This window comes from Dyella sp. (assembly GCF_036746095.1).
Taxonomy (GTDB): Bacteria; Pseudomonadota; Gammaproteobacteria; order Xanthomonadales; family Rhodanobacteraceae; genus Dyella_B.
Window position 1 is genome coordinate 1 of record NZ_DAIOEU010000032.1, and the last position, 53,375, is coordinate 53,375.

Consider the following 53,375-nt stretch of genomic DNA (forward strand, 5'->3'; position numbering starts at 1 on the left):
AGCACGTAGGGCGCATACATGCCGCCCGGGCCGAAGATGTCCTGCGGCATGCCGGTCAAAGCGGCGAACTCGCTCACCCAGGTGCCACCGCCGAAGGTATGCACGCGCATCACGCCGGTGCCGCGTGTGCGGGCATCGGCTTTGAACATGTCCAGGTGGCACGCAGGCACGGCGCAATACGTGAACGGCGCGGGATCGAACGTACTTTCTTCCAATACCTGCACGATATCGGGATAACGGCTGGGATCGACGGTCGACGGCAGGTTGGTCTCGGTGGACTGCCAGTCATGCGCCGCCGTCGCAGCATCGGAAGTAGCAGGCACGTGCACACTGGAATCGCGCAGATTCACGAAGAAATTGGTGAGGTCCGCATCGTCGGACATTTTTTCCCAGGCGCCGCGCGCATGCACGCGATGGAAGGGCCCGGCGGGCAGCAGGCAAACCCAGAACGCCAACGCGCACATGGCAATGCCTGCAATGCGCAACAAGGCACGCGATGCTGTATGCCAGCGCCGGAACAAGGGCCGATCGCAATGCCACGCCAGCCACAGTACGATCGGTACGGCGATGACGACGCACAGGCCCACGCTGTAAATGTTCGGATAGCGACGCAGGGTTTCGAACAAGCTGGAGCGCACGTAGTACACGAAATCCGCCGGCATCAGCGGGGATTCCAGGTACTCCTCCTTCAACACCGTGATCGCGCGCAACAGCAGGAACAGTCCACTACTGAAGACAAGCGCAAACGCCATGCGCGCGAACACGAACAGCGCTACGCCCCATACGCATAGCATCAGCGTGGACACGAACAGGCGCTGCTCAAGCAAGGGTTCCTGCCACGCGGTAAACCACACGCAGATGGCAAAAAAGCCCCACGCGCAAACAGCAGCTATGCGGTTCCGCGAGGCGCGAAACGGAGTCAACGGCATGTATGTCCCCTGGGTCGGCGGCGCCGGAGAGGCGCTCTGTTCTGGTTGTCGAAGTGGCGTCATTTTAGTGTCTTTTGGCCGTCCCACAGCGGCCCTGGCAGGCGCGAAATGTCATCCATATCTGCTAGGTTCATGCATTTGACGCTGCCGAACCTCAGCCCCATGCGCCAACGCTTCCGTTCCTCCGCCCTTGTCGCTGCCCTCCTGCTGGCCGGTTGCGCCAGCCAGCCTCATTCCGCACAGCCCAACGCCCAGCCGCCGCTGCCGGATGGCCTTCGCGCGGACGTGGCCGTGCTGGAAACCACCGACCTGCATTCCAACCTCCTCAGCTACGACTACTACAAGCAGAAAGCCGATCCGACGCTGGGCTTCGAACGCACCGTCACCCTGATCCGCAAGGCGCGCGAGCAATACACCAACAGCATGCTGTTCGACGCCGGCGACACCATCCAGGGCAGCGTGCTGGCCGATTACCAGGCGCAGGTGCAAAAGATCGGATGCGGGGAAGAACTTGCGATCTACAAGGCCATGGATGCGGTCGGCTATGACGGCGGCACCATCGGCAACCACGAGTTCAACTATGGCCTGCCTTTCCTCTCGCAGGTGACCGGCACACCGATGAACGTGAAGGGCAGCGCCACCCAACGCTGCGCCGGACCGCACTATCCACTCGTGCTGGCGAACGTCAACAGCGTTCGCGACGGCAAACCGATCTTCCAGCCGTGGACCATCGTCAATCGCAAGATCGCCGCCTTCACCCCGGATGGCAGCAAGCTCAGCGTGCCGCTGAAGATCGCCATCATCGGCTTTACGCCGCCGCCGATCATGCAATGGGACAAGCAGAACCTGCAGGGCAAGGTGACCGTTACCGGCGTGGTGGAAGCGGCGCAGAAATACATGCCGGAGATCCAGGCGCAGCATCCGGACCTGGTGATCGCGATCCTGCATGGCGGCATGAATACGTCGCCCTATACCTCCGACATGGAAAACGGCGGCTGGCATCTGGCCGGCGTGCCGGGCATCGACGTGCTGCTGATGGGACACGAGCACACCGACTTCCCCGGCCCGCGTTTCGAGCACATGCAGGATGTGGACGATGTACACGGTTTCGTGCGCGGCGTGCCGGCGGTGATGGGTGGCTTTTTCGGCAAGGACCTGGGCGTGATTCGCCTGGCGATGGTGCGCCAGCAAGGCCATTGGGTGATCGATAAAAGCAAAACCACCAGCGAAGTGCGGCCCATCTGTCCACCCATGACGATCGCCGGCAAGCTCACCGTGTCCGCATCCAACTGCGTGCCGGCCGATCCGCAGGTTGCACTGGTGGTGGGCAAGACGCAGCAAGCGGCGGTTGATTACGTGAACACACCGATCGGCCAAAGCACCGTACGCATGAGCAGCTACTTCGCCGACGAGGGCGACATGACTGCGCTGGCGCCGGTCAATGCCGCACAGATCGATTATGCGCAGCACGAACTCTCCACTGCGCACCCCGAACTGGCGAACGTGCCGGTGCTTGCCGCAGCCGCTGCATTCCGCAACGGCTTTGGCGGCCCGGATGATTACACCGACGTGCAACCCGGTCCGTTGACGCTGCGCAGCGCCGCCGATCTGTACTTCTATCCGAATACGCTGGCGGCGGTAAAAATCGACGGCGCGGCGCTCAAGGCATGGCTGGAAAAATCGGCTGAGCGTTTCAATCGCATCGACCCGCATGCGGAAGGCGAGCAGCAACTGGTCAATACGAAATATCCGGGTTTCAACTTCGATCAGATCCAGGGTGGCATCAGCTACACCATTGATGTGTCCAAGCTGGTTGGGCAGCGTATTGAAAAGCTCAGCTATCAAGGCAAGCCCGTGACATCGTCGCAAACGTTCGTCGTCGTCACCAATAACTATCGCGCCAGTGGCGGCGGTCGCTTTCCGGGTTTGGATGGCAGCAATATCGTGCTCGCTTCGCCCGATGGCACGCGCGAGATTCTTGCACAGTGGTTGAAGACGCATCCCACGCTAAGCGCTGATGATTTGCCGGGTGCATCGTGGCATTTTGCGCATCTGAAAACCCGCGGCACGGTGGTGTTTACCTCGGCCAGCGACAAGCAAGCAGTAGCGGAGGCGGATGGATTACCTAACGTTCGCCAGCTGCGCGACAACGGTGACGGCACAGCGATCTACGCGATCGACCTTTCGCATTAAGTAGGCTGGGGGTGTGTAAACCCCAACGTGGCCATACGTTTCTGGTTTCGCGATGCTGGGGTTTTGCACCCCAGCCTACGCGGCTTGCGGCAAAGACTTCGGCCAAGCGCTACGATGCCGCATGTCCGATATGCAGCGCACCACCCCGCCAACACCACTTTCTCTCTGGCTAACCCTGCTGATCGGCTGGGGGCCTTGCGCCCTTGGCAACTTGATCGGCGCTTTGACGGTGATGATGGACCACCCTCGCGAGATGCTGTTCCACGTCTTCGCGTTCTTGTTCTATTCGCTCGCCGCCCTACCCCTTACCTTTCTGTTGCGCAGTCTGTGGAAACGCCAGATGCCATGGCGCAGCAGTGCCGTGGGGCTCGCGATCGCCACCTTCGTTCTGGCCTTGATAGTGACAATAGCCGGCTATGCATTCGGCCTCCACGAGGGTGCTTTCCAAGGCTCCTTTCAATGGGGCTGGGTATTCACCGGCATGCAGACGATGTGGTTTCTGCTGATGACCTACAGCGCGATGTACTTAGGCATCGGCTACTACCTGTCTACGCAACAGGAGGGCAAGCGCGCACTGGCCGCGACGGCCCTGGCGAAAGAAGCGGAATTGCGTGCGCTGCGCTACCAGCTTCATCCCCATTTCCTATTCAATACACTCAATGCGATTTCCACCCTGGTGGTGGATCAGCACACGCACGAAGCCACCCGCATGATCGCGCGGCTGGGTGATTTTCTACGCGCCACCCTCGACGGCAACGCCGCTCACGAGGTGGCGCTGGCAGACGAACTGTCCTTGACCGAGCACTACCTGGACATCGAGAAAGTGCGCCTCGGCGATCGCTTGGCCATCGCCAGGCAAGTAGGACCGGAAACCTTGCATGCAGCGGTTCCTTATCTGCTGCTACAACCATTGGTCGAGAACGCCATTCGTCATGGCATCGCGCCGCGCCGCCAGGGCGGCAAGCTGGAAATAACAGCTGCACGGGTCGACGACCGACTGCATATCCATGTGCATAACGATGGCATCACGCATAGGCCAGAACACGGCTCACGCGAGGCATCCAAATCTGCCGTCGGTCTTCGCAACGTGCAGGAGCGCCTGCGGCGGCTATATGAAGATGACCATCGGCTTGCTATCGAATTTAGCGAAGACGGACATTGCCAGGTGTTTATCGACCTGCCCTATCGCCGGGTGGAAACGTCGATGGAGCAGGCGAAAGTAGCATGAGCATGCGCGTGCTGATCGTGGACGATGAACCGCTGGCACGCCGCGGCATTACTTCACGCTTATCAGGACAGCAGGACATCGAGATCATCGGTGAAGCCGAAGACGGTGAGTCGGCCTTGGCAGCCATCGTCAGCGAATTGCCGGATCTGGTGTTCATGGATGTGCAGTTGCCCGGTATGAGTGGGCTGGAAACCCTGCGCCTGTTGGCACCTGCCCAACGGCCGATGACGGTCTTTCTCACCGCCTACGATCGCTTCGCCTTGCACGCCTTCGAAGTGCATGCGTTGGATTATCTGCTGAAGCCGATCGATGACGACCGCTTCGCCGAGGCGTTGGACCGAGCCCGCGATGCGCTTGCCTCCCGCTGCGCTCGGGAGCAGCAGCCACGCTTGCAAGCCATGCTATCGAGCGAATCGGAAGCACAACGCTACGCGCAGCGCTTTACCGTCCGCATCGGACATAGGGTTGCCATCGTGCCGGCCAGCGATATCGACTGGGTCGAAGCCATGGGCGACTACGCTGGCCTGCATGTACAAGGCAAAGTGCATCTGTTGCGCGAACCTTTGCACAAGCTGGCGGGTCGCCTCGATCCCTTGCACTTCGTGCGCATCCACCGTTCGACCATCGTGCGGGTAGATCGCGTCGCAGAGATGCAGTCGCTATCCAATCGCGACTGTTTGCTTCGGTTGCATGACGGCACGCCGCTGCGTGCTAGCCGTACTTATGGCGATGTCTTACGCGAGGCACTTGCAGGACAACCGCCGCCAAAGGCTTGAGACAGGTCGCACCGGTTTGCCGCAACTATCCACCGCTTCGGCGAATTCTGCTGTCGGACTGCCACTCCTGATTTCTATAGTCGGTTCGTCGCGGCGTTTGCCGTGCTCGATCACTCAGGAGAGGGGTTTTCATGAAGCATCGCATGTTGGTCGCCATCACCGGCCTGGCGCTCGGCGGTACTGTCCACGCTGCTGCAACAACAAGTTCCAACGCGGAAGCTACCCAGCAAATACAGCAGGTCATTCACGACTTCCAAACCGGCATCATCAAAAAAGATCGCGCCCTGCTTACCAGCCTGTTCTATCCCGGCTCCAATTCGTGGTTCTCGGTGGCGACGGCGCCTGTATACCAGTCACTGCAACAGAAGTTTCCGGGCGCCACCCGCGTGAGGTCCGGCAACTACATGGAATTCATCGCCTTTGTCGCAGGCAGCCCGGATCCGATGGAAGAGAAATTTTCCAACGTGCAGATTCACACCGACGGCAATATCGCGGCGGTGTATTTCGATTTTGTGTATCTCGACAAGGGCAAGCTCAACAACAAGGGCAGCGAAACCTGGCAACTGCTGCATACCACCGAGGGATGGAAGATCAACTCCATCGTGTACACGCTTGATCCGGACATGGCGCAAGTCAAGTAACTCCACGGCGGAACAAGTCCATGCAAAAACCTCGCGCAGCCAGACGCCGAATCTGGCGCAGGCTCGGCCAGATCGTGCTCGGCGCAACAGCACTGCTCATCCTGCTTGGCACGGCAGGCGGCTTATGGAACTTGTCGGTGGTGCACCGCCTTCGAAAGGCGAATCCGCCACCAGGACGGCTATACGCCGTAGATGGCCGGCGAATGCATCTGTATTGCACCGGCGAGGGCTCTCCCATCATCGTGCTCGAAGCCGGATTTGGCGAGGATTTCACTGTATGGGGGAAGGTCCAGCCGGCGCTTTCAAGCGTCACCAAGGTCTGCTCGTATGACCGCGCCGGCTTTGGCTGGAGCGAAACGCAACCGGGTATCCGCGACGCGAATCATGTCGCCGATGAGTTACATGGTTTGCTGAAGGAAGCGGGCATTACGGAGCCCCTCGTCTTGGTGGGCCATTCGTTCGGCGGCATCTATATCCGCGACTACGCATCGCGGTTTCCTCACGCCGTAGCCGGCCTGGTCTTCGTCGACGCCACATCACCCGCACCAGCGCCGATGCCAGTCTCGATGGCGTCACTGGACAAGCACAGCGCGTTTGAATTTGCGATCGTGAGGTTGCTAGTTGACCTGGGCATCGCGCGCATGACCGGCTCGTGCGATGCGGTGCCACCAGGTTTCGACACCTATGCCGGATGGATCAAAGCCAATACCTGCGTTCCCGCACAGGTGGAAGCTTATCGAGCGGCTTATGAGGCGCAGGGGATATCCCTTGTGGAGGCGTCGCACGCGGACTCATTCGGTGACATGCGAATATTGGTTTTTTCACAGGACACGCAGCAATCCAGGCCGTCAATTCTCGCAGGCAGAGTGTCCGCCGCTGATTGGCAGGCTGGCATGGCTGCACACGATAGCGAGCAGGAAGCGCTAAAGAAGCTTTCCGCAAACAGCTATCGCATCATTGCCAAGGGCAGTGGCCACTACATCCATTTTGACAGACCCGAATTGCTTATCCGTGAGGTCGGTACTTTTGTGCAGCGAATTCGCGAGGGCACAGTAGACCCGCAGAACGGCACGACCAAGTTGGAATGAGTCTTGTGACCAGGGTCGTTGCGGTGCAGCCACATGCCTCCAAGGAATTAACCGGGCAGCCTGGGTAATAGTTTCGCAAGCAACCGTTGACAGCCGCTGCAATGCACAATTATCGTCGGTTCCATGTCGCACGCATCCATGCCAGCACGCATCAACATCGCACCGGTCAATACCGGTCGCGTTGGCATGGCGGCGACAACGATCATCGCCACGATTATTACCACTACCACCGGAACCGGAACGACCGGGTCTGGGGTGGTGTCTGTGCGCGAATAGTCTTCATACGCAAACGGTCCCGCCCTCGACGAGGCGGACCGGTACTCCCGAACCGCCAGCGAGCCAGGGGCCTCTACCGGAGGCCGTCATGGAAAGCTGTGCATCACTCATCGCTGAACACCCACACCGTTTGCCTCCGCTGCAAGCCGCTGTCTCGCGACGACGAACGCTCGCGGTTGGCCTGGTCGGCCCCGGCCGTGTCGGCAGCGTCCTGCTGGCTCAACTGCGCGCGGCGCAGGAGCGCCTGCTGCGCGAAGCCGGCCTGGAACTGAAACTCTGCGGCGTGGCCGCCAGCCGCCGCATGTGGCTGGATTGCGACGACCCGGAGCTCAACGCACAACACGCCGCACAGACCTGGCGCCCGACCGATCTCGATCAATTCGCCGCCCATCTTCGCGGCGACGATGGCCGCCACGCGATGCTGATCGACTGCAGCGCCAGCGACGTGGTGGCTTCGCACTATCCCTATTGGCTCGCCTCCGGCGTGCACGTGGTGACACCGAACAAACTGGCCAGCAGCGGTCCGCTCTCGCGCTGGCAGGCGATCCGCGCGGCCAGCCAGCATGGCGGCCGCTTTCGGTATGAAGCAACGGTGTGCGCCGGCCTGCCGGTCGTGCAGACACTGCGCGACCTGCTCGATACGGGTGACCAGTTGCTCTCGGTGGAAGGGATGTTCTCCGGCACGCTGGCGTGGCTGTGCTGCCACTACGACGGCAAACGCCCGTTCTCCGCATTGGTGCGCGAGGCGCATGCGCTGGGTTATACGGAACCCGATCCGCGCGATGACCTGTCCGGCATGGACGTGGCGCGCAAGCTGGTGATCCTGGCGCGCGAAGCCGGCTGGCCGATGTCCCTGCACGACGTGGCGGTGGAAAGCCTGGTGCCACCGGAATTGGCCGAGGTGCCGCTGGAAGAATTCATGGCGCGCCTGGACGAACTCGACGCCCCGATGGCCGCACGCCTGGCCGAAGCCCACGCCTGCCAAGGCGTGCTGCGCCACGTCGCCAGCCTCGACCGCAACGGCCGCGCCCAGGTCGGCCTGCAGGCGCTGCCTTCCGCGCATCCGTTCGCGCATACGCGGCTTACGGATAACATCGTGCAGTTCCGCACCCAGCGTTACCGCGATAATCCGCTGCTGGTACAAGGTCCCGGTGCCGGTCCGGAAGTGACGGCCGCCGGCATCTTCGCCGACTTGCTGCGCATTGCCGAATCGCTGGAGGTGCGCGCATGAACGCTCCTCTTGCCGTGAAGCCACCGATGTCCGCGCAACGCCTGCAAGCCGCCTCCGCAACCGCCTTTGCCAGTGTCGGCAATGTGGGCGTGGGTTTCGACATTCTTGGCCACTGCATCACGGGCGCGAGCGATCGCGCCGACGTCTGTCGCATCGACGCACCGGTGGTGCGCATCGCCAGCATCGACGGCTGCGTGGACGTGCTCCCTATGGATGCCGCAAAAAACACGGCCGGCATGGCCTTGATGGCCCTGCGCAAGGCACTGGGTTTGCAGCACGGCTTTGAAATCGCCCTGCACAAAGGCATCGCGCTTGGCTCCGGCATGGGCGGTTCGGCCGCTTCGTGCGTGTCCGCGCTGGTGGCGGCCAATGCCTTGCTGGAACGGCCGCTGTCGCGCGAATCGCTCTATGGCTTTGCGGTGGAAGGCGAAGCGGTGGCCAGCGGCGGACGCCATGGCGACAACGTGGGACCCATGTTGCTCGGCGGCCTGGTGCTCGCCACGCGCGAACGCCTGGTGCGCCTGCCCGTACCACCAAGCTGGCATTGCGCACTGGTGCATCCGCATGCGGTATTGGAGACGCGCAAAGCGCGCGCGGCCTTGGCCGGCGACTATGCGTTGGGTGAATTCGTGGCGCAGTCGGCCAATCTCGCGCTAGTGCTGGCCGGCTGCTTCCGTGGCGACGCGGATCTGGTGCGCGAAGGCTTGAAGGATGTGCTGGTAGAACCGCGCCGCGCATCGCTGATCCCGAATTTCGCACGCGTGAAGCAAGCAGCGCTGGATCACAAGGCGCTGGGCGCCAGCATCTCCGGCGCCGGTCCCAGCGTGTTCGGCTGGTTTGAGCATCGCGCCGAAGCAGAAGCGGCCGCCGATGCCATGCGCAGTGCCTTTGCCGAGGTGGGGCTGGACAGCGACAGCTTTATCTCGCCGGTAGATGGCCCAGCCGCCACACTCGTTCCTTCGGTTGATGCAGGTGAACACGCATGAGTGCAGGGTTGCGTTATCTCAGTACGCGCGGCGCGAGCCCGGCCGCTAACCTGAGCCAGGCGATTGCCGCGGGGCTAGCGCCGGATGGCGGCCTGTACGTGCCGGATCATCTTCCCACGCTGCGCGTTGAAGACTTCAAAGCCGGCGGGAATCTGGCGCAAACGGCCGCGACGCTGCTGGCACCGTTCTTTGCTGGCGATGCACTGGCTGCGGAATTGCCGGCGATTTGCGCGGAAGCACTGACATTCCCGACACCGTTGCGCTCGTTGCCACAGCATCCGAATACGTCCGTGCTTGAGCTGTTCCATGGCCCTACCGCAGCATTCAAAGATGTGGGTGCGCGGTTCCTCGCCGCCTGCTTGCGCCGCGTGCGGGTCGATCAGGCGACGCCGCTGACGATTCTGGTGGCAACCTCGGGCGACACCGGCGCTGCGGTTGGTGCTGCCTTCCATCGGCAGCCCGGTATCGAGGTGGTGATTCTCTATCCCGATGGCCGCGTCTCGCCACGCCAGGCACATCAGCTCGGCTGTTTTGGCGACAACGTGCAGACACTGCGCGTGCAAGGACGTTTCGACGATTGCCAGCGCATGGTGAAAGCCGCCCTGAACGATGCCGCGCTGCAAGCCCAGTCGCCGCTTTCTTCCGCCAACAGCATCAGCCTGGGCCGCCTGCTGCCGCAGATGAGCTACTACGCGCATGCCGCCCTCGCGTGGTGGCGCAAGCACGGGCAACCACTGAACCTGGTCGTGCCCACCGGCAACCTGGGCAATGCACTGGCCGCCATCTGGGTGCGCGCCATGGGCCTGCCGCTCGGCCAGATCCGCCTTGCCTGCAATGCCAACGAAACGCTGCCGGATTTCTTTGCCGGCCACGACTATGCACCACGCGAGGCAGTCGCGACGTTGGCCAATGCGATGGACGTGGGCGCGCCGAGCAATTTCGAACGCCTGCGCTGGACGTATCCGGATGCGAACGAACTGCGCAAAGCGTTCAAGGCGCAGAGCGTGGACGATCACATCATCGCCGCGACGATTTCCCTGCACGCACGCGAGTACGGCGAGGTGTTCTGCCCGCACACCGCGACGGCGATGCATGTGCTGGACGAGTTGCGTGCGGCCGGTGACAACGCGCCGTGGGCAGTGGTGGCGACGGCGCATCCGGCGAAGTTCGAGAGCGTGGTCGAGCCGTTGATCGGCAAACCGGTGGAGGTGCCGCCCGCGTTGGCAGCCATGCTGCGTCGGCCGGCGTCAGCGGAATCGATGGCGGCAGCGGATGGCGCATTGAAGGAATGGCTGCTGGACAAGGCGACACAACGCGTGCCGCTGCATTCTTGATGGTGGGGCCGATTGGGGGGAGGCAACGCCGAACCCCAACGTAACCGCATGCATGGCGATGGTTGGTGCACCCAACCTATGCGAGCGCCTCGCCATGGGTCTCGATCACCCGCGCATAAAATCTCGCCGACGCCTTCGGCGTACGCTTCAAGCTCGCATAATCCACGTGATACAAGCCGAAGCGCTTGGCAAACCCCAGCGACCACTCCAGGTTGTCCAGCAGCGACCAGGCGTAATAGCCCTTGAGGTTCACGCCTGTTTCGATGCAGTGATGCAAGACACGCAGATGCTTGCGCAGATAGGCGACGCGTAGCGGATCCTCCACCACGTCTTCTTCCGCCACCGGCGGATCGTAGAAGGCGGCACCATTCTCGGTGACATACAGCGGCAGGTCGCCGTAGCGGTCCGTGAACCACCGCAGCGTGTCGGCCAGCCCTTGCTCGTAGACCTCCCAATCGGTTTCCGTGTGCGTGGCATGCGTCTGCCGCACGCGCGCGGCCCGGCACGGGTAGCCGTGGTCGTCGTGCTTCACCACGGAGCGCGTGTAATAGTTGATGCCGACAAAGTCGACCGGCTGCTTCGTAAGCTGGAAATCCTCCATGGGAAAATCGGGCCACGCATCGCCGAACACCTCCTTCAACTCGGGCGGATACGAACCGAGCAAGGCGGGATCGGCGAACTGCTCGTTCATGTAGGCATGCGCGCGCTGCGTTGCCGCGATGTCGTCAGGACGCTGCGAGGCCGGATATTTCGGCTCGATATTGAACACCACGCCAATCTCGTGCTGCCCCACGGCGCGATACATCTGGATGCCGGCGCCGCTGGCGCGCATCAGGTTATGCGCAGCAAGCGGCGCTTCGTATTTGCTGCGATGTCCCGGCGCAAGCGCACCATGCAGGTAGCCGCCGTCGGTCACCACCCATGGTTCGTTGATGGTCGACCAGCGTTTCACCCGGCCATCCAGCGCCTTGAACACCACGCTGGCGTAATCGGCGAACCAGTGCGCGCTGTCGCGGTTCAACCAGCCGCCGCGGTCATCCAGCGCCGCCGGCAAATCCCAATGGAACAGCGTGACGTTGGGCTCGATGCCGTTCTGGAGCAATTCGTCGACCAGGCGGGAATAGAAGTCCAGGCCTTTCTGGTTCACGCGGCCGGTGCCTTCCGGCAGCACGCGCGCCCATGCCACGCTGAAGCGGTAGCTGTGCAAACCCAGCGCGCGCATCAACTGCACGTCGTCCTTGTAGCGGCGGTAGTGGTCGCAAGCCACGTCGCCATGGTCGCCGTTGGCCATCATGCCGGGCGTATGCGCGAAACGCTGCCAGATGCTGGGACCCGCGCCATCGGCCAGGGGCGAGCCTTCGATCTGGTAGGCGGACGTGGCAACACCCCAAATAAAGCCATCCGGGAAGCGATAGCGGGTCATGATGCGAAACTCTCCATGCCGCAGTGCGGCTTGATGTAATCGATTACGCAAGGAGAATAGCCCAACGCTGCATGCGGATGGGGCAATACATTTCGATGGCGACGGTCAGTCTTGAGCAGGTCCGCAAGGTCTATCCCAACGGCCACGTCGGCGTCGACGATGCCAGTTTCGAGATCGCCAATGGCGAGCTGCTGGTGCTGGTCGGCCCTTCCGGCTGCGGCAAGACCACCCTGCTGCGGATGATCGCCGGACTGGAATCGATCTCCGCCGGCACGTTGCGCATCGATGGACGCGTGGTCAACGACGTCGCACCCAAGGATCGCGACATTGCGATGGTGTTCCAGAACTACGCGCTCTACCCACATATGACGGTGGGGGAAAATCTCGGCTTTGGCCTGCAGTTGCGCGGCAAGCCCAAGGATGAGATCAAGCGCCGCGTGCATGAGGCGGCGCATCTGCTGCAATTGGAACACCGCCTGGATGCGCGGCCGGCCGCGCTTTCCGGCGGGCAACGCCAACGTGTGGCACTGGGACGCGCACTGGTGCGCGAACCGAAGGTATTCCTGCTCGACGAACCGCTGTCCAACCTCGATGCCAGGTTGCGCCTGACCATGCGCGTGGAAATCGCGCGGCTGCACCGGCGATTGGGCACCACCACCATCTACGTCACGCACGATCAGATTGAAGCGATGACGCTGGGCGAACGCATCGTGGTGCTGGATGGCGGCAAGATCCAGCAGATCGATACGCCGATGCGGTTGTACGAGAACCCCGCCAATCTGTTTGTGGCAGGTTTTCTGGGTTCGCCGGCGATGAACCTGTTGCGCGGCAGGCTGCATCGCGCGCGTGGTTGGCAACTGGTCATGCCACACGCCGTGTTGCCGTTGGGCGAACTGCCCACGCAGGCAACAACGCTGGAGCCATGGAACGATCACGACATCGTGCTTGGCGTACGCCCGGAGGATGTGCAACCAGTCGTGTCGCATGCCGGCATGCTTGAAACCAAGCTGGAGGTGATCGAGCCGGTGGGCAACGAAGTGTTTCTCAACCTGCGCTTCGGCGATCAACTGCTTGTTGCGCGTGTACCGCCGCAACAGGTACCGGCCCCATGTACTTCGCTGCATGTGCGGTTCAATGCGGAGCGGCTGCATTTCTTCGACGCAAACGGTGGCCTGCGCATCCCAGCCTAGGTGCTCATGGGGCGTCCCGATGCGCATCAGCCCTTCACGCTGCCCAACAGCAGCCCCTCCAGGTAATAGCGTTGCAAGGCCAGGAACAGCACCAGCACCGGCACCACGGTGATCACCGAGCCGGCCATCATCAACTCGGTATCCGTGGCGTGCTCGCGTGCCAGCGAAGCCAGGCCCAACGGCAAGGTGTAATGCTCCTGCCCCGTCAGCACGATCAGCGGCCACATGAAATCGTTCCATGCGGTGAGAAACGTGTAGATCGCCAGCGTTACCATGATCGGCTTCAGCAGTGGCAGCACGATACGCATGAAGATGCGCAGCTCCCCTGCTCCGTCGATACGCGCTGCCTCAAGCAGCTCATCGGGAATACCCCGCGCATACTGGCGCACCAGAAAGATGCCGAACGCACTCGCCATGGCCGGCACGATCACACCGCCGTAGTTGTTCACTAGGCCGATCGGCTTCAGCATCAGGAACAGCGGCAACATCGCCACCTGCGCGGGAATGGCGAGCATGCCCACCACGCTTTGGAACAGCACATCGCGCCCGGCAAAACGCAACTTGGCAAAGGCGTAGCCGGCCATCAGGTTCAAGGCCAGCGACAGCACGGTAATGGCACTGGATACCAGCAGGCTGTTGAGCAGGTAACGCCCCATGCCGGCGCGTAGAAACAGCTCCCGGTAGTTGTGCAGCGTGGCATGTGCCGGAAGCAGTGGCGGCGGCAGGGCGCTGGCCTGGCCCGGCTGCATCAGCGAGACCGACAGCATCCACAGCATCGGAAACAACGCGACCACGGCACCGCCGATCAGCAAGCCATTGATCAAGGCCTTGGCGATGCGCGGCGTCATGCGTCCACCTCCTTGCGGCCAACCTGCAGCATGAGTTCCGTCACCACGAACATGATGACGAACAACAGGAACGCGATGGCCGAGGCGGAACCCAGGTTCCACCATTTGAAGCCTTCGTCGTACATCAAGTACAGCACGCTGACGGTGCTTTGCAGCGGACCACCCTCGGTGATGACGTAAGGTTCCGCGAACAGCTGGAAATAGCCGGAGATGGCGAGAATGCCCACCATCCACAATGTGGGCGCCAGCATCGGCAAGGTGATGTGACGGAACTGCCGCCAGGCCGATGCGCCATCCATGCGTGCCGCTTCGTACAGTTCGCTTGGAATTGCCTGCAGCCCGGCCAGCATGATGATCATGTTGTAGCCGAAGTTCTTCCACACCGCGAAAAGCATGATCGCCGGCATCGCCCAATGCGGATCGCCCAGCCAATCGACTGGATGGATGCCGATCGCGCCCAGCAAATAGTTCACCAGCCCGTATTTGGTGTTGAACAAATAGCGCCAGACCACGGCCACCGCGACCACCGTGGTCACCACCGGCGCAAACAGCGCCGTGCGAAAAAACGGCTTGCAGCGTGCCAGCGGCGAATGCAGCAGCAGCGCTGCACACAAGGACACCAGCATCGACAGCGGCACGCCGACTGCCACGAAATACACCGTATGCCCCAGCGCCGCCCAAAACAGTGGCCGATGCAGCAGCGCCCAATAGTTGTTCAACGCGACGAAACGCAGGTTGTGAAGATCGGCCAGTGCGTACAGGTCGTAATCGGTAAGGCTCAGCACAAAGGCACCGATCACCGGCAGCAGGAAGAACACGCCGAGCACGATGGCGGCAGGGGCAAGAAACAGCCATGCGGCAGGCTGGCGATTCATAAGGCGTCGCCCGTGGCGTGATGCGCGTGGTCCAGCATCCAGCGCCGCTTTTCCAGAATGCGATCGGCGCGGCGATCGATCTCCGCCGCGGCCTGGTCGATCGTGAGATTGCCTGCCACGGCCTGCGCCGCGACAAGCTGCATTTCGTTGGCGATCTGCTCCCACTCGGGCACCGGTGGCGCGGGTTTCACGTGCTCCAGTTGTTCGCGAAACGCTTGGACCTTCGGATCATCGCGCAAGCTGTGCTGGTTCCAGGAACTCCGGCGCGGCGGCATGTCGCCCAGTAGATCGTAGAAACGGCCCTGCACATCGGGACGCGACAGGTACTCGATCAGCTTCCAGGCCGCCTGCTTGTGGCGCGCCTTGCGGAAGATCACCAGGCTGGAGCCGCCGGCGACCGATGCGCCAGGACCATCCGGCCCTGGTAGTGGCGCCGTGTTCCAATCGCCTTCTTCCGCAGCAGGCAGGCGCTTGCGGAATTCTTGAATGTTCCATGGGCCGGAAAAATAAAAGCGGTAGACGCCGCGCCCAAATTCCTCCCACGGATTGCCGGCTTCGATATTGGTGATCGGGGGCGCCTGATGAAGCCGGAAGGTATCGACGTAAAAGGTCAAGGCGCGCTTGAAGCCCGCGCTCTCGAAATTGCCGTAGCGGCCGCCGTCGCGCAGCAAAGGGTCCGATTGCTGCAAGGCCAGCGACATCAGCTGTTCGTATTCGTTGGTAGGCAGCAGAATGCCGTAAATGCCGCGCGCAGGGTTGCTCAGTGCAGCCAGCATGCGTCGCCATTCTTGCCAGTCGCGCGGAGGCGCGTCAAAACCGGCGGCTTTCAGCAAATCGCCGCGATAGAACAGCAAGCGCGTGTCGATATACCAGGGCACGCCGTAAAGCACGCCTTCGTAGCGGTTGGTGGACCAGATGCTGGGAAAGTAGTCGTCAGCGCGGATGACCGACGACTGCGCCACCCGTGTTTGCAGTGGTTCCAATGCGCCCAAGGCCGCCAGTTCCGGCAACCAGGTATTGCCTAGCTGAGTGATGTCCGGCGTGGAATCGCCGGCGAAGGCGGTGAGCAGTTTCTGATGCGCGGCGCTGAGCGGCAGCTGTTGCAATACGACGTGGATGCCCGGATTTTCACGCTCGAACTCCGGCAGCAGCTGCGTGACGGCTTCGCCTTCGCGACCGATGGTCCAGAAGGTCAGGGTGTGCGGGTCGGAACTTTGGTTGCAGGCGGTCAAAGATATGGCGATCAATATCGCCGCCATGATGCGAAAAACCCTCAGCCCCGTCCCCCCGGCGAAAGCCGGCGCCCAGCGGCTTTCGCCGCCGGTCCAGGCACTGGGCCCCGGCCTTCGCCGGGGCGACGAGGGTAAGGCGAGTTTTTTCATAGATCTCCCCGGAGCAGGCACCGGGCGGACACCGCTATTTGGATGCCTGCTCCAACCATCCACCCGTAAAGCCGGCTCGCTGCAATCCCTTGCGGATATATGGATTCTTGCGCATCACCTTCCACACGAAGCCGCTGCGCCAGTTCTCGATCATCAACACGATCGGTCCCTGGTCGATACCGAGTTGCTTGGTATCGAACCAGCCCTTGACGATATAGCGGCCGGAGTCTGTCGTCACCGAACCGTCGAAACTGGGATCGAAAGCATCGACAAATCCGTATTGGTCGTACACGTCATCACCGTATTTTTCCTTTATCGCCTGCAAGGCGGGAACCACGATTTCCGGTGCAAACGCGATGGAGCCGCCAGCCGCCGTCGGGGCAATCGTGCCGTCGTCCGAAATGTCGTCGAGGCCGGCACCACGTGCCGAATAGCTGAAGAACTCGCGCATGGTTCCATCGCTCGTTTTCATCTTGAGATCGCCGGGACCGTCACACGCGGTCAAGCCCCATATGTTTGCGCTGTAGTCTTTCCAGTGCCTGGGATTGGCGATGGCATAAGCGCGTTGCGCGTAAGTGGCGCGGCGGCCGTTCTCAAAATAGTCCAGGCCATGCGCGCGGCTCCAGGCATCGCGAATGCCGCGAAAATCCACCCATGCCTCGGTGTATTGGTGGCCAAACAGCGGCGCAAAGTTAAGGAACGTCTGTCCGTAGAACCTGCCCCATTGCCTGGGATACGTGCTGGTCCAGGCCGCCCAGGCCTGTCCGGAAACCGGATGGGTCGGCGAACCCAGCGCGAGGATATAGATCAGCTTGCCTTCGTCGTAGCCCTTCCAATCCGAATCGATAAACTTGCCGCCCGGAGTCCAACCCATGCTGATCAACGGCGCGCGCGGTTGCATCCAGATCCAGTCGACACGCCGGTAGATTTCATCCGCCAGCGTGCGGATTTCCTTTTCCTTGGTCGTATCGCGATCGTAGTAGGACTGCGCAAACAACACGCCGCCCAACAGCAAGGTGGTGTCCACGCTCGATAGTTCTATTGAGCGCGTGAAACGCTTGCCGGTTTTCATATCGAGGAAGTGATAGAAAAAACCGTGATAGCCGGATGCGTCGTCTTCGCTGGCGTTTTGCGGCGCATTCGCGAAGAAGCGCAAAGTAGTCAGTGTTCGGTCGACCGCTTGCTCGCGCGTAATGTAGCGGCGCTCCACGCCGACGCCGTAGGCGGTCAAGCCAAAGCCGACGGATGCAATGCTGGAAAAAGAAGGGCCGGGATAGTGGTCCGGGATCAGCCCGTTGGCAGGATTGGCGCTGTCCCAAAACCATTGGAAGGTGCGCCGCTCCAGATCCGCCAGCATGGCCTGCTGTGCCCTTGGCAGGCTTTCGTAGCTGTAGTTGCTTGTTCGCGCCGACACCGGCTGCGTGACGCCGCTGCAAAACACCAGTGCGGCAACAAGGGCTTTCAACGTAGCCTTGCGGACGAAAGGAAATGTCATGTGAGTAACTTTAAATCAAATATCCCGTGCAGAAAAAATTGGCGAATCCCGGCACGGAGAGGGGTTGCCGTGCCGGAATTCGCCGCAGATCCGTCCTTGGATTGGGTAACACTGGAACCTCGTGGCACGTTGTTGCTAGAACTTGATACCCAAAGTCAGCTTCAGCTCGCGCGGCGTGCCCAGGATGTTGCCGTGCGGGTCGTAGGTCACTGGCCGATCGCTGAATACGCCGTTCGCTCCATAGGGGGTGAGGTAACCGTCGTAGTTGTTCCAGTTGAAGGCGTTGAGCAGATCGAAACGCGCATAGCCACTCACGTTGCCGTAGATCTCGAAATTTTTGGTGATCTGAAAGTCGATCGAGCGATAGCCGAAGATAGGCCCGCTCAGGAAGCGCGAGCCCGGTGGCGTAAACGAGACGGGAAGACAGGCACTGGGTGTGTTGAAATTGATGCAGGCCAAGCCAAGCGAGGGAATCGGGGTAGCCAGCGTGAGCTTGTAGCCAAACAGCAGGCCCCACGGCAGATCATTCGAGCCGGAAACGACCAGGCGATGTTTTGCCACGGCCGACGTGATGAAGGGATAATCCTGGATGGTCGGCTCGTCGAACGCATATTGATCGGCGGGATCCTGGCTATCGTTGTTTTGCTTGGCCTTGGAATACGTATAGGCGATCGTGACGCCCCAGTGCGATTCGGGCGTATAAGGTTTTTCCGCCGAAACCAGCACTTGTTGCGTTTTCTGGGTAACGCCATTGTTGCCGATGATCAAGCTGCCGAAGCCTGGAATGCTCTCGCCAAAAGCAGCATTGCCTTGCTGGTAGAACTGGCCATTCGCGTAACGATTGCCGAGCGTGAACACCGTGCCATTGAACCGGTTCACTTGTGCCCATGTCACGTCGGTGATCCATTCGCCAATCTGATTGCGCATGCCGATGCTTATCTGGTCGGAGTGGGGTGTCTTGAGGTTGTTGTTGATCAGGTCAACCTCGCGGCCCGCGGTAGTACCTGTGAGCAGCCCCTGTAGCACGCCGATACCGCCGAGATACGCCGGATTCCATGGAATGCAACTCAGGCTGGACGCGCACTGATGATATTGATTGGGAAACGTAATGGTCGCTTCGTCCAGGGCCAGTTTGGTTTGCTCCAGTTGCAGGAACTCGTAGATGGTGCGGTCGTAGGATCGCCCTGCGCCACCATGAATGACATGCGCCTGATCACCGTTGATGTCATAGGAGAAACCAAAGCGCGGCTGGAACTGATTGGTCTGGGGATGACGATTGTGGCCGTTGCTGATGTAGTCGTTGACGTTGACGCCACCCAGCGCCAGCGACTGCGCATAGGTCATGCCCTGCGGCGCACCGGCGTTTGTATTTTGCGAGTTCAACGCCGTGACGACCGATTGTGGGGTGACGAAATTGAGGTATGACGGCGTTTCGTCGTAGTCCCAACGTATTCCCAGGTTCAACGTGAGGTGTTCGTCCACCGTCCAATCGTCCTGGATGTAGGTTCCGATCTGCTTGTCGTTGGTTCTCACTATGGGGCTTAAGCCTGGCAGTGCGATGGGAAACAGCACCTGCCACGGCACCGGCAAGGTGCCGTTGGGCGTTACATCGTAGGAAAACTGTGGATTGAATTCGCCGGCATCCTGCGCCACGAGTTGAATCAGCTTGTATTTCACTCCCATTTTGACGACGTGGTCGCCGTGCCATTGCAGATCGTTGAGCGTGAAGTCGTCTTGAATCGCCGGCCCTTTCTGGCCTTTATCCTGCGTACCGCGAGGATCGGCCGCATCGGCGGTCAGGAGCGTCGTGTTTTGGTTGCTGAAATCCGTATAGGCAGCACCGTTGCCGATGTTGACCGCAGTCGGCTTGATGAAGGCATTTTCATAAGTGAGCTGCAAGCGGTTGAACCAGGCGTCCGCGCTGTGATCCCAGCGGACGTCGAAGCGGCGATCGTAGTTGATCGTGTTCAATGCAGAAGATGCGGCCACGCCGATGCCGGTACCGGAAATGGACGTCTCACTGCGGTACTTGCCGCTCACTTCGATGCGATCGCGATTGGTCGGCTCGTAGTCAAACTTGGCGAACCACAGATTCTCCTTGAAGGGAAGGCTGGAGGGTCCCAGTTGCGCCTGCGCACTGGCTGGCAAGTCTGAGGTCTGAAGCAACGAAGAAGATGGCGCACTTGGCACCACCGCGATGGGCGTGTCGTATTCCTTGCCTTCGTATGTGACGAAGAAATGCGCTTTGTCCTTGATGATCGGGCCGCCGAGCGAGAAGCCGTATTCCTTGTCGTGCGAAGGTTGTTTCTTGCCAGCGAAGATCTCGTTGGGCGTCATCGCACGCAAGCGCGTGTCGGTCCAGTCTCCAAACATTTCACCATGCAATTCATTGGTGCCGGACTTTGTTTCCGCGATGACTGCTGCGCTGGAGATCTGGTCGTACTCGGCTTTGTAGTTGGAGGTGACGACCTTGTATTCGCCAATGGCCAATTGTGGGAACGGATTGCCCTGCGTATTGTTCTGGCCGGTGATGCCGCCGTTCTCCACATAATTCTTTTGCCCGACGCCGTCGATGTAGACGTTGATGGCATCCGGCGCCTGGCCTCCGGATTGCAGGCTGGTCTGGCCATTCTGCTGCACGGTAAACACCATGCCCGGCACGGTGTCCGCAAATTCAAGAAAGTTGCGCGTGATCTGCGGCACCGTGGCGATTTCGCGTTGCGAAATGGTCGTGCCCACTTCCGAAGTAGTCATCTCCGGCAGCGTGGTTGCCGTGACCGTGACGCCGCCCAGGTTCTTTGCATTCGCAGCCGGTGCGGCAGCAACCAGATTGAGGGTTGAAGTCGATGCCACGGTGAGCGTAATCGTGTGCTCAGTGCCGGCACCGGCATCCACCTGATAGGTGCCAGGTGGCAGGCTTACCAAGGCGTAGCTGCCGTCTTTGCCTGAGGTGGTCGTGCGGGTATAGCCGGTGGCGACGTTCTTGGCAGTGACCGTGATGTTTGGAGCTGCCGTACCACGCAGGTTTGCATCCGAGCTTTGCGCAAAGGAAATCATCGGCAAGGCAGCAGTGGCGGTAACCGACGTGGCAATCAACCGTGCCAACAACAGTTTCTTGGACTTTGATACGGCTTGCATGACACCCCTCCCCGAATGTGTTGCGGGTTTCGTTATGTTGGTAGTGGTCGCGGCGCTTTACGGGGCTTGCGCGGCGCTGCCGCGGCGCCGCTTTTCGCCCCACAGGATTCACGGACGACGACGTCGCAACCGAGCGTTTCGACGGATGCCGGCGTCTTGTCGATCGGTTTCAGCATCACCGCCAGGCGTTCCAGCGCAATGCGGCCCAGCTCGGCGATACGCACCTGCACCGTGCTCAGCGGCGGCGTGACGTAGCGCGCAATGAGGATGTCGTCGAAGCCGGCCAATGCAATGTCCCCGGGGACATCGAGGCCGGCTTCCTTGAAGGCGTAAAGGCAACCGATCGCCATCATGTCGTTGGCGGCGAAGACGGCTTGGGGGCGCGGTTTCTTGCCGAGCAGTTCGCGTCCGGCGCGGTAACCTGATTCCTCGGTGAAATCGCCATCGATGATGACCAATGTGGCGCTTGGCGCATGCTTGGCCATGGCGGCGCGATAGCCCTTCTCACGCTGCTGCGCATCGAAGTTGGTCTTGGGGCCGCTGATGAAGGCGATGTGCTGGTGGCCTGTATCGACCAGGTGCCGCACCATGGCCATGGCGCCATCACGGTTGTCGATGTTGATGACCGGATAGCGCGCGCTTTTTACGGGACTGTCCAACAGCACTGCCGGCAATTTTTCGGGCAGGTTTTCTTCGAGAAAAGCGGCGTCGACGTATTCGGAAAGAATCACCATGCCATCGACGCGACCGCGCATGGCGCGCACCGCCGCGGCCGCGTCTTCCACGCCGTCATGCGAACTGGATACCAGCAGGTGCAAGTTACGCGCACGCGCGGCCAGATCGATGCCGCGGATCAGTTCGGAGAAGAATTCCCCATACAGGTCCGGCAGCACGGCGCCGATGGTGTGTGTGCGTCCGGTGATCAAGCTGCGTGCGGCGTTGTCCGGGATGTAGTTCAGGCGCGCGGCAACTTCGCGCACGATCTTCTGCGTGGAGGGGGTGACACCGCCGAGGCCGTTGAGCACGCGCGATACCGAAGCGACCGAGACTTTCGCCTCGCGCGCCACGTCCTTGATGGTTGCGTTTTTGGTCGTCATCGAAGCAGCCCCTTGCATAGTGGATGTCCGCACATCCTAACGGCGGCGCAAACGTAAACGTTTTCATGGGGGCTTGTAAAGGTTTTCATGGCCGCCTGTAAAGGCGCTGTGCCGCCATGCTGCGCTGCGCCGCAAAATCGGCAATGCCGCCTGGAGTACCTAAATGCCGGTGTTTGGCGGCAGCGTGCAGGTGCCGAGGGAAGGGGAGCCGCGCGGCAGCGCAGCATCAGCGGCGGGTGACGCAGATAGGCGGTCGAGAGATGGACGTGAAGAAGCCGTGGCCGGCATGTGGGCCGAGTGTGCGTGTGGATGCAGACGATCCGCCGCGTCCCGGCTTTACGCAGGGGGCGAGGAGCTATTCCCTGGCGCGGATCAGCCGAGCATGTCCATGACTTGCGCGGCGGAACGCACACGGCCCAGGCGCGGAAAAATGTTCTCGATGGCGAACGCGTGATGCTCGCCACTCGCCGCGCTCATCGCATCCTCGGCGAACACAATGCCAAAGCCCAATTCCCACGCATTGCGTGCGGTGGATTCGACGCCGATGTTGGTGGAGATACCGCCAAGCACAATGTGTTCGATGCCACGACGGCGCAGCTGCAGTTCCAGGTCGGTACCGTAGAACGCACCCCATTGGCGCTTGATCACCCGGATATCGCTATCGATCGCACCGAGTTCTGGGGGGAACTCCCACCAGTCGTCATCGAGGCTTTTGCGTGGGGAGGGTCGATCGACCGGCTGGCGCAAGGCGTCGCCACCATCGGCGGACCAGCCCACGCGCACCAACACCACGGGGGATTCCAGGCCATGAAAGCGATGCATCAGCCCGCCGGCTTTCTCCAGCACCTGCGTCCCGGTGTGGGGACCGCCTGCGAACGGTAGGATACCCTTCTGCAGATCGATAAGAACGAGCGCCGTACGGCGCGGATCAAGCTTTTCCACGGGAATCTCCAGCATGATAAAAGTGAGGATATCCTCACTTTGGAGTTTATGAGGATGCCCTCACATAATTCAACCGAGCCCCGCCGCAGACCGCAACGCCAGCGGGGCCACGAACGCGTTGCCGCCTTGTTGGAAGCAGCCGGCAGCTGCTTCGTCGAAAAAGGTTACGAAGGCACCACCATGACGGAGGTGGCGGCGCGCGCAGGGGCGGCGATCGGTTCGCTGTACCAGTTCTTTCCCACCAAGAAAGCGCTGGCCAATGCGCTGCTGGAGCAATACGCACAGGCCGTCTGCGCCGAGCTGAAGAGCTTTGCGGCGCCATCGCTGCGCTGGACGACGGCGGCCTGGGCCGAGCACCTGTGCGCGTTTCTGATTTCCTTCCGCAAGCGCCACCCTGCCTTCCTGGCATTGGTGGAGTCCATGCCCAAACCGGCGGCCGATGGCTTGAGCATCCGCCGCCGCGTGCGCGCGGAGCTGCAGGCCTTGCTGGCGGCCCGCGCGCCGCACCGTTCCGCCGAAGATATCCTTGCCATGGCGGTGGTGGTGCAGCAGATGATGAAGGGTGCCGCGGCGATCCAGGCAGAACCTGGCATGCCCGGACGGCAGGTGGCACTGGAACACATGCAACACGCCATGCAGGTTTATCTGCACGGCGTGTTCAAGCCGTAGCTGAGCATGCCTATTGGTAGCTGTCGATCAGGTCGCGCAAGGCCCGGTCAAGCTGTAGCAAGGCACCTTCGCACGCGGGAAGACTGTGCTTGCGCAAGTCTTCTTCAAACTGTTCGCATAAGGCCGCCGCATCCCCTGCCCTGAATACGATGAGCGCGCCTTTCAAGGCATGAAGCCGTTTCAGCAGGTCGTCTTTATCTTGTTGCTCCCAGGCATGCAGAATGGCGCGCAGATCGGCTTCACAACTTCTGATGAAGATTTTGCGGACTTCCGCGGAGCGAGCAAACGAGGCTGGATTGACGTTGGTTGGGGACATGACTGGGCGGCAACGACGCAACTTTACGTAATTCCTGGCAGTGTTGCCGTGCCTAGGCCCACAAGGGATAAGAATTGTTTGAAAAACTTCGTGCGCCGAACGCCCACGGCGAGCATCAGCGCTCGCCGTCGACGGGCGCAAAGTACCTTGCAATGCCGTCCTTCAATACACGCAGCATGCATTCCATCTGCGCCTCGTCGAACGGGGTTGCGCCTTTTGCTGCCTGCTCAAGCCGATCGGCCGCATCGGCCACCTCCCGGGCACCCAGCATCAGCGCGGCACCTTTGATTCGATGCGCGAAGTGGACCAGTTCTCCGGCATGGCGGGTTTGCATGGCCTGCTCGATGGCATGGACATCTTCATCCATGGATGCCTGGTACAAGGCACGGATGTCGACGGATGCAGCCGGTGTATCGACCGGCTCCTGCGCGATGCGCAGCGGCGAATCCAGCCACACGCCCAGGATGGACTGCAGTTCTTGCGGATGCAGCGGCTTCGTCAGCACACCATCCATGCCGGCATCCATGCACGCTTTCAAATGCCCGGCATCCGACGCGGCAGAGACAGCGATGATCGGCACATGGGGCAAGCCTTGCTCAGCTTCCCGCTGCCGAATGCGCCGGGTCGTTTCGTAGCCGTCCAGACCAGGCATATGGCAGTCCATCAGGATCAAGGCAGGCGGCTGGCGTTCCGTCTGCGCCAGTGCCTCGAGGCCATCATGAAGGCCTGCGGATGGGATGCCGAGCATCTTCAGTTGCTCGGTCAGCGCCGCGCATTGCCCGGGGTCATCTTCCACCACCAGCACGCGCGCTTGCACTGCCCCGGGTGTTTCGCTCGCAGCCCTGGGCGTTCTCGGCTTTTTCGCTATCTTTTTGGCCATCCAGCATCGCCAGGCGAAGAAAGCCAGCCAGCCTGGTCCCAGCGTCAACAAAACGATCGTCAGTAAGCCGTAGCGCGGCAACGGGCGGGGCGTGGGCACGTCGTTACCGGCTTGTTCGATCGCTTGCGCCCGCATCGCGTCGGTTTCTTGCACGGACAGGCTTTCCAGAGATTTCTCGACGATCGAGAAGAGCAGGCGCTCATCCTTGCGCACCGCCATGTGAAGACTCAGCGGCGCGTCGTTTATCGAGCCGGAGACGCTGAGCAGGCCACGATACTTGCCGCGCAGCAAGGGTTGCAGCGTTATCTCGGCACCGATGCCCGCATAAGCGCGCCGATCTTCTACCGCGTCCAGCGCATCGGTAACGGTTGGTGTGAAGAGCGGCATGACCCTGGGCAATCGGGCAAGCATGAGTGCCCTTCCTGCTGCCGAATCAAACACGCTCACCACTTTGCCGCTGAGTTCATTGCTATCGAGCATCACCGGTTCGTCGGCCCGCGTGATGATCAGACGCGGCGAGGTGAAATAAGGCCCGGTAAAGAGAAACGCGTCAGAAAGTTGTTGCGGCATCCATGCCGGACTCGAGAACGGCAGCATGTCGACCTTGCCGGCCAGCAAGGCCGCTTTATTTTCGGCCGGCTGACGGCGTACATGACGCTCAAAGTGCAGGCCGGACTTCCTGGCGATGACGGCTACGTATTCGGCGACGACGCCCCTGTATGTGCCGCCTTCCGTATAGGAGAGCGGGAAATTCCCGTCGTCCGCAGCAAAGTAGACGACTGGATGCGCCTTGATCCACTGCTGTTCTTCTGGAGTGAAGACCGGCGCGCTCGCCGCGGCCAACGCCCCCGGAAACGAGAGCGCAAGCAGACCGGCCCATCGGCCGATCGTGAACTTCCGCAAGCTCATGGCTTGTCCAGCAGATGCCTGATCTTGAACAGCTCGTTGTTGGTGCGAATGCCCAATTTGCGGAAGGCGGAATTCTTCTGCGCGCTGATGGTGGTAATGCCGCGGGAGAACTTGGCGGCGATTTCGGTGACGGACATGCCATCGAGTACGCAGCGCAGGACTTCGCGTTCACGTGGGGAAAGCTTGGAATAGCCCAGTAGCTCGTCGCCGGCTTCCTCACCGGATTGCGCCGTGGAACCGATGGCTGTAGCCAGGTCGCGGCTCAGATAAGTGCGCCCCGCGGCAACGGCGCGTATCGCCAACATCAGGTCGGTCTGGTCCTGGCCCTTGCCGACGAAACCATGTGCGCCTGCCCTGATGGCCAAGGCCACGGTCGCGGGATTGTGATGAGAGGACATCACCAGGATGCGCTCGCTGGGAAAGCGGATCTTCAAGGCGCGGATCAGGTTCAGGCCATCCACATCGGAGGGCCCCAGCGCATAGTCGGCAACGACGACGTCGACGTGGGTGTCCTTCAACGCGGCAAACAATTCGCGGCTGGTGCGGAAGCTGCCCACCACGTCTATCGAGTATTCCTGCTTGAGCAGCAATTCCAGGCCACGGCGTATCACTTCGTGGTCGTCGAGCAGCATCACGCGCAAGCGCGCTCCCATTGAGTCCGACATTCCCTACTCCTTGTGATACCAGCGGCTATTCAACGGCCTGAAAGTACACCGGCGATAGCGGCATGCCGCAAGTTAAGAGCGCAAAGCTGCGCATGCCGTTTCGCCGTCCAGGCGCGAACAACAATGTCCCTATCGCGTCACTCCCCAACTGACCTGCCATCCGGCACGGAATCACTCTGCCGTATGCGGCGGACAAGATAGCAAAAACCGTTGCTGACGTTGGTGTCTTCATGCAAGACATTTCGTACATCTACTAGGCACACGCGGACGGGGCACGCCGATACTTTTCAGGCTCGCCAGCACTCTCCCTCCACGTCATGCCTATCACCCGCAGCCCAATTCGCTCGTTCTGCCTGGCATGCGGGTTGTTCGCATGCTGGCTGCTGCCGGTCGCAGGTTTTGCGCAAAACACCGAAACCCGCTACACGGAGCAGGAGAAGGCATGGATAAAAGCCAACCCGATGGTCCGTTTTGCCGTCTACCCCGGTAGCCGGCCTTTCATACACACGGATGGCAACCGGTCTGCCGGCGTGGCGATGGAGTACCTGCATGCCATTGCCGAATCCAGCGGCCTGGTGTTCAGGCCCGTCAATGTCGCCAACATCGGGGAAGCCAGGTTGGCATTGCAACGCCATGAACTGGACCTGTTACCCGTGGCACCCTCGATCCCCGATGGGGACGTAGATGATGCCGTGTTGACGACGCGTCCCTACTTCGTTGGAACGGCCGTCGTCATGTCGCGGGCTTCCACCGGCAGCATTTTCCGCCTCGATGAACTGGAGGGCCTGCATGTCGCGGTTCGGCGCGACAGCCTCCTGCACCAGTTGCTGAAAAGCCGGTTTCCCGCCATCACCCTGGTACCGGTCGGCGATGCGGAAGATGAGCTGAAGGTCGTTTCCAGCGGCGTGGCCGACGCTGCGATCGATGTGGATACGGCGCTGCTTCCACTATGGCGGAAGATGTATTTCAGCAACCTGCATGTTTCCGGCGCCATCAGCGACACCGTTTTGAACTTTCGCATGGGTGTCCGCGGCGACGATGCCATGCTGGCGTCTATCATCGACAAATCCCTCGCGTCGCTGACTGCCAAGCAAACCGACGACATGATGGCGAAGTGGATGGACGACTCCGATTACGGCGCCACCTCCTGGCGGGTGCACTACCGTTTTCATGCGCCGGAAATCACGGCGGCACTGATCCTGCTGATCGCGCTGGCCTACCTCTATGGCCGCGCACGCAAGGACCGCCGCCGCGCCAAGCAGAGCGAAAAGGAAAAGGCTATGTTCCTCGCGGTGATGAGCCACGAGATTCGCGTTCCCCTGAGCGCCGTGCTTTCTTCGGTCGAATTGCTCAAACGCACGCGCATCAACAAAAACCAGAAGGAGCTGCTGATGACGGCAAGCTCGGCAGCGGATGCATTGCTGCGATTGGTCGATGATGTGCTTGATCTTTCCAAGCTGGAAGCGGATGGCCTCACCCTGGACGCTGCGCCGACCGACATCCGCAAGCTGGTGCAGGACATGGTGCAGATCGTCCGGCACCGGATCGACGAGAAAGGTCTTCAGCTCAATCTCGGCATCGACCTTCCCCAGGATGCCCGCGTATTGCTGGATGCAACGCGCATCCAGCAGGTGATGATCAACCTGCTGACCAATGCGATCAAGTTCACCAATCATGGCAGTGTAACGCTCGACGTTACGCTGAGCCGGTTCGGCAGCGACGCATCGTCACGCAAGCTCCTGGTAAGCGTATGCGACACCGGCATTGGCATTCCGCCGGAACAACACACGCGGCTCTTCCGTGCCTACGTGCAGGCAGACAGCACCATTGCGCGGCGATACGGCGGCACCGGACTGGGCCTCAGCATCAGCCGCCAGCTGATCGAGTTGATGGGCGGCACCATCACCTTGCACAGCGAGGTGAATGTAGGCACCACCATTTCCTTCTCCATCCCCGTGCAGCTCGCGCCTGTCGTAACGGCACCGGTGGCGACACCCCCTCCCGCTCCGCCGGATGCGCCAAGCAGAAGCAAAGACATTTCCGTTTTGCTGGTCGAGGATCATCCCGCCATCCGCTTCGTCTTCGAGCAACAGCTGCGCAGCATCGGCTGCCTGGTCACGGCTTGCCCGGATGGCGCTTCTGCCTTGCGCATGTTCGACAGCAAGCCTTTCGACCTGGTGTTGATGGATTGCGGCCTGCCCGACATAAGCGGCTACGAAGTGACGCGCACCATGCGCAGGCGCGAAAAGAATGGCTACCACACGCCCATCCTCGCGCTATCCGCCTCGACCGATGCCACGCACAAGCTGACATGCATCGAGTCCGGCATGGACGGCCTGCTTAAGAAACCGCTTGAACTGTCCTTGCTGCGCTCGGAAATTCAGGTATGGTGCGATGTCGAACTGCCGGATCCCGGCGTCGAGAACGATGATGGCGACGCTGCGGCGAGCCGCTGAAGGCAGGCGACCTGATCAACAGGCCGCCGCCTGCGCCGACCTTAAGGCAACACTGATCGAATATCGCCTCAACCGCCCTTGGCAGGGTACGTCTGGAACCCGCCGCCTTGCTGGGGTGGAGGCTGCGGCAATGACTGGTTGCCATGATTGTGCTGCGCCGGGCCCGGCGGATAGGCAGGGCCGCTCTGGCGATTGCCGCACACATAGGCCTCCCACGCTTGTGAGCCGTCGACCGGATCGCCCAGCGGCTTGATCGTGTCCGCATGCATGCCCAAGGCGCTATTGCGTGCCTGCACCTGCAATTCGTCACGCACCTTGATGTCATTGCGATCGAACGGCCCGACGCGGCTCATCACCGACACGGTGATCTTGCCCAGATCGCGACAGCCGTTGACTTCGCCCGTCCAAACAGTGCGGACGGTGCTCGAGCCCGGATCCGGGTTGATGCCCCAGGTACAACCGCCGAGCAGCACCAGAGGTGCGAGCAGCAGCAGAGTCTTGCGCATAGGTAGCTCCATCAAACGAGTGAAAACATGCATCCGGCCGGCATCGTAGCGCGTCGTCCCTGCGTATCGCCTAACGCCGGCTTAGCGCAGCAGCAGCGGGTATGGCCCGGACATTGTCCGATCACGCATGTCCGGTGTCCGCGGACATCGCGGCGCATTCGCACGATCAGCCATAACTCCTTGTGTATCAAGGCATTGGATGGAAGAAAGGGCTTGGCACAGGGATTGCTCACTGAAGGCCGAGGACCTTTACCTTGATAAGTCGGAGAGACGGACATGAAATTCGAAACATTGATTCTGCGGGGCCTGTTCGTGGCGTGCATGCTGGTCTGCGGCCTGATCCTGGCGGCCATGGTGACCAGCAAGCCGGCGTCGATGCGCTTGGCGGACAGCGCAACGATCGCCTCCTTGCTGATCGCGGCTCCTTCCAGCTGCGTGCTGCCGATCGTGGACGACATGATCTGTGTGCGCGCATCCATCTGACCCATTGAGAGAAACGACCATGAACGCTGAAACCCTCATCCTTCGCGGCTTGTTCGGTGCAAGCGTGCTGGCGTGCGCGGTGATGCTGATGGCAATGGTGACAACCAAGCCTGCTCCGACGCTGGTCACCGCGGGCCGCACAGTCGCCGCCACCAGCGTGATCGCATTGGCGGATAACACTGGCATGGCCGGCTGATTGCACCAGGCAGCCGTTTGCCATCGGATAATGGCGTCATGCTGCATGTCATCCTCTTCCGCCCCGAAATCCCGCCCAACACCGGCAACGTGATCCGCCTGTGCGCCAACACCGGCGCCACACTGCATCTGATCCGCCCCTTGGGCTTCGAACTCGACGATACACGCCTGCGGCGTGCCGGCCTCGATTATCACGAATACGCGCAGGTCAGCGTGCATGATGATCTCGATGCATGTTTGGCAGCACTCGGGCATCCGCGCGTCTTCGCATTTTCTACACGCGGCCGCAGCTGGCACGTCGACGCACGCTTCCGCGAAGGCGATGCGCTGCTGTTTGGTTGCGAAACCGCGGGATTGCCCGATGCCGTACTGTCCGCACTGCCGGCCGAGCAGCGTTTGCGACTGCCGATGCGCGCAGACAGCCGCAGCCTCAACCTGTCCAACAGCGTGGCGGTAGCGGTGTACGAGGCGTGGCGCCAGCTTGGGTTTCCGGGCGCAGGCAACCCTTGAGATCGCTGCGATCCGGGTGAGGCCGGCTACAATCCCGGCATGACCGTCGCCCCTTCCCCCAACCTGCTTCCCCGGCCGCTGCGCCGGCTTGCCGGCCGCGCGCTGGAAACCACGCTCAATCACGTGCTTTCGCTCGACCCGGACACGCGAACCAAGTTGTCCGCGCTCGATGGCCGTAGCGTGCAACTGCACTTGCAGGGCCTGGACCTGGCGTTGGCCGTGACCGTCGAGGGTAGCCGACTGAGAGTGGGCCCTGCGCCCGAGCGCAGCGATCTGCGCGTGGCCGCCACGCCTGGCAGCCTGTTGTCGATGCTGCTGCGCCGTAACCACGAGAGCCTGCCTCCCGGCAAAGTGGACATTGCCGGCGATGCGGAACTGGCGCGCCGGCTGGAAAAGCTCGCGACCCATTTCGCCCCGGATTTCGAGGAAGCCTTCACCCGCAGCTTTGGCGACGTGGTTGGCGTGCCGTTGGCGAAAGCCGTGCGTGAAGGACTCGTTCACGCGCGTGAGTCGGCGTCGCATCTTGCACAAGATGGCGCGGCCTGGTTGCGCGATGAAACGCAGATCGCCGTGGCGCCGGGCGAAATCGAGAGCTTTCTCGATGAGGTGGATCATCTGCGCGAACGCACCGAACGGCTGGAGGCACGCCTGGCCCGTCTCGAACGCCTGCCACGGGAAACCCGCTCGTGACGCCGTTGAAGGTTGTACCTGGCCTGTTGCGCGTCGCCATCGTGCTGCTGCGCTATCGGCTCGACGAGTTGGTCGATGCCACGCACCTGTTCCGTCCGCTCAAGCTCGTGCGTCCGTTGCTTGGTCGCCCGGTAGTCGACGTACGCCCGCTTTCGCGCGGCGCGCGCATTCGCCTGGCCTTGAATGAGCTGGGTCCGATTTTCGTCAAGGCTGGGCAGATCCTGTCGACGCGCCGCGATCTGGTGCCGGCCGACATCGCTGACGAGCTGGCGCTGCTGCAGGACCAGGTACCGCCCTTCCCCGGCGACCAGGCGCGCAGCATCGTCGAACGCGAGCTGAAGCAGCCCGTCGACACGCTTTACGCCAGCTTCGATCCGGTACCGCTGGCCTCCGCGTCGATCTCCCAGGTGCACGCAGCCACCTTGCACGATGGCCGCACGGTGGTGGTGAAAGTGTTGCGTCCGCGTATCGACGAGCGCATCGCGCGCGACGTCAGTTTGCTGCATTCCATGGGCCAGCTCGCCCAGCGCTGGCATCCCAATGCGGAGAAGATCCGTCCCCTCGACGTCGTCACCGAAGTCGAGAAAATGCTGGAAAACGAGCTTGACCTGCAACGCGAGGGGGCCAACGCCAGCCTGCTTCGGCGCAACTTCATCAGCGGCGTGGATCTCTACGTGCCGGAAGTGCACTGGGAACTCACCAGCGCCCGTGTACTGACCCTGGAACGTGTCACTGGCGTCTCCTGCGACGACGTCGTCGCGATCGACGCGGCCGGCATCGACCGCAAGCAACTGGCCGAGAAGGGCGTGCGCCTGTTCTACGAGCAGGTCTTTCGCGACAATTTCTTCCATGCCGACGCGCACCCCGGCAACATCTGGGTCGATCCCACGCGCACGCAAGAGCCCCGCTTCATTGCCCTGGACTTCGGCATCATGGGTTCACTGCCGGAGGAAGACCAGTACTGGCTGGCGCAGAATTTCATCGCACTGTTCGAGCGCGACTACGCGCGCATCGCCCGCTTGCACGTCGATGCGGGATGGATGCCGGCCAATGTGCGGCTGGATGAACTGGAGGCCGCCGTGCGCACCGTGTGCGAGCCGTATTTCACCCGTCCGCTGTCGCAGATCTCGCTGGCGGAACTGGTAGTGAAACTGTTCCAGACCGCGCGGCGCTTCGAACTCACCTTGCAGCCACAGCTGATTTTGCTGCAGAAGACCCTGCTCAATATCGAAGGCGTCGGCCGCCTGCTCGATCCGGACATCGACATCTGGGCCGTGGCCCATCCCGTGCTCAAGCGCATCATGCGCGAGCGCTACAGCCTGAAGCGCACCCTGCGCGAAATCCGCAAGCGCGTTCCGGAGTGGTTCCACAACGCACCGCAATGGCCGGACCTGGCACGCGATGCCTTGCGCCAGATTGCCGCGGGCGAACAGAAGCTGATGCACGACGCGAACCACCTCATGCATCAGCGCAAGCTGGTGCGGCGGATGCTGGAAGCCATCGGCAGCGCTTTGCTCGGCACGACCTTGCTGATCTGTGCGACGGTCATGTGGACGTTCCAGCAGCCGCATACGCCGGTGTTGCCCATAGCGATGGGCATCGCGGGACTGCTTTCGTTCGTGTTCGGCTGGATGCGACGGTAACCGACGTCATCGGCGGCACGAAGTCGCATTCCCATGCTCGAAATTCTCTATCAAGACGACTCGCTGATGGCGGTCAACAAACCCGCCGGCCTCGCCGTGCATCGCTCGAAGATGGTCGGCAATGCCGATACCTTCTTGATCGACGTACTGCGTGAGCAAGTCGGCGGCACGCTGTATCTGGCACATCGCCTGGACCGCGCCACCAGCGGGGTGTTGCTGATTGCCCGCTCCAGCGAGATTGCCGCGTCAATGGGCGAGCAATTCATGAGCCGCGAGGTACACAAGCAGTACCTCACGGTGGTCCGCGGCTGGCCGGAACCTGCCGAAGGCGTGGTCGATTATCCATTGCCCGGTTCGCGCGAAAGCGGACCGCGGCGCGATGCACGCACCCGCTATCGCCGCCTGGCCGCGGTGGAAGTCCCGATCGCATTGGGCCGCTACCCGCAGCAGCGTTATGCATTGGTGCTGACGGAACCGCAAACCGGACGCTTTCGCCAGATCCGCAAGCACATGGCACATATCCACCACCCCGTAGTCGGCGATTGCCAGCATGGGCGTAGCGACCACAACCGGCTTTACAAGCAATATTTCAGCTGCCACCGCATGCTGCTGCACGCCTGGCGGCTCAATTTTCGGCATCCGGTCGACGGCCGGCCGATGGCGCTGGAAGCGCCGCTCGATCCTGCCTTCGACGCCATCTTGCAACGCTTCGACTGGCCGTTGCCGGCTGCGGAAACCATAAGCGTCATGCCGACCGGCTAAACTTGCGGCCATGTTGCCCGTAAGCCGAACCATCAACCTGCCTGAATCCGAGCTGGTCGTGCGCTTCATGCGCGCCGACGGGCCTGGCGGCCAGCACGTCAATCGCACCGAAAGCGCAGTGGAATTGCGCTTCGACGTGCTGCACTCTCCTTCCTTGTCCGAAGACCTGCGCGCGCGTTTGCTGGCGCGTCGGGATCGGCGCATGACCGATGAGGGTGTGCTGGTGATCCAGGCGCGCCGCTTCCGCGATCAGGGCCGCAATCGTGAGGATGCGCGCGAACGCCTGGTGGAAATCCTGCGCGCCGCCTTGATCGTTCCCAAGAAACGCATTGCAACCAAACCCACCCGTGCTTCGCAGCAGCGCCGGCTGGAAGGCAAGCAGCAGCGGGCGAAGGTCAAACAAGGCCGCTCGCGCTCCTGGAGCAGCGAGTGAGCGACCCCATGCTGCCGCCAGTGCCCCCGCAAGCTCCCCGGCTCAACAGCCGCTTTTGGCCCTGGCTGATGCGCGGCTTGTTGCGTCTTTCCGGCTGGCGCCTGCTCGGCCAGCTGCCGGACGAGCCGAAAGCCATCTTGATCGGCGCACCGCACTCCTCCTACTGGGACGGGGTGTGGGGCCTGATGATGAAGATCGCGCTGGGTATCAACGTCAACATCATGATCAAGCGCGAAGTACTGGAAGGGCCGCTGGGCGTGATCCTGCGGCCGATCGGCATGATCCCGATCAACCGCAAGGCGGCCTTGAACGTGGTCGGCCAGATGGTCGAGCGCTTCAACGACCAGGAACGCATGTGGCTGGGCATTACGCCCGAGGGCACGCGCAAGCGCGTCACGCGCTGGAAATCCGGCTTCCTGCGTATTGCGCACGAAGCCCATGTGCCGATCCAGCCGGTGTTTATCGACTATCCCAGCAAAACCTTCACGCTCGGCCCGCTGGTGCGTGCCAGTGATGATCCTGATGCGGACATGATGGCGATCCGTGCGCTGTTTCGGCCCTATCGCGGCAAGTATCGCGATACGGAAGCATCGTAAACGAGAACCAGATGAACACGTTCGGCATCCAGCATTACGAGTCATTTCTGCTGGCGAGTCTCGCGCTCAATCTCACGCCGGGACTGGATACGTTCTATATCCTCACGCGCAGCGGTCGCGAAGGCCATGCCGTAGGCATGGGGGCGGCCCTCGGCATCAACGCCGGCTGCATCGTGCACACGTTGGCGGCAGTGCTGGGAATTTCCGCCATCCTGATGACTTCCGCATTTGCCTTCAGTGTCTTGAAATATCTAGGCGCGGCTTACCTGCTATGGATCGGCGTGCGCATGCTGCTGTCGCCTGCGACGACGAGGCAACCCACGCCCACGCGTGGCAATGGGTTTGCCGCCGCCTTCCGGCAAGGCATGTTGACCAATGTGCTCAATCCCAAGGTTGCGCTGTTCTTTCTCGCGTTTTTGCCGCAGTTCGTGTCCATGCATGCGCCACTCCCACAGCTTGGCCTGTTGTTATTGGGGTTGAGCTTTATCGGCACTGGCCTGACGTGGTCGACGGTGCTGGCCTTGATGGGTGGGCACATTCATCGCCTGCTCACTGCGCGGCCGCAACTGGGCCAGTGGACGGATCGCGTTTGCGGCGCCGTGCTATTAGCCTTTGGCGTGAAGCTGGCCTTGCAGCAACGCAGCTGATACAGGCAAGACGTTGCTGACGGCTGCCTGCATCAAGCAACGATCATTGGCAACTTTCTTTTCTTTCGTTATCTGACAAGCCGATGATGGTCCAGCGGCCATCAAGCTTGCCAAGCGTGAGGACATCGGTGCCACAGTGATCCACATGGCCGCTTATCGTGAATTTATAGGGCGCCCATACCACGGCCAGGTCGCGATCGATGTGCACGACGGGACGGTAAATGTGCTCGGCGATGGGCCCGCCACGAGGCGCTGCAATGGCATCGGTCAGCTTGTTGATGTCCAGGCGACGCAGTCGCCCCTCATCCACGCTCGTGATTTCGAGGTCCTGCGCTACGACTGCCAGCATGCCGCTTTTGTCTTGCCGGCCGAGCGCATCAAAAAATTGATGCACGGGCTGCATGACCTGGGCATTTTGATCGGCGGCATAACAGGGAGCCAAGGAGCACAGCATCACTACGGTTGCGAAGGTGGACTTGCAGCAGAGATTCATGACGGACGCCCTCAATGAATGTAGCCGCCATCGTGGCGCTTGATCGACGCCATCGCCAAGTGCATGGGGTCAGCGGGCCCTATCGCTCGGAATGACCCGACTCATCGTAGTCCCGATGCGTCAGCAAACCGGGCCGGATCAAGTCGATGAACGCCTGCGCTTCCTTGCTGAGGAACTTTCCCTTGCGCATCACCACCCCGTAGCTGCGCTGCGGAAAGTACTGGCGCATATTGCGCACGGCCAGGCGCTGGCGATCCGCATCCGTGATGCAGATGCTGGTAACGATGGAAATGCCCATACCCATCGCGACGTATTCCTTGATCACTTCCCAACCGCCGACTTCGATGGCGACGTGATAAGGCACCTGCCGCTGCTGGAACACCAGATCCACCAGCCGATAGGTGGAAAGCCGCTGCGGAGGCAGGATCAGGCCATAGGGCGAAATGTCCCCCAACCGTACGCTTTGCTGGCTCGCCAGCGGATGATCTACCGGCGTGATCAGCAGCGGATCGTAGTGATAGACGGGTGCCCAGGCGATGTCGTTGGGCACGTCGAGCATCGAGCCTACCGCGAAATCCGCCTCGTCTGCGCGCAGCAACGCCAGGCCGTCCTTGCCGGTGACGTTGGCCAGCTGCAACTGGACGTCGGCAAAGCGCTCGCGGTACTGCCGCACCAGGGGCGGCAGCAAGTACTGGATGGTCGAATTGCCGGCCGCGATGGTCAGCTTGCCCGCCTGGCCGCCTTTTATCTTTGCCTGGAACTGGCGATCGAGGTTTTCCCAACCCTCCACCAGCGGGCGCGCCAGTTCGTATAGCGCCTCGCCTGCGTCGGTGAGATTGATACGACGACGGCTGCGCTGGAGGAGTACGACGCCCAGTTCTCGTTCCAGCGCCTGCAACTGCAAGCTGACGGAAGGCTGGGAGAGGTACAGCGCCTCGGCAGCGCGACTGAGGGTACCCAGCTTTACGGTGGTGACGAAGGCGCGCATCTGCTTGAGGCGATTGCCCTTGTAGTAATACCGGCCGGATTCCGCCTTCGAGGCGGCAGCCTTCCGCCTTGGCGCGCGCTTCACGCTGCCCGCAGCTGATTTTTTTGCCATATTTGGCCTCCGCACGCGCGACTAGATGCAACTGGCTCAATGACTTATATCTTATATTGAATTTCTAAATATCAAAAATTGAAACATTTAGTTTGTCAAATATATGGCTGCTGGCTAGCTTTCCATTCCACCCCGTCATCCAAGGTGGAGAAGCAGCCCATGGCAGTACCTAGCGAAAAGCTCGTCAGCCGGCCCATCGAGATCGATGCTGACACCACCGGCTACGAAGACATCCTCACGCCTGATGCCCTCGCCTTCTTGGCGCGCTTGCATCGTTTTGCGGAACCGCGGCGCCGGCAGTTGCTGGCAGCCCGGCGCGAACGCCAGGCGCGCTACGACGCGGGCGTCTTGCCGGATTTCCGCACAGACACGCGGGATATCCGCGAAGGCGACTGGACTGTCGCCCCCATTCCCGCCGCCCTGCGAGATAGGCGCGTGGAAATCACCGGCCCGGTCGAGCGCAAGATGGTCATCAATGCGCTGAACTCCGGCGCAAAGGTATTCATGGCCGACTTCGAGGACTCCTCCGCACCCAGCTTTGCCAATCAGCTGGACGGCCAGGTCAACCTACGCGACGCCGTCAACGGCACGCTGGCATTCCGTTCCCCCGAGGGCAAGCACTACCGCATTGGCGCCAACCCGGCAGTCCTGGTGATACGGCCGCGCGGCTGGCACCTGCCGGAACGGCACATCACCGTATATGGCGAGCCCATGGCCGGCGCGCTGGTCGACTTCGGCCTGTTCGCTTATCACAATGCCCGCGCGCTGCACGCGCGTGATCGCGGCCCGTACTTCTACCTGCCCAAGCTCGAGGCGATGGAAGAGGCCGCGTTGTGGAACGAAGTGATGGCGCTGGCCGAAGAAGAACTCGACCTGCCGTACGGCAGCATGAAAGCCACCGTGCTGATCGAGACGCTGCCGGCCGTGTTCCAGATGCACGAGATCCTGCACGCGTTGCGTGATCGCGCAGTCGGCCTCAACTGCGGCCGCTGGGATTACATCTTTTCCTATCTGAAAACCTTCCGCGGCCATCGCGATCGCTTGCTGCCGGATCGCGGCCAGGTGCTGATGACGGTGCCGTTCCTCAAGGCGTATTCCGAACTGCTCATCCAGACTTGCCATCGCCGCGGCGCCTTTGCCATGGGCGGCATGGCGGCACAGATACCGATCAAGCACGACGAAGCGGCGAACGAACAGGCGATGGCGAAAGTTCGCGCCGACAAGCTGCGTGAAGTGCAGGCTGGACACGACGGCACCTGGGTAGCACACCCCGCGCTGGTGCCTGTCGCCATGGCGATTTTCGATCGGCACATGCCGACGCCGAATCAATTGCACGTCAAACGCGACGATGTGTTGGCGGACCGCGACACGTTGATCGCACCTTGTGCCGGCACCATCACTCGCGCCGGCTTCGACAACAACGTGGAAGTGGCATTGCGCTACACCGCCGCGTGGCTGGAAGGTATGGGCTGCGTGCCGATCCATAACCTGATGGAAGACGCCGCCACCGCCGAGATTGCTCGCGCGCAGCTTTGGCAGTGGCTGCATCACGGCGACCTCGAATTTAGCGATCACGCGCCGATCGATACCGCACTGTTCGATCAAGCCCTGGCTGCGCACACGCATCGCCTGCAGGAAAGCACGCTGCCGGGCGCGCGTCGCGCTGCCGATGCCGCAAAACTGCTGTCCGAGCTCACCCATGCCGATGAACTCGGCAACTTCCTCACGCTTCCCGCGTATGAGCAACTCGCCTGATCGCGCGCCAAAACGATGACGGAGCACTGACATGAAAAATCATTTGCCGACTGCCGAACAGATTGCGCTGGATTGGAAAAACAATGCGCGCTGGACCGGGGTTGAACGTACCTATACCGCCGAGGATGTCGTGCGCTTGCGCGGCACGGTGGCGGTCGAACATTCGCTGGCGCGCCACGGTGCGGAACGCTTGTGGAAATCGCTGCACAAGGAACCGTTCGTCAATGCGCTCGGCGCACTCACCGGCAACCAGGCCATGCAACAGGTGAAGGCCGGGTTGCAAGCCATCTACCTCAGCGGCTGGCAGGTCGCCGCAGATGCCAATGTGGCTGGCGAGATGTATCCCGATCAGTCGCTGTATCCAGCCAACTCCGTGCCGCTGGTGGTCAAGCGCATCAACAACACGTTGCTGCGTGCCGACCAATTGCATCACGCCGAGGGCAAGGACGACGTCGACTGGATGGTGCCGATCGTTGCAGATGCCGAAGCTGGTTTCGGCGGCGTGCTCAATGCCTTCGAGCTGATGAAGGCAATGATCGAAGCAGGCGCGGCTGGTGTGCACTTCGAGGATCAGCTCGCTTCGGTGAAGAAATGCGGCCATATGGGTGGCAAGGTGTTGGTCCCCACGCGCGAAGCGGTGGAGAAATTGAATGCTGCGCGCCTCGCCGCGGACGTGCTTGGCGTTTCAACCCTGCTGGTTGCACGTACCGATGCAGATGCCGCTGACCTGCTTACGTCCGACATTGACGACAACGATAAGCCTTTCACGACCGGCGAACGCACGGTGGAAGGTTTCTTCCGCGTGCGCCCGGGCGTGGAACAAGCGATCAGTCGAGGACTTGCTTATGCACCGTATGCCGATTTGGTCTGGTGCGAAACCAGCAAGCCCAATCTTGAGCAGGCGCGTCAATTTGCCGAAGCGATTCATGCAAAATTCCCCGGTAAATTGCTGGCCTACAACTGCTCCCCCAGTTTCAACTGGAAACGCAATCTGGACGACGCCACCATTGCCAGGTTCCAGCGAGAACTCGGCGCAATGGGCTACAGATTCCAGTTCATCACGCTCGCTGGCTTCCACAGCTTGAACTACAGCATGTTCGAATTGGCGCACGGCTATGCGCACCGGCAAATGAGCGCGTTCGTGGATCTGCAAGAGAAGGAATTCGCGGCAGCCGAACAGGGCTTCACGGCCGTGAAGCATCAGCGCGAGGTGGGTACGGGTTACTTCGATGCCGTTACCCAAGCGATCCAGCAAGGCAAGTCATCAACGGTGGCATTGAAAGGCTCAACCGAAGAGGCGCAGTTCCATCGAGCCTCGGCGGCTTGATGCGCTTCGGCCCCTCCTTCATTTTTGAAGGGGGTGGTTGCTCAGGCTTGCTAGTCGGCTACCAAGGAAATCCGCCGGTATTGCAACGCTTCGGCCAAGTGATGTCGGTCCAACGCAGCGGCGCCGTTGTCCAGGTCGGCGATCGTCCGTGCCACACGCAGCGTGCGGTGGTACGCACGTGCAGAGAGCCCCAGTTTTTCGAGCGCGGTGTCGAACCACTTGCGCTCCGCCGGCCCTAGCGCGCAATCGCGTTCAAGCTCGCGATTGCTGATTTCCGAGTTCGGCCGCCCGGCACGCGCCAAGGCATGATTGCGCGCGCGGATGACGCGCTTGCGTACCGTGGCGGAATCCTCATCGTGCGCGCTTCGCTGTGTGCTCAAGTCGCTCAGCGGTACGGTGGGCACTTCCACACAAAGATCGATGCGGTCGAGCAACGGGCCAGAAATACGTGAGCGATAACGCTGTACCTGGTCGGGCGAACAACGACAGCGCTTGCGCATGTCGCCTGCATAGCCGCATGGACAGGGATTCATCGCCGCGACCAGCTGGAATTGGGCGGGAAAACGCAGTTGCCGCGCCGCGCGCGAAATCAGGATGTGTCCCGATTCCAAAGGTTCGCGCAACACTTCCAGCACGTGCCTGCTGAACTCGGGCAATTCGTCCAGAAACAGCACGCCGTTATGCGCGAGCGAAATTTCCCCGGGACGAGGCTGCGAGCCCCCACCGACCAGTGCCACGGCGGATGCGGTGTGGTGTGGTGCCCGGAAAGGTCGGCGGCGCCAGTGCGCCGGATCCACCTGCTGGCCGGCCACTGAGAGCACGGCGCAGGTTTCCAGCGCCTCGGATTCGCTCATCGGCGGCAGGATGCCCGGCAGGCGCTCAGCCAGCATGGTCTTGCCCGTGCCAGGCGGCCCCATCAGCAACAGGTGATGCCCTCCGACTGCGGCGATCTCCAGGGCTCGGCGCGCCTGCAACTGGCCACGCACATCGAGGAGATCCGGACCGGCATCGCTATCGGACGTTAGGATCAGGGTGGAAGCAGGTTGCGTCAGCTCATGTGAACCACGCAACCAGCTGCACACATCGCCCAAGGTGTCGGCTACCAGGACGTCAGCCTCGGGAATGAGGGCGGCTTCCTCCGCGTTGGCGCGCGGCACCACGACGCGGCGACCGCGCGCCCGTGCGCGCAGCAGGGCCGGAAGCACGCCTGAAACGGGACGCAACTGGCCGGAAAGCGCCAGTTCGCCCAGGAATTCGCAATCATCGAGCTTTTCGCGTGGAACCTGGTTGCCGGCCGCCAGGATGCCCAGAGCAATGGCCAGGTCGAAGCGCCCGCCATCCTTGGGCAGCTCCGCAGGGGCGAGATTCACGGTGACCTTGCGGTTGGGGTATTCGAAGGCAGCGCTTTGGATCGCCACTCGCACGCGATCGCGCGCTTCTCGCACAGCCGCCTCGGGCAAACCAACAATATGGGTGCTGGGCAGACCGCCGGAAAGGTGGACTTCCACCATCACCTGGGGTGCGGCCACCCCGTCTTGTGCACGGCTTAAAGTGACGGCCAGACTCATAAGATACGGCCACCACTCATGCGAGCGGAGTCGCTGGTTGATCGGTCCATCGAGCGACTCCGTGGAACCTCGGCGGAATGAAAAACGGCCGCCCCCGATTCCTTGGGGTGATGGTGACGAATCGGGGACGGCTACCGGAACTGATCAGGCTCCGCGAGATGACATGGTGGCCTCCAACTCCGCCACGCGCTTTTCGAGCTCCTCGACCCTGGCGCGCGTACGCGCCAATACCTGGGTCTGAACATCGAATTCCTCACGGGTAACCAGCTCGAGATGGCGCAGTCCCTGCGCCAGGATATCGTGAAAATTGGCGCGCAAATCCTTGTGCGCGTCTACCATCCCTGGCGGAACCAACGAGACAAGTCGTAGGGCAATTTGGTCGATATCCTGCCTCCCCATCATGGTAGGCACCTCGAACTCGTCGGGAGGCAGTGTATGAAGAAGGTGAAAAGCGGCGCCATCGGTGTGCTCCATCAAAACGTGTAGGCATTTTCCTACAAGGCGGTACGGGCTGCCTTCTGGGGGCAGAATCGCTATGCTCCGCACCGCGTAACCGGGCCTGTCGGCCCTGCCGAGGAAAAAATCCATGAAATTGGTTGTGGCTGTCATCAAGCCGTTCAAGCTGGACGATGTCCGTGAAGCGCTCGCCGAGGCCGGCGTACAAGGGATAACCGTGACCGAGGTCAAGGGCTTCGGCCGCCAGAAGGGCCACACCGAACTTTACCGCGGGGCCGAGTACGTGGTCGATTTCCTACCCAAGATCAAGCTGGAAGTGGCGGTGGACGATGACCAGCTCGAGCGCGTGGTGGAGGCCATCTCTCAGTCGGCCCGCACCGGCAAGATCGGCGATGGCAAGATCTTTGTCAGCAACCTCGAACAGGTGATCCGCATCCGCACCGGCGAGCTGGACCACGACGCCCTGTAATCAGGCCGTCTCGCGCAATTCCGGTCGGCTGCGCATGATCCGCTGGTGATGGATCAGCAGCCCTGCGTAATAACAAACGTAATACCCCACGACCAGGCCGAGGGTGAGCATGGTCAGCGGACTCTGTCCGATGTCGGGCCCGTGGAGGGGAGGTGTAGCGCCAGTTGGATCGCGCATCTGCGGAGCCAACATGGCGAAGCGCCATACCAGTCGCGCCAACAGCAACGCGGTGACAATCGCACCGATATAGGGATTAGGAACGTAGCGGCCGCCTTTCACCGGGTGCACCTCAAAACGACTGAGGCGAAGCCCAATCAAGCCAAGTGCGGCACCAGCCACCACACCACCGGCCAATCCGCCCAGCAATCGGATGTCATGCATGGCGGCGAAGCTGATGAGTCCCGCAAGGGCCGCCAAGATGACGATGCGCGCAACCATCCGCCTGCGCTGGATCGGCTGCGGGCCGAACTGCCTGCGCGCTCGCCGCCACACGGCGAATACGATCACCGGTAGCAAGACCAGTGGCGTGCTGAAATGAGGTGTCATGGTGTCCGCCCGCACGAGAAGTCACGCGCAGATTAGCAGCGCCCTTCATGACAGGCGATTGACACCCGTCATGTGCTTTTGCCGGTGACGGGCCTTACTTGGCCTTGCCCTGGTTCGCCACCGCGGCCAGCTTGGCGGCGATCGCATCGGCGTCGCCCAGGTAGTAGTGGCGCAGCGGCTTGAGCTCTTCGTCGAACTCGTACACCAGCGGCACGCCGTTGGGGATGTTCAATTCGACGATGTCGTCGTCGGAGATGTTGTCCAGATATTTGACCAGCGCGCGGATCGAGTTGCCGTGGGCGACCAGCAATACGCGTTGACCATTGCGGATGGCGGGCGCCAGTACTTCATTCCAATATGGCATGACGCGCGCGACGGTGTCCTTCAGGCACTCGGTATCTGGAATCAGCTTGGGATCGAGGCCGGCATAACGCGGGTCTTTCAAGGCGGGATTTTCCGCGCGCGGCAGCGGCGGCGGCGGGATATCGTAGCTGCGGCGCCATACCTTGACCTGGTCCTCGCCATATTTCGCAGCTGTTTCCGCCTTGTTGAGCCCGGTAAGACCGCCATAGTGGCGCTCGTTGAGGCGCCAGTCGGTAAGCACCGGAATCCACATCAGGTCCATGGCGTCCTGCACGTGCCACAGCGTGCGCACGGCGCGCTTCAGCACGGAGGTGTGCGCCACGTCGAAATGGTAGCCAGCCTGCACCAGCAATTCGCCCGACTCCCGTGCCTCGGCGGCGCCTTGCTCGGTAATGTCCACGTCTGCCCAGCCGCTGAAGCGGTTTTCAAGGTTCCATTGGGACTGGCCGTGGCGGATCAGAACGAGCTTGTGCATGGCTTGGATTCAAATGAGGCGAGACAAGTACGGAATGGTGAAGGCCATGCGTAGCCACGTCAATTGCTGGCTGTGCCGGAAGTCACGGTAAACCTTCGGCCGAAGACGCGCATCCTACCCTCGTCCCACTTGAGGAGTTTGATCATGCGCTTTATCACCCTGGCTCTGGCCTTGGCTCTGCCTTTGACCGTGGCGGCCCAGGACATCAGCAAGGTCAATGGCACCGTTTCCGTTGACGCCGGCGGCCACGCCGGAAATCTCAGCACGGTGAACGGCTCGGTGCGCGTTGGCGACCATGCGTCGATCCAGGAAGGCAGCACCGTAAACGGCGCGATCGAGCTGGGCGACGGTGCGCAAGCCAGCGAACTGCACACCGTCAATGGCGCCATTGCCCTTGGCCAAGGCGCTCAAGTGCGCGGAAAACTGCACAGCACCAATGGCGCCATCTCCCTGGAGCCGAGCTCGGAAGTGACTGGTGACGTCGCCAACGTCAATGGCGCGATCGAGCTCAGGCACGCGCACGTTGGCGGCAATATCGAAACCACCGGCGGGAACATCCTGGTCGGTGCGGCTTCGCAAGTGGACGGTGGCATCACCGTCAACGAGCAACACGGCTGGAACAACTTCAATCGGCCGCCGCACGTCGTCATCGGTCCGCATGCCATCGTACGCGGCACGCTGGATTTCCATCGCGAGGTGGTGCTGCAGGTCAGCGACAGCGCGCAAATCGGTCCGGTAAAAGGCGCCACGGCCATGCGCTTCAGCGGCGCGCAGCCGATGAACTAAGCCTTATATCCACTCGCGCGGCTTGAGGTATTCCGCAAGCCGCGCTTCGGCCGAGTCTTCTTCCGGCTGGTAGGCGTATTCAAAGCGCACGCGTGGCGGCAAGCTCATCAAGATGGATTCGGTGCGACCGCCAGATTGCAAGCCGAACAAGGTACCGCGATCGTAGACGAGATTGAATTCCACGTAGCGGCCGCGCCGATACAGCTGGAACTCACGCTCGCGTTCACCATACGGCGTGTTCTTGCGTCGATCGACGATCGGCAAATAGGCATCCAGAAAGCCCTGCCCTACGGCTTGCATAAAGGCAAAGCTGCGCTCGAAGCCTCCGTCGCTGAGATCGTCGTAGAACAAACCGCCCACACCGCGCGTTTCGGCGCGGTGCTTCAGGTAGAAATAGTCATCGCACCATTTCTTGTAGCGCGGGTAGACATCCGCACCGAACGGCGCACATACATCACGTGCGACGGTGTGCCAATGCCGCACATCTTCGTCGAAGGGATAGAACGGCGTGAGGTCGAAACCGCCGCCGAACCACCACACCGGCTCCATGCCCTCCTTTTGCGCCTCGAAGTAGCGCACGTTGGCATGCGTCGTCGGCACATAGGGGTTGCGCGGATGCAATACCAGCGACACGCCGGTGGCGATAAATCCGCCGCCCGACAGCTCAGGGCGATGCGCTGTCGCACTAGGCGGGAGCTTGTCTCCGTGAACCAGCGAGAAGTTCACGCCGGCCTGCTCGAACAAGGCGCCCTCGCGCAACACGCGGGTGCGGCCACCGCCGCCGCCCGGCCGCGTCCATGCATCCTCCATAAAGCGGGCGTTGCCGTCGAGCTGTTCAACGGCCTTGCAGATACGGTCCTGCAACTCGCGTAGAAAGTGCTCGACGCGTTCGACTTGCTCGCTTTTCATCCACCCATCCGGCTGTGCTGGTCAGGATCGCAAGCTTAGCAAGAGCCCGTTCGCAAGGAACTGAGCTGAATCAATGAATGCCAGCTGCGATGATCCAAACAAGCATCTAGGCAAACCCCAGCTCCCGTGGCTAGGCTCGCGCCATGCGCATGACAACCCTCCCGCTTGCCGTCTCGGCCTATACCGCCACCTCTGCGCTCGGGCGTGGCCTGGATGCCCATCGTGACGCCCTTGATGCGCAGCGTAGCGGCTTGCGCGTGAATGACTTCAGCAGTGCGCCACTGCCGTGCTGGATCGGGCGCGTCGACGGCGTGGAAGACGTCACGCTGCCATCCGCCTACGCCACGTGGGATTGCCGCAACAATCGTCTAGCCTGGTTGGGCCTGAATCAAGACGATTTTCCGGCCAAGGCGCATGCCGCGCGGGAACGTTATGGCGCAGCACGCGTGGCGCTCTTGCTGGGCACATCGACCGCAAGCATCGGCGCCACCGAAGAAGGTTATCGGCGTCTAGAAGAAGAGCGATTACCCGCAGACCTGCATCGCACAAGCATTCACACCCCTCATTCGCTTACCGCCTTCGTCGCCGCTGCGCTGGATATCAAAGGACCCTGCCTGACCATTTCCACCGCGTGCTCCTCCAGCGCAAAAGTGTTTGCCAGTGCGGAGCGGCTGATCCGCCTGGGGCTGGTCGATGCGGCGATCGTGGGCGGCGTCGATACGCTCTGCGACAGCACCTTGTTCGGGTTCAATGCGCTGGAACTTGTCTCTCCCGATCCCTGCCGCCCCTTCGATGCCGCCAGGCGCGGCATTTCGATCGGCGAAGCGGCCGGTTTCGCCTTGCTCGAACGCATCGGATCGCAAACCGCTGCACCACTGCGGTTATTGGGCTGCGGCGAATCGAGCGATGCCCATCATATGTCCACGCCTGATCCATCCGGCCTCGGTGCGGAGCTTGCCTTGCGCGATATGTTCGATCGTGCAGGGCTTGATGTTTCAAACGTGGATTACGTCAACTTGCACGGTACGGCAAGCCAGAAAAACGATGCCATGGAAGCCGGACTGGTATCGCGCATGTTCCCGCCAGGCACACGCGTCAGCTCCACCAAGCACTTGACCGGCCATACCCTGGGCGCTGCAGGCATCGTGGAGGCCGTCATCACGCTGCTGGCACTACGCGATGGTCTCGTGCCAGGCAACGCCGGCGTGCGTGAAGCCGATCCTGCATGCTCAGCACATTTTGCGTGGCGCAACGAAGCCCGTTCTTTACGCATCGCTCTCAGCCATTCATTCGGTTTCGGCGGCAGCAATGCCTGCCTTGCTTTTGCAAACGCGGGCCACGGGGCATGAATAGTCTGCAGGTTCACGTGCAAGGCATCGGTTTGTGGTCACCACAACTTGCAGGCTTTGATGCCTTTCGCCGCCAGCTTGCCGGTGAAACATCGAGCACCACTCAGGCACGCCCGAGCGCACTGGCGTTGTCACCGAATGAGCGTCGGCGTGCGCCGGAAAGTGTGCTGGTCGCCATTGAGGCCGCGTCCCAGGCAGTCGCGGCAAGCGGGCGCACGACCGACAATCTCGCTTGCATCTTTGCCTCGGCCTACGGCGACCAGGCTACGACGGATTACATGTGCCGTGTATTGGCGCGCGTACCCACTGAACTTTCACCCACCCGCTTTCACAATTCCGTCCATAACGCGTCGGCTGGCTACTGGACGATTGCTACCGGTTGCCGAGCACCTTCCAGCGCCGTGTGCGCAGGAAACGCAAGCTTCGGCGCCGGCTTGCTTGAGGCGGTGGTACTTGCCTGCGCCGACAACCGGCCGGTGCTGCTGGTCTGCAGTGACACCGCCGGTACCGGACCGCTTGGCGAGTTGATCGGATGCACCCGCGTCTTCGGTTGTGCGCTGGTGCTGTCACCTGGCACGACGACAGGTCTAGGACTGCGTCTTTCCACAATGACATTACCTGCCCATCCGTCATCGATGACTGCCGAGTGCCGAGCATGGATGCAAGACAACCCTACCGCAGAAAGCTTGCCGCTGCTGGCCATGCTCGCAACTGGTCAAGGCGATTGCCGGTTGGTTGCCTCGAAGCATCTTGGACTGCATGTACAAATGGAGACGAACGCGTGAACGGTACATTGCGCTGGTGCGTGTTGATTCCTTGCTTGAACGAGGAAAAGGCGATCGGCGCCATCGTGAAATCCACCTTGAAACTTGGCGTACCGGTGATCGTGATCGACGATGGCTCCGACGATCGCACACCGGAGATCGTGCGGGCATTGCCCGTGACGTTGCTGCGCCATGACCATCGCCTGGGCAAGGGCGAAGCCTTGCGTACGGGCTTTCGTGAAGCGCTGCGGCAAGGGTTTGACGCGGTGGTGACGATGGACGGCGATGGCCAGCATCTGGCCGAGGACATCCCACGCCTGGTCGACGTCGGCAAACGTTTTCCCGACCACATCGTCATTGGCGCGCGACTGTTGCAGCGCGAACAGCAGCCGAAGGGGCGCCGGCGAGCGAACGCGCTTGCGGACTGGGGCATTTCATGGGCTTGCGCGCAGCCGATTGCCGACACCCAGAGCGGACAGCGCTGGTATCCACGTAGCGCCCTGGATCTGGTTGAGCTGGACGCTCAAAATTTCGTGTTCGAAGCGGCCGTTCTTATTGCGGCGTCACGCGATAAAGGACTGGGCATCGTGTCGGTACCGATCGCATCCCGCTACGAAGGATCGTTCCGTCTCAGTCACTTCAGCCCAGTTCGCGATGTCATGCGGATCGCCATCTACACCTTCCGGCAGGTATTTCGCCACGGACAGGTCTGGACAAGCTACTCCCGTTCGAGGGCAGCGCCGCTGATCGTCGACGATACGTATTCACGCCGCATTGCTTAGTGCCGGCAAAGATGTGCTTGGCGGCTGTCATGCCTGATGCAGCGCACGCGCAGCCACCGATTGCTTCGGCACCACATCCTGCTGCCAGAAGTCGTAGAAGTTGAACCAGTTATAGGGTTCCAGCCGGGCGTAGTATTCCAAGCGCCGCGCATAACGCTGAAGGATCCCATCGAGCGCCTGATGGCGGGATTCACGCGGGATGTACACCTGCTCCGCGAACAGTTCAAAGCTGAGCGTGTAACGGCGACCACCGCGATAGAGGCCAAAGCACAGTATGACTGGCACCTGCAGCGTACTGGCCAGTAACCATGGACCAATCGGAAACGGCGCCGGAGCCCCGAGAAAATCCACGCGCCGCAAGGTTTCCCGGGCACGGCCACGATCGGCCAGCAGAGCCACCATGCCGCCCGTGCGACAGGTCTCGGCCACGGCCAACGTCATTGCCGCGCCGCCTTGCGAAACATCGATGACCGCCGCGCCGACGCCAGGAGCCAAGGCTTCCAGCAATTCGGTGATGGCCGGGGTCTTTTGTTTGTCCAGCAAGACCCGCAACGGTACTTCCGGACAACGCGCTGCCAGCGTGCGCAGCACCTCGAAACTGCCCTGGTGCGAACCGACCAGCAGAACGCCTTGCCCTTGCGCGATGTAGTGCTGAAGCTGCTCAAGCCCATTCACCTCGATGTCGAAATCGCGTTCGCCGTGCGCAAGCAGGTAGATGCGATCGAGCATGGTCGTGGCGAAATAGTGAATGTGCTTGAATACCTGCCGGAAGCTTGCGGTGCAGCCGAACAACCGTGTCAAGTATTCGCGAGAGGCGCGTCGCTCGGCGCCGCGGCGCAGGAAGTAATACGCGCTGATGAAGTAGAGAAGCCGGCGCATGAAGCCGTAACCAAGCCGCAGGGACGCGGTCACGAGTACGCCAAGCCAGAATCGATTGCCGCCCTCGCGCTGATGTTGCCAGTGACCGCTCATGTCACACCTTCCGTCGCGCCACGTGCCAACACTTGGTCTTCACGGGGCACTTCAAACCGCTCTTGTCCGGAGCGCTCCAGCATGATCACAGCCACCAGCGGCCGCCCCGGAAGACAGGAACGTGCTGGCGGAATACAACGCCCCGCTCGATAGCTGGCTTGGTTGGAAGGGTGCAGGTCCACGTGTGCAACGCCGGCGAAAAGACCGTGCTGATAATGCCCGTTTGAGGTGCCAGCCGGCTTAACCGAACTTCAAGCTGTACGCTCGCGTTCAATATGTTCGGAAAGCGCGCGCAGGCTGCTGAAGATGCGCTGGTTATCCGGATGGTCCGAGCGCAGTTGCATGCCATAGCGTTTGGAAACCGCCAAGGCGATCTCCAGGGCATCGATGGAATCCAGCCCCATATCACCACCCAAAAGCGGCGCTTCGGGATCGATCGCAGCAGGGTCGACTGCTTCTAGATTGAGCGCGTCCACGATCAGCATGGCCAGTTCGTGTTCGGCAGCGGTCTGCGTGGACATGCTTGGTTTCAAGGCTCCGGATGCATGACCAGCCCCAGGAAGCGGGGTGGCCGGCCAGTGTAACATAGGGGTCTTTCGTCCTCGGTTGCTGCTTCCAAGCATGGTTCAGGCAAGCGAAAACCTGCAGGCCACACTGGACCTGCCGCGCACTCCGCGCGTGACCTATCGCATGACCCCCTCGCCCTTGGCCGAGGCCGAGACCTTGGCCGTGTTCGGCTTCGGTGCGGGCACGCCCGACCACGACGACCCGCGCTGGCTGCGCGTTCCGCTGGAGTGTTTCGACGCGCCTGCGCCTGTCGAGGTGTGGCAAGTCGATGGCACGGTCATCTGCGGTCGTCAGCACAACGTACGCTGGTCGGCCGGTGGCGGCTGGCTGTTCGCGTCGATCGAGCTGGATGAGCGCGTGGCAGGCGGCATCGAAGGCGCTGCCCGCCAAGCGTATGCCGAGTTACGCCAGTTCATGCGCACACGCGATGAGCGCTACGTATTGCGTATCTGGAATTACGTCGCCGACATCAACATCGGCGATGGCGATACGGAGCGCTACAAGCAATTCTGCGATGGACGTGCCGCAGGCTGCGGCGATTTCTTCGCGGATGGATTTCCAGCCGCCACGGCGATTGGCCATCATCATCGCGAGCCGATCCTGCAAATTTATTTGCTCGCCTGCATGGACGTCGGCACGGCGGTGGAAAATCCACGCCAGGTAAGCGCTTGGCGTTATCCACGCCAGTACGGGCGCACGTCACCGGGTTTTGCGCGCGGCATGCTGATGCCCGCGCGGGATGCGCTGGCGATTTCCGGCACCGCAGCCGTGGTGGGCCACGCCTCGGCGCATGCAGGCAATCCGGAAGCACAGCTCGAAGAGACCTTGCTCAACCTGGAATCCTTGCTCGCCACGGCGGACATGCCGGCGGGCTTCGATACGCACTCGCCATTGAAGGCGTACGTGCGTCACGCCACCGACGCCGGACGCGTCGGCGAGATGATCCGACGTCGCCTGCCTGGCGTACCGGTTCTGCTACTGCACGGCGATGTGTGCCGTCGCGAATTATTGGTGGAGATCGACGGCTGGCGTTTCAAATAACCCACCGCCACCCGGCTCTATTGCTTATTTTCGTTTTTCAGGGCGTTTCCAGCCGGGCAATGTCGTTTGCCGGCCGCGCGCCACGGTGAGTTCGCCGGCGGGCGCATCCTTGGTAATGATCGAGCCTGCACCGATGGTGGCTTGCGCACCGATCGTCACCGGCGCAACGAGCGCGCTGTTGGACCCGATGAAGGCACCGTCTTCGATCGTGGTGACGAACTTGTTTGCGCCATCGTAGTTGCAGGTGATGGTGCCCGCGCCGACATTTACATGGCTGCCAATGATGGTGTCACCGAGATAGGTGAGGTGATTGGCTTTGCTGCCCTCGCCGATGCGCGTCTTTTTGGCTTCGACGAAGTTGCCGATATGCACACCCGCAGCAAGCTCGGTACCCGGCCGCAGGCGCGCGAACGGGCCAATCAAGCAAGGTCCATGCGTTATGACGCCTTCGATATCGCAATGCGCATGCACCACGGTGCCCGCTGCCAGCTGGACGTTCTTCAAGCGGGAATAGGGCCCGATGCGCACATCTTCGCCGAGCTGCACGTCACCTTCCAGAATCACGTCGATATCGATTTCCACATCGCGTGCTGCCGTAACGTTGCCGCGCACATCTACACGGCGAGGATCAGCCACGCGCACGCCTTCTGCCATCAGCGCCTGCACGGCGCGCAGCCGGTAAGCGTCTTCCAGCTCGCTGAGCTGCCATGGGTTGTTGGCCCCGGCAGCCTCCACCGCATCGTCGCATTCGATGCACTGCGCTGCGCGATTTTCCTCCGCGGCCATCTGGAAGATATCGGTGAGGTAGTACTCCCCTTGTGCATTGTTGCGGCCAAGTTTGGCGATCCATTGCTTTAGCAATGCAGCGTCGCCGGCAACGATACCGGTGTTGATCAGATTGATCGCTCGTTGCGCTTCGTCGGCATCTTTTTCTTCGATCACCGCGCGTACCAAACCGTTGTCATCACGTACTACGCGGCCGTAACCATGTGGATTGGCCAGGCGCGTTGCGAGCATGGACAGGCTGTTTTCGGATTGCACGAGACGTTGCAACGTTCCGGCGCGCGTCAGTGGTACGTCGCCATAGAGCACAAGCACACGCGCCGCGTCAGGCACATTGCCGAGAGCCTGCCCAACCGCGTGGCCGGTGCCGAGTTGCTCAGTCTGCAACGCCCACTGCAGGTCCGGCTGGCCATCAAAGGCGGCCAAGACCTGTTCGCCATTGAAGCCGTAAACGACATGAATGGCCTCCGGGCACAAGACCCGCGCAGTCTCCAATACATGCGCCAGCAGCGGTCGTCCCGCCAACGGCATCAGCACCTTCGCTTTCTTCGACTTCATGCGCTTGCCTTCGCCGGCGGCGAGGACGATGACGTGCAAGGAGGACTGGCTCATAGAAGGATCGCTGAGTGGGTCACGATGGGCGCTAAGGATACCTGCTCATCCAGGCGCACTTTGGGGTGTCAGGCTGTAAAAGAAATGTGCAAACAAAAACGCCGGCACAAGGCCGGCGTTTTTCAAGGATCAGCGCGCTCAGTGTTTCAGGTTCTTGCGCAGGCGTTCCAGTGCCTGCAGCTGAGCCAGCGCCTGGGTGAGCTTGGCCTGTGCTTCGGCCACGTCGACGGTGCCCGAGCGGTTGGCCAGCGCATCCTCCGCCTCCTGCTTGGCGCGCTTGGCAGCGGCTTCGTCCAGGTCTGCAGCGCGGGCCGCGGTGTCGGCCAGCACCGTCACCACCTGCGGCTGCACTTCCAGAATCCCACCGGAAACATAGAACTGCTGGCGCTCGCCGCCTTCCAGTACCACGTCGATGTGGCCGGGCTTCAAGCGTGTGATCAGCGGGGCGTGCCGGGGCGTGATGCCCAACTCGCCCAATTCGCCGGTGGCAACCACCATCACCGCCTCGCCGTGAAAGATCTCCGCTTCGGCACTGACGATGTCGCAACGAATGGTGCTCATAACTCTCTCGCTTCGCCCGATGGAACGGGCGGAAAGGATTTATCGGCTTCGCCGGAGCCTGCCCAGGCAAGCTCCGGCAGAGGCCTGGATCAGGCGGCCTTCTTGGCGCCCATGTCCTCGGCCTTCTTGATGGCCTCGTCGATGCCGCCGACCATGTAGAACGCCTGTTCGGGGATATGGTCCACCTCGCCTTCCACGATCATCTTGAAGCCGCGGATGGTTTCCTTCAGCGTCACGTACTTGCCGGGGGCGCCGGTGAACACTTC

51 protein-coding genes and 2 pseudogenes are annotated in these 53,375 nt (G+C 61.6%); 28 read left to right on the plus strand and 25 right to left on the minus strand.

What is annotated here, in order from left to right; genetic code table 11:
- Positions 1-929: pseudogene (locus V7M64_RS13390) on the minus strand (sulfatase); the annotation flags it as partial.
- Between the two features lie 132 nt (positions 930-1,061).
- On the opposite strand from V7M64_RS13390, the gene V7M64_RS13395 reads away from it, so the two are divergent.
- From V7M64_RS13395 to thrC, 8 genes are all read left to right on the plus strand, one after another.
- Entirely contained in the window at positions 1,062-3,122 is a 2,061-nt protein-coding gene (locus tag V7M64_RS13395) for a bifunctional 2',3'-cyclic-nucleotide 2'-phosphodiesterase/3'-nucleotidase (protein ID WP_333679713.1), read from the plus strand.
- 121 nt (positions 3,123-3,243) lie between these two features.
- On the plus strand, positions 3,244-4,350 hold the full coding sequence (locus V7M64_RS13400; RefSeq protein WP_333679714.1) for a histidine kinase: 1,107 nt from the start codon (positions 3,244-3,246) through the stop codon (positions 4,348-4,350).
- Positions 4,347-5,126, plus strand: a complete 780-nt coding sequence (locus V7M64_RS13405; RefSeq protein WP_333679715.1) for a LytTR family DNA-binding domain-containing protein — start codon at positions 4,347-4,349, stop codon at positions 5,124-5,126. The genes V7M64_RS13400 and V7M64_RS13405 overlap by 4 nt, the downstream gene beginning before the upstream one ends.
- A gap of 131 nt (positions 5,127-5,257) precedes the next feature.
- Complete coding sequence (locus V7M64_RS13410) at positions 5,258-5,767, plus strand: hypothetical protein (protein ID WP_333679716.1); 510 nt, start codon at positions 5,258-5,260, stop codon at positions 5,765-5,767.
- 20 nt (positions 5,768-5,787) lie between these two features.
- A complete protein-coding gene (locus tag V7M64_RS13415) occupies positions 5,788-6,855 on the plus strand; it encodes an alpha/beta hydrolase (protein ID WP_333679718.1) in 1,068 nt (355 codons plus the stop codon).
- Between the two features lie 364 nt (positions 6,856-7,219).
- Positions 7,220-8,362 carry a homoserine dehydrogenase gene (locus V7M64_RS13420; protein ID WP_333679719.1) on the plus strand — a complete coding sequence of 381 codons (1,143 nt, stop codon included), beginning with the start codon at positions 7,220-7,222 and terminating at the stop codon, positions 8,360-8,362.
- Positions 8,359-9,348 (plus strand): homoserine kinase, encoded by a 990-nt coding sequence (locus tag V7M64_RS13425; protein WP_333679720.1) that lies wholly within the window; start codon positions 8,359-8,361, stop codon positions 9,346-9,348. The genes V7M64_RS13420 and V7M64_RS13425 overlap by 4 nt, the downstream gene beginning before the upstream one ends.
- Positions 9,345-10,682: a threonine synthase gene (gene thrC / locus V7M64_RS13430; RefSeq protein WP_333679722.1), complete on the plus strand. Its 1,338-nt coding sequence runs from the start codon at positions 9,345-9,347 to the stop codon at positions 10,680-10,682. The genes V7M64_RS13425 and thrC overlap by 4 nt, the downstream gene beginning before the upstream one ends.
- 76 nt (positions 10,683-10,758) lie before the next feature.
- Here the strand turns inward: thrC and V7M64_RS13435 are convergent, their stop codons facing one another.
- Complete coding sequence (locus V7M64_RS13435; protein WP_333679723.1) at positions 10,759-12,105, minus strand: GH1 family beta-glucosidase; 1,347 nt, start codon at positions 12,103-12,105, stop codon at positions 10,759-10,761.
- Positions 12,106-12,200: 95 nt separating this feature from the next.
- On the opposite strand from V7M64_RS13435, the gene ugpC reads away from it, so the two are divergent.
- Positions 12,201-13,295 (plus strand): sn-glycerol-3-phosphate ABC transporter ATP-binding protein UgpC, encoded by a 1,095-nt coding sequence (gene ugpC / locus V7M64_RS13440; protein WP_333679773.1) that lies wholly within the window; start codon positions 12,201-12,203, stop codon positions 13,293-13,295.
- 26 nt (positions 13,296-13,321) lie between these two features.
- On the opposite strand, the gene V7M64_RS13445 is transcribed toward ugpC, so the two are convergent.
- The 7 genes from V7M64_RS13445 to V7M64_RS13475 form a co-directional block, all read right to left on the minus strand.
- The gene (locus V7M64_RS13445) at positions 13,322-14,143 is read right to left on the minus strand and encodes a carbohydrate ABC transporter permease (protein ID WP_333679724.1); all 822 of its coding nucleotides are present in this window, start codon (positions 14,141-14,143) and stop codon (positions 13,322-13,324) included.
- On the minus strand, positions 14,140-15,018 hold the full coding sequence (locus V7M64_RS13450) for a sugar ABC transporter permease (protein WP_333679726.1): 879 nt from the start codon (positions 15,016-15,018) through the stop codon (positions 14,140-14,142). The genes V7M64_RS13445 and V7M64_RS13450 overlap by 4 nt, the downstream gene beginning before the upstream one ends.
- Positions 15,015-16,277 (minus strand): sugar ABC transporter substrate-binding protein, encoded by a 1,263-nt coding sequence (locus tag V7M64_RS13455; protein WP_333679728.1) that lies wholly within the window; start codon positions 16,275-16,277, stop codon positions 15,015-15,017. Before V7M64_RS13455 ends, V7M64_RS13450 begins: the two co-directional genes overlap by 4 nt.
- Before the next feature lie 157 nt (positions 16,278-16,434).
- Positions 16,435-17,895 carry a glucoamylase family protein gene (locus V7M64_RS13460; RefSeq protein WP_333679729.1) on the minus strand — a complete coding sequence of 487 codons (1,461 nt, stop codon included), beginning with the start codon at positions 17,893-17,895 and terminating at the stop codon, positions 16,435-16,437.
- 135 nt (positions 17,896-18,030) lie between these two features.
- A complete protein-coding gene (locus tag V7M64_RS13465; RefSeq protein WP_333679730.1) occupies positions 18,031-21,033 on the minus strand; it encodes a TonB-dependent receptor in 3,003 nt (1,000 codons plus the stop codon).
- A gap of 32 nt (positions 21,034-21,065) precedes the next feature.
- Positions 21,066-22,130, minus strand: a complete 1,065-nt coding sequence (locus tag V7M64_RS13470; protein WP_333679731.1) for a LacI family DNA-binding transcriptional regulator — start codon at positions 22,128-22,130, stop codon at positions 21,066-21,068.
- Positions 22,131-22,502: 372 nt separating this feature from the next.
- Complete coding sequence (locus V7M64_RS13475) at positions 22,503-23,072, minus strand: hydrolase (protein WP_333679732.1); 570 nt, start codon at positions 23,070-23,072, stop codon at positions 22,503-22,505.
- A gap of 126 nt (positions 23,073-23,198) precedes the next feature.
- Between V7M64_RS13475 and V7M64_RS13480 the strand changes: the two genes are divergently transcribed.
- On the plus strand, positions 23,199-23,741 hold the full coding sequence (locus tag V7M64_RS13480; RefSeq protein ID WP_333679733.1) for a TetR/AcrR family transcriptional regulator: 543 nt from the start codon (positions 23,199-23,201) through the stop codon (positions 23,739-23,741).
- A gap of 10 nt (positions 23,742-23,751) precedes the next feature.
- Here the strand turns inward: V7M64_RS13480 and V7M64_RS13485 are convergent, their stop codons facing one another.
- From V7M64_RS13485 to V7M64_RS13495, 3 genes are all read right to left on the minus strand, one after another.
- Positions 23,752-24,057, minus strand: coding sequence for an Hpt domain-containing protein (locus tag V7M64_RS13485; protein WP_333679734.1), 306 nt, complete (start codon positions 24,055-24,057; stop codon positions 23,752-23,754).
- A 115-nt stretch (positions 24,058-24,172) separates the two neighbouring features.
- The gene (locus tag V7M64_RS13490; protein WP_333679735.1) at positions 24,173-25,780 is read right to left on the minus strand and encodes a response regulator; all 1,608 of its coding nucleotides are present in this window, start codon (positions 25,778-25,780) and stop codon (positions 24,173-24,175) included.
- A gap of 62 nt (positions 25,781-25,842) precedes the next feature.
- A complete protein-coding gene (locus V7M64_RS13495; protein WP_333679736.1) occupies positions 25,843-26,511 on the minus strand; it encodes a response regulator transcription factor in 669 nt (222 codons plus the stop codon).
- 365 nt (positions 26,512-26,876) lie between these two features.
- Here V7M64_RS13495 and V7M64_RS13500 point away from each other — a divergent pair, with 365 nt between their 5' ends.
- On the plus strand, positions 26,877-28,967 hold the full coding sequence (locus tag V7M64_RS13500) for an ATP-binding protein (RefSeq protein ID WP_333679738.1): 2,091 nt from the start codon (positions 26,877-26,879) through the stop codon (positions 28,965-28,967).
- A 68-nt stretch (positions 28,968-29,035) separates the two neighbouring features.
- On the opposite strand, the gene V7M64_RS13505 is transcribed toward V7M64_RS13500, so the two are convergent.
- Complete coding sequence (locus V7M64_RS13505) at positions 29,036-29,473, minus strand: DUF4156 domain-containing protein (protein WP_333679739.1); 438 nt, start codon at positions 29,471-29,473, stop codon at positions 29,036-29,038.
- A 276-nt stretch (positions 29,474-29,749) separates the two neighbouring features.
- Between V7M64_RS13505 and V7M64_RS13510 the strand changes: the two genes are divergently transcribed.
- Genes V7M64_RS13510 through V7M64_RS13550 form a run of 9 tightly spaced genes read left to right on the plus strand, consistent with a single transcriptional unit; the run spans position 29,750 to position 35,432 of the window.
- Positions 29,750-29,956 (plus strand): hypothetical protein, encoded by a 207-nt coding sequence (locus V7M64_RS13510; protein WP_333679740.1) that lies wholly within the window; start codon positions 29,750-29,752, stop codon positions 29,954-29,956.
- Between the two features lie 19 nt (positions 29,957-29,975).
- Positions 29,976-30,152, plus strand: a complete 177-nt coding sequence (locus V7M64_RS13515; RefSeq protein WP_333679741.1) for a hypothetical protein — start codon at positions 29,976-29,978, stop codon at positions 30,150-30,152.
- A gap of 38 nt (positions 30,153-30,190) precedes the next feature.
- The gene (gene trmL / locus V7M64_RS13520) at positions 30,191-30,661 is read left to right on the plus strand and encodes a tRNA (uridine(34)/cytosine(34)/5-carboxymethylaminomethyluridine(34)-2'-O)-methyltransferase TrmL (protein WP_333679742.1); all 471 of its coding nucleotides are present in this window, start codon (positions 30,191-30,193) and stop codon (positions 30,659-30,661) included.
- Positions 30,662-30,700: 39 nt separating this feature from the next.
- Positions 30,701-31,351, plus strand: coding sequence for an SCP2 sterol-binding domain-containing protein (locus tag V7M64_RS13525; RefSeq protein WP_333679743.1), 651 nt, complete (start codon positions 30,701-30,703; stop codon positions 31,349-31,351).
- Positions 31,348-32,994 (plus strand): ubiquinone biosynthesis regulatory protein kinase UbiB, encoded by a 1,647-nt coding sequence (gene ubiB / locus V7M64_RS13530; protein WP_333679744.1) that lies wholly within the window; start codon positions 31,348-31,350, stop codon positions 32,992-32,994. The genes V7M64_RS13525 and ubiB overlap by 4 nt, the downstream gene beginning before the upstream one ends.
- A gap of 33 nt (positions 32,995-33,027) precedes the next feature.
- Complete coding sequence (locus tag V7M64_RS13535; RefSeq protein WP_333679746.1) at positions 33,028-33,756, plus strand: pseudouridine synthase; 729 nt, start codon at positions 33,028-33,030, stop codon at positions 33,754-33,756.
- A 10-nt stretch (positions 33,757-33,766) separates the two neighbouring features.
- Complete coding sequence (gene arfB, locus V7M64_RS13540; protein ID WP_333679748.1) at positions 33,767-34,189, plus strand: alternative ribosome rescue aminoacyl-tRNA hydrolase ArfB; 423 nt, start codon at positions 33,767-33,769, stop codon at positions 34,187-34,189.
- Positions 34,186-34,785: a 1-acyl-sn-glycerol-3-phosphate acyltransferase gene (locus V7M64_RS13545; protein WP_333679750.1), complete on the plus strand. Its 600-nt coding sequence runs from the start codon at positions 34,186-34,188 to the stop codon at positions 34,783-34,785. Before arfB ends, V7M64_RS13545 begins: the two co-directional genes overlap by 4 nt.
- Positions 34,786-34,796: 11 nt before the next feature.
- A complete protein-coding gene (locus tag V7M64_RS13550; protein ID WP_333679751.1) occupies positions 34,797-35,432 on the plus strand; it encodes a LysE family translocator in 636 nt (211 codons plus the stop codon).
- 43 nt (positions 35,433-35,475) lie between these two features.
- On the opposite strand, the gene V7M64_RS13555 is transcribed toward V7M64_RS13550, so the two are convergent.
- Together V7M64_RS13555 and V7M64_RS13560 are read right to left on the minus strand one after the other, a co-directional pair.
- A complete protein-coding gene (locus tag V7M64_RS13555) occupies positions 35,476-35,925 on the minus strand; it encodes a nuclear transport factor 2 family protein (protein WP_333679752.1) in 450 nt (149 codons plus the stop codon).
- Positions 35,926-36,004: 79 nt separating this feature from the next.
- Complete coding sequence (locus V7M64_RS13560; protein WP_333679774.1) at positions 36,005-36,913, minus strand: LysR family transcriptional regulator; 909 nt, start codon at positions 36,911-36,913, stop codon at positions 36,005-36,007.
- 270 nt (positions 36,914-37,183) lie between these two features.
- On the opposite strand from V7M64_RS13560, the gene aceB reads away from it, so the two are divergent.
- The gene (gene aceB, locus V7M64_RS13565) at positions 37,184-38,779 is read left to right on the plus strand and encodes a malate synthase A (RefSeq protein WP_333679753.1); all 1,596 of its coding nucleotides are present in this window, start codon (positions 37,184-37,186) and stop codon (positions 38,777-38,779) included.
- A 31-nt stretch (positions 38,780-38,810) separates the two neighbouring features.
- Complete coding sequence (aceA, locus tag V7M64_RS13570; protein ID WP_333679754.1) at positions 38,811-40,106, plus strand: isocitrate lyase; 1,296 nt, start codon at positions 38,811-38,813, stop codon at positions 40,104-40,106.
- 50 nt (positions 40,107-40,156) lie between these two features.
- On the opposite strand, the gene V7M64_RS13575 is transcribed toward aceA, so the two are convergent.
- Positions 40,157-41,674, minus strand: coding sequence for a YifB family Mg chelatase-like AAA ATPase (locus V7M64_RS13575; RefSeq protein WP_333679755.1), 1,518 nt, complete (start codon positions 41,672-41,674; stop codon positions 40,157-40,159).
- Positions 41,675-41,818: 144 nt separating this feature from the next.
- Positions 41,819-42,283 (minus strand): accessory factor UbiK family protein, encoded by a 465-nt coding sequence (locus V7M64_RS13580; RefSeq protein WP_333679756.1) that lies wholly within the window; start codon positions 42,281-42,283, stop codon positions 41,819-41,821.
- On the opposite strand from V7M64_RS13580, the gene glnK reads away from it, so the two are divergent.
- Entirely contained in the window at positions 42,261-42,599 is a 339-nt protein-coding gene (glnK, locus tag V7M64_RS13585) for a P-II family nitrogen regulator (protein ID WP_333679757.1), read from the plus strand. The two genes, V7M64_RS13580 and glnK, sit on opposite strands and share 23 nt — an antisense overlap.
- Here glnK and V7M64_RS13590 read toward each other — a convergent pair whose 3' ends face one another.
- Together V7M64_RS13590 and gpmA are read right to left on the minus strand one after the other, a co-directional pair.
- Positions 42,600-43,145, minus strand: a complete 546-nt coding sequence (locus V7M64_RS13590) for a DUF1453 domain-containing protein (RefSeq protein ID WP_333679758.1) — start codon at positions 43,143-43,145, stop codon at positions 42,600-42,602.
- A gap of 94 nt (positions 43,146-43,239) precedes the next feature.
- Positions 43,240-43,983, minus strand: a complete 744-nt coding sequence (gene gpmA, locus V7M64_RS13595; RefSeq protein ID WP_333679759.1) for a 2,3-diphosphoglycerate-dependent phosphoglycerate mutase — start codon at positions 43,981-43,983, stop codon at positions 43,240-43,242.
- 144 nt (positions 43,984-44,127) lie between these two features.
- Here gpmA and V7M64_RS13600 point away from each other — a divergent pair, with 144 nt between their 5' ends.
- Complete coding sequence (locus V7M64_RS13600) at positions 44,128-44,769, plus strand: hypothetical protein (protein ID WP_333679760.1); 642 nt, start codon at positions 44,128-44,130, stop codon at positions 44,767-44,769.
- Between the two features lie 3 nt (positions 44,770-44,772).
- On the opposite strand, the gene hemF is transcribed toward V7M64_RS13600, so the two are convergent.
- Positions 44,773-45,678 (minus strand): oxygen-dependent coproporphyrinogen oxidase, encoded by a 906-nt coding sequence (gene hemF / locus V7M64_RS13605; RefSeq protein WP_333679761.1) that lies wholly within the window; start codon positions 45,676-45,678, stop codon positions 44,773-44,775.
- 143 nt (positions 45,679-45,821) lie between these two features.
- On the opposite strand from hemF, the gene V7M64_RS13610 reads away from it, so the two are divergent.
- The 3 genes from V7M64_RS13610 to V7M64_RS13620 are packed head-to-tail and all read left to right on the plus strand — an operon-like array spanning position 45,822 to position 48,573.
- On the plus strand, positions 45,822-47,027 hold the full coding sequence (locus tag V7M64_RS13610) for a beta-ketoacyl-[acyl-carrier-protein] synthase family protein (RefSeq protein WP_333679762.1): 1,206 nt from the start codon (positions 45,822-45,824) through the stop codon (positions 47,025-47,027).
- Between the two features lie 17 nt (positions 47,028-47,044).
- The gene (locus V7M64_RS13615; RefSeq protein ID WP_333679763.1) at positions 47,045-47,812 is read left to right on the plus strand and encodes a beta-ketoacyl synthase chain length factor; all 768 of its coding nucleotides are present in this window, start codon (positions 47,045-47,047) and stop codon (positions 47,810-47,812) included.
- On the plus strand, positions 47,809-48,573 hold the full coding sequence (locus V7M64_RS13620) for a glycosyltransferase family 2 protein (RefSeq protein ID WP_333679765.1): 765 nt from the start codon (positions 47,809-47,811) through the stop codon (positions 48,571-48,573). Before V7M64_RS13615 ends, V7M64_RS13620 begins: the two co-directional genes overlap by 4 nt.
- 27 nt (positions 48,574-48,600) lie before the next feature.
- Here V7M64_RS13620 and V7M64_RS13625 read toward each other — a convergent pair whose 3' ends face one another.
- Entirely contained in the window at positions 48,601-49,545 is a 945-nt protein-coding gene (locus V7M64_RS13625; protein WP_333679766.1) for an acyltransferase, read from the minus strand.
- Positions 49,546-49,796: 251 nt separating this feature from the next.
- On the minus strand, positions 49,797-50,066 hold the full coding sequence (locus V7M64_RS13630) for a phosphopantetheine-binding protein (RefSeq protein ID WP_333679767.1): 270 nt from the start codon (positions 50,064-50,066) through the stop codon (positions 49,797-49,799).
- 100 nt (positions 50,067-50,166) lie between these two features.
- On the opposite strand from V7M64_RS13630, the gene V7M64_RS13635 reads away from it, so the two are divergent.
- Positions 50,167-51,153, plus strand: a complete 987-nt coding sequence (locus V7M64_RS13635; RefSeq protein ID WP_333679769.1) for a pteridine-dependent deoxygenase — start codon at positions 50,167-50,169, stop codon at positions 51,151-51,153.
- A gap of 24 nt (positions 51,154-51,177) precedes the next feature.
- Here the strand turns inward: V7M64_RS13635 and glmU are convergent, their stop codons facing one another.
- From glmU to V7M64_RS13650, 3 genes and pseudogenes are all read right to left on the minus strand, one after another.
- Positions 51,178-52,548 (minus strand): bifunctional UDP-N-acetylglucosamine diphosphorylase/glucosamine-1-phosphate N-acetyltransferase GlmU, encoded by a 1,371-nt coding sequence (glmU, locus tag V7M64_RS13640; RefSeq protein ID WP_333679770.1) that lies wholly within the window; start codon positions 52,546-52,548, stop codon positions 51,178-51,180.
- A gap of 138 nt (positions 52,549-52,686) precedes the next feature.
- The gene (locus tag V7M64_RS13645; RefSeq protein ID WP_333679771.1) at positions 52,687-53,109 is read right to left on the minus strand and encodes a F0F1 ATP synthase subunit epsilon; all 423 of its coding nucleotides are present in this window, start codon (positions 53,107-53,109) and stop codon (positions 52,687-52,689) included.
- A gap of 89 nt (positions 53,110-53,198) precedes the next feature.
- Positions 53,199-53,375, minus strand: a pseudogene (locus V7M64_RS13650) (F0F1 ATP synthase subunit beta); the annotation flags it as partial.

Excerpts from the sequence above, each read along its gene's own strand:
- V7M64_RS13445 (WP_333679724.1), bottom strand. The coding sequence starts at position 14,143 with ATGACGCCGCGCATCGCCAAGGCCTTGATCAATGGCTTGCTGATCGGC.
- V7M64_RS13580 (WP_333679756.1), bottom strand. The coding sequence starts at position 42,283 with ATGACAGCCACAACCAATTTCATGGATTTTTTCCTCGGCAGGGCCGAC.
- V7M64_RS13635 (WP_333679769.1), top strand. The coding sequence starts at position 50,167 with ATGGTTCAGGCAAGCGAAAACCTGCAGGCCACACTGGACCTGCCGCGC.
- V7M64_RS13425 (WP_333679720.1), top strand. The coding sequence starts at position 8,359 with ATGAACGCTCCTCTTGCCGTGAAGCCACCGATGTCCGCGCAACGCCTG.
- V7M64_RS13510 (WP_333679740.1), top strand. The coding sequence starts at position 29,750 with ATGAAATTCGAAACATTGATTCTGCGGGGCCTGTTCGTGGCGTGCATG.
- V7M64_RS13555 (WP_333679752.1), bottom strand. The coding sequence starts at position 35,925 with ATGAATCTCTGCTGCAAGTCCACCTTCGCAACCGTAGTGATGCTGTGC.
- gpmA (WP_333679759.1), bottom strand. The coding sequence starts at position 43,983 with ATGCACAAGCTCGTTCTGATCCGCCACGGCCAGTCCCAATGGAACCTT.
- V7M64_RS13410 (WP_333679716.1), top strand. The coding sequence starts at position 5,258 with ATGAAGCATCGCATGTTGGTCGCCATCACCGGCCTGGCGCTCGGCGGT.
- V7M64_RS13515 (WP_333679741.1), top strand. The coding sequence starts at position 29,976 with ATGAACGCTGAAACCCTCATCCTTCGCGGCTTGTTCGGTGCAAGCGTG.
- V7M64_RS13645 (WP_333679771.1), bottom strand. The coding sequence starts at position 53,109 with ATGAGCACCATTCGTTGCGACATCGTCAGTGCCGAAGCGGAGATCTTT.
- V7M64_RS13505 (WP_333679739.1), bottom strand. The coding sequence starts at position 29,473 with ATGCGCAAGACTCTGCTGCTGCTCGCACCTCTGGTGCTGCTCGGCGGT.
- V7M64_RS13460 (WP_333679729.1), bottom strand. The coding sequence starts at position 17,895 with ATGACATTTCCTTTCGTCCGCAAGGCTACGTTGAAAGCCCTTGTTGCC.
- V7M64_RS13395 (WP_333679713.1), top strand. The coding sequence starts at position 1,062 with ATGCATTTGACGCTGCCGAACCTCAGCCCCATGCGCCAACGCTTCCGT.
- V7M64_RS13625 (WP_333679766.1), bottom strand. The coding sequence starts at position 49,545 with ATGAGCGGTCACTGGCAACATCAGCGCGAGGGCGGCAATCGATTCTGG.
- V7M64_RS13405 (WP_333679715.1), top strand. The coding sequence starts at position 4,347 with ATGAGCATGCGCGTGCTGATCGTGGACGATGAACCGCTGGCACGCCGC.
- V7M64_RS13600 (WP_333679760.1), top strand. The coding sequence starts at position 44,128 with ATGCGCTTTATCACCCTGGCTCTGGCCTTGGCTCTGCCTTTGACCGTG.
- V7M64_RS13455 (WP_333679728.1), bottom strand. The coding sequence starts at position 16,277 with ATGGCGGCGATATTGATCGCCATATCTTTGACCGCCTGCAACCAAAGT.
- V7M64_RS13435 (WP_333679723.1), bottom strand. The coding sequence starts at position 12,105 with ATGACCCGCTATCGCTTCCCGGATGGCTTTATTTGGGGTGTTGCCACG.
- V7M64_RS13610 (WP_333679762.1), top strand. The coding sequence starts at position 45,822 with ATGCGCATGACAACCCTCCCGCTTGCCGTCTCGGCCTATACCGCCACC.
- thrC (WP_333679722.1), top strand. The coding sequence starts at position 9,345 with ATGAGTGCAGGGTTGCGTTATCTCAGTACGCGCGGCGCGAGCCCGGCC.
- V7M64_RS13415 (WP_333679718.1), top strand. The coding sequence starts at position 5,788 with ATGCAAAAACCTCGCGCAGCCAGACGCCGAATCTGGCGCAGGCTCGGC.
- V7M64_RS13550 (WP_333679751.1), top strand. The coding sequence starts at position 34,797 with ATGAACACGTTCGGCATCCAGCATTACGAGTCATTTCTGCTGGCGAGT.
- arfB (WP_333679748.1), top strand. The coding sequence starts at position 33,767 with ATGTTGCCCGTAAGCCGAACCATCAACCTGCCTGAATCCGAGCTGGTC.
- V7M64_RS13590 (WP_333679758.1), bottom strand. The coding sequence starts at position 43,145 with ATGACACCTCATTTCAGCACGCCACTGGTCTTGCTACCGGTGATCGTA.
- V7M64_RS13420 (WP_333679719.1), top strand. The coding sequence starts at position 7,220 with ATGGAAAGCTGTGCATCACTCATCGCTGAACACCCACACCGTTTGCCT.
- V7M64_RS13525 (WP_333679743.1), top strand. The coding sequence starts at position 30,701 with ATGACCGTCGCCCCTTCCCCCAACCTGCTTCCCCGGCCGCTGCGCCGG.
- V7M64_RS13450 (WP_333679726.1), bottom strand. The coding sequence starts at position 15,018 with ATGAATCGCCAGCCTGCCGCATGGCTGTTTCTTGCCCCTGCCGCCATC.
- glnK (WP_333679757.1), top strand. The coding sequence starts at position 42,261 with ATGAAATTGGTTGTGGCTGTCATCAAGCCGTTCAAGCTGGACGATGTC.
- trmL (WP_333679742.1), top strand. The coding sequence starts at position 30,191 with ATGCTGCATGTCATCCTCTTCCGCCCCGAAATCCCGCCCAACACCGGC.
- V7M64_RS13470 (WP_333679731.1), bottom strand. The coding sequence starts at position 22,130 with ATGACGACCAAAAACGCAACCATCAAGGACGTGGCGCGCGAGGCGAAA.
- V7M64_RS13630 (WP_333679767.1), bottom strand. The coding sequence starts at position 50,066 with ATGTCCACGCAGACCGCTGCCGAACACGAACTGGCCATGCTGATCGTG.
- glmU (WP_333679770.1), bottom strand. The coding sequence starts at position 52,548 with ATGAGCCAGTCCTCCTTGCACGTCATCGTCCTCGCCGCCGGCGAAGGC.
- V7M64_RS13560 (WP_333679774.1), bottom strand. The coding sequence starts at position 36,913 with ATGCGCGCCTTCGTCACCACCGTAAAGCTGGGTACCCTCAGTCGCGCT.
- aceB (WP_333679753.1), top strand. The coding sequence starts at position 37,184 with ATGGCAGTACCTAGCGAAAAGCTCGTCAGCCGGCCCATCGAGATCGAT.
- hemF (WP_333679761.1), bottom strand. The coding sequence starts at position 45,678 with ATGAAAAGCGAGCAAGTCGAACGCGTCGAGCACTTTCTACGCGAGTTG.
- V7M64_RS13575 (WP_333679755.1), bottom strand. The coding sequence starts at position 41,674 with ATGAGTCTGGCCGTCACTTTAAGCCGTGCACAAGACGGGGTGGCCGCA.
- V7M64_RS13535 (WP_333679746.1), top strand. The coding sequence starts at position 33,028 with ATGCTCGAAATTCTCTATCAAGACGACTCGCTGATGGCGGTCAACAAA.
- V7M64_RS13485 (WP_333679734.1), bottom strand. The coding sequence starts at position 24,057 with ATGTCCCCAACCAACGTCAATCCAGCCTCGTTTGCTCGCTCCGCGGAA.
- V7M64_RS13465 (WP_333679730.1), bottom strand. The coding sequence starts at position 21,033 with ATGCAAGCCGTATCAAAGTCCAAGAAACTGTTGTTGGCACGGTTGATT.
- aceA (WP_333679754.1), top strand. The coding sequence starts at position 38,811 with ATGAAAAATCATTTGCCGACTGCCGAACAGATTGCGCTGGATTGGAAA.
- ugpC (WP_333679773.1), top strand. The coding sequence starts at position 12,201 with ATGGCGACGGTCAGTCTTGAGCAGGTCCGCAAGGTCTATCCCAACGGC.
- V7M64_RS13495 (WP_333679736.1), bottom strand. The coding sequence starts at position 26,511 with ATGTCGGACTCAATGGGAGCGCGCTTGCGCGTGATGCTGCTCGACGAC.
- V7M64_RS13400 (WP_333679714.1), top strand. The coding sequence starts at position 3,244 with ATGTCCGATATGCAGCGCACCACCCCGCCAACACCACTTTCTCTCTGG.